At 69.8% G+C, this 55783-nt stretch carries 51 protein-coding genes, 2 tRNA genes and 1 rRNA gene (1 of these 54 cut by a window edge); 31 read left to right on the forward strand and 23 right to left on the reverse strand.

All coding sequences use genetic code 11. The features are described from left to right. The first annotated feature begins 156 nt into the window (after positions 1-156). Both rrf and ACPCJR_RS22025 read left to right on the forward strand, forming a co-directional pair. Positions 157-272 (forward strand): 5S ribosomal RNA (rrf, locus tag ACPCJR_RS22020). Between the two features lie 80 nt (positions 273-352). Then, positions 353-429 (forward strand) — tRNA-Met (locus ACPCJR_RS22025). 348 nt (positions 430-777) lie between these two features. Here ACPCJR_RS22025 and ACPCJR_RS22030 read toward each other — a convergent pair. The 3 genes from ACPCJR_RS22030 to ACPCJR_RS22040 form a co-directional block, all read right to left on the reverse strand. Continuing rightward, positions 778-2079 (reverse strand): VpsF family polysaccharide biosynthesis protein, encoded by a 1302-nt coding sequence (locus ACPCJR_RS22030; protein WP_391515220.1) that lies wholly within the window; start codon positions 2077-2079, stop codon positions 778-780. Between the two features lie 10 nt (positions 2080-2089). After that, a complete protein-coding gene (locus ACPCJR_RS22035; protein WP_391515218.1) occupies positions 2090-4219 on the reverse strand; it encodes a GumC family protein in 2130 nt (709 codons plus the stop codon). A gap of 157 nt (positions 4220-4376) precedes the next feature. Beyond that, entirely contained in the window at positions 4377-5105 is a 729-nt protein-coding gene (locus ACPCJR_RS22040; RefSeq protein ID WP_391515216.1) for a sulfate transporter family protein, read from the reverse strand. Positions 5106-5322: 217 nt separating this feature from the next. On the opposite strand from ACPCJR_RS22040, the gene ACPCJR_RS22045 reads away from it, so the two are divergent. Both ACPCJR_RS22045 and ACPCJR_RS22050 read left to right on the forward strand, forming a co-directional pair. Beyond that, on the forward strand, positions 5323-6276 hold the full coding sequence (locus tag ACPCJR_RS22045; RefSeq protein WP_391515214.1) for a Kelch repeat-containing protein: 954 nt from the start codon (positions 5323-5325) through the stop codon (positions 6274-6276). Positions 6277-6356: 80 nt separating this feature from the next. After that, positions 6357-7697, forward strand: a complete 1341-nt coding sequence (locus ACPCJR_RS22050) for a flavin monoamine oxidase family protein (RefSeq protein WP_391515212.1) — start codon at positions 6357-6359, stop codon at positions 7695-7697. Here the strand turns inward: ACPCJR_RS22050 and ACPCJR_RS22055 are convergent. After that, a complete protein-coding gene (locus ACPCJR_RS22055) occupies positions 7678-8097 on the reverse strand; it encodes a cupin domain-containing protein (protein ID WP_391515210.1) in 420 nt (139 codons plus the stop codon). The genes ACPCJR_RS22050 and ACPCJR_RS22055 overlap by 20 nt on opposite strands. A 157-nt stretch (positions 8098-8254) precedes the next feature. Between ACPCJR_RS22055 and ACPCJR_RS22060 the strand changes: the two genes are divergently transcribed. Next, positions 8255-8458 (forward strand): hypothetical protein, encoded by a 204-nt coding sequence (locus tag ACPCJR_RS22060; protein WP_110352181.1) that lies wholly within the window; start codon positions 8255-8257, stop codon positions 8456-8458. 239 nt (positions 8459-8697) lie between these two features. Here the strand turns inward: ACPCJR_RS22060 and ACPCJR_RS22065 are convergent, their stop codons facing one another. Continuing rightward, a complete protein-coding gene (locus tag ACPCJR_RS22065; protein WP_391515208.1) occupies positions 8698-8991 on the reverse strand; it encodes a hypothetical protein in 294 nt (97 codons plus the stop codon). Positions 8992-9257: 266 nt separating this feature from the next. Here ACPCJR_RS22065 and ACPCJR_RS22070 point away from each other — a divergent pair, with 266 nt between their 5' ends. The 5 genes from ACPCJR_RS22070 (at position 9258) to ACPCJR_RS22090 (ending at position 13510) form a co-directional block, all read left to right on the forward strand. Further along, positions 9258-9404 carry a hypothetical protein gene (locus ACPCJR_RS22070; protein WP_391515207.1) on the forward strand — a complete coding sequence of 49 codons (147 nt, stop codon included), beginning with the start codon at positions 9258-9260 and terminating at the stop codon, positions 9402-9404. Between the two features lie 254 nt (positions 9405-9658). Further along, positions 9659-10708, forward strand: a complete 1050-nt coding sequence (locus ACPCJR_RS22075; protein WP_391515205.1) for a sulfate ABC transporter substrate-binding protein — start codon at positions 9659-9661, stop codon at positions 10706-10708. Positions 10709-10712: 4 nt separating this feature from the next. Beyond that, complete coding sequence (gene cysT / locus ACPCJR_RS22080; RefSeq protein ID WP_391515203.1) at positions 10713-11567, forward strand: sulfate ABC transporter permease subunit CysT; 855 nt, start codon at positions 10713-10715, stop codon at positions 11565-11567. Further along, complete coding sequence (gene cysW / locus ACPCJR_RS22085; RefSeq protein ID WP_391515202.1) at positions 11560-12462, forward strand: sulfate ABC transporter permease subunit CysW; 903 nt, start codon at positions 11560-11562, stop codon at positions 12460-12462. Before cysT ends, cysW begins: the two co-directional genes overlap by 8 nt. 22 nt (positions 12463-12484) lie before the next feature. Then, positions 12485-13510, forward strand: coding sequence for a sulfate/molybdate ABC transporter ATP-binding protein (locus ACPCJR_RS22090; RefSeq protein WP_391515224.1), 1026 nt, complete (start codon positions 12485-12487; stop codon positions 13508-13510). Positions 13511-13595: 85 nt separating this feature from the next. On the opposite strand, the gene ACPCJR_RS22095 is transcribed toward ACPCJR_RS22090, so the two are convergent. Together ACPCJR_RS22095 and ACPCJR_RS22100 are read right to left on the reverse strand one after the other, a co-directional pair. Next, the gene (locus ACPCJR_RS22095; protein ID WP_391515200.1) at positions 13596-14864 is read right to left on the reverse strand and encodes a glycoside hydrolase family 5 protein; all 1269 of its coding nucleotides are present in this window, start codon (positions 14862-14864) and stop codon (positions 13596-13598) included. Next, on the reverse strand, positions 14861-16063 hold the full coding sequence (locus ACPCJR_RS22100; protein WP_391515198.1) for a DUF1972 domain-containing protein: 1203 nt from the start codon (positions 16061-16063) through the stop codon (positions 14861-14863). Before ACPCJR_RS22100 ends, ACPCJR_RS22095 begins: the two co-directional genes overlap by 4 nt. A gap of 104 nt (positions 16064-16167) precedes the next feature. Between ACPCJR_RS22100 and ACPCJR_RS22105 the strand changes: the two genes are divergently transcribed. From ACPCJR_RS22105 to ACPCJR_RS22120, 4 genes are all read left to right on the forward strand, one after another. Then, complete coding sequence (locus tag ACPCJR_RS22105; RefSeq protein WP_391515197.1) at positions 16168-17304, forward strand: glycosyltransferase family 4 protein; 1137 nt, start codon at positions 16168-16170, stop codon at positions 17302-17304. Beyond that, positions 17301-18629 carry a hypothetical protein gene (locus tag ACPCJR_RS22110; protein WP_391515195.1) on the forward strand — a complete coding sequence of 443 codons (1329 nt, stop codon included), beginning with the start codon at positions 17301-17303 and terminating at the stop codon, positions 18627-18629. Before ACPCJR_RS22105 ends, ACPCJR_RS22110 begins: the two co-directional genes overlap by 4 nt. Continuing rightward, positions 18626-19849: a GNAT family N-acetyltransferase gene (locus ACPCJR_RS22115; protein WP_391515193.1), complete on the forward strand. Its 1224-nt coding sequence runs from the start codon at positions 18626-18628 to the stop codon at positions 19847-19849. Before ACPCJR_RS22110 ends, ACPCJR_RS22115 begins: the two co-directional genes overlap by 4 nt. Before the next feature lie 121 nt (positions 19850-19970). After that, positions 19971-20225: a hypothetical protein gene (locus ACPCJR_RS22120; protein ID WP_391515192.1), complete on the forward strand. Its 255-nt coding sequence runs from the start codon at positions 19971-19973 to the stop codon at positions 20223-20225. A 472-nt stretch (positions 20226-20697) separates the two neighbouring features. On the opposite strand, the gene ACPCJR_RS22125 is transcribed toward ACPCJR_RS22120, so the two are convergent. The 3 genes from ACPCJR_RS22125 to ACPCJR_RS22135 all read right to left on the reverse strand — a co-directional run bounded on the left by ACPCJR_RS22125 (position 20698) and on the right by ACPCJR_RS22135 (position 24807). Beyond that, positions 20698-22338: an ABC transporter permease gene (locus ACPCJR_RS22125; RefSeq protein WP_391515190.1), complete on the reverse strand. Its 1641-nt coding sequence runs from the start codon at positions 22336-22338 to the stop codon at positions 20698-20700. A 203-nt stretch (positions 22339-22541) separates the two neighbouring features. Further along, positions 22542-23567, reverse strand: a complete 1026-nt coding sequence (locus ACPCJR_RS22130) for an extracellular solute-binding protein (RefSeq protein ID WP_391515188.1) — start codon at positions 23565-23567, stop codon at positions 22542-22544. 199 nt (positions 23568-23766) lie between these two features. After that, complete coding sequence (locus ACPCJR_RS22135) at positions 23767-24807, reverse strand: ABC transporter ATP-binding protein (RefSeq protein ID WP_391515222.1); 1041 nt, start codon at positions 24805-24807, stop codon at positions 23767-23769. Positions 24808-25110: 303 nt separating this feature from the next. Between ACPCJR_RS22135 and ACPCJR_RS22140 the strand changes: the two genes are divergently transcribed. Continuing rightward, positions 25111-25184 (forward strand) — tRNA-Gly (locus ACPCJR_RS22140). A gap of 461 nt (positions 25185-25645) precedes the next feature. Here the strand turns inward: ACPCJR_RS22140 and ACPCJR_RS22145 are convergent. After that, the gene (locus ACPCJR_RS22145; RefSeq protein ID WP_238231244.1) at positions 25646-25915 is read right to left on the reverse strand and encodes a hypothetical protein; all 270 of its coding nucleotides are present in this window, start codon (positions 25913-25915) and stop codon (positions 25646-25648) included. 88 nt (positions 25916-26003) lie between these two features. Between ACPCJR_RS22145 and ACPCJR_RS22150 the strand changes: the two genes are divergently transcribed. Next, positions 26004-27353, forward strand: a complete 1350-nt coding sequence (locus ACPCJR_RS22150; protein ID WP_238231242.1) for a hypothetical protein — start codon at positions 26004-26006, stop codon at positions 27351-27353. A 24-nt stretch (positions 27354-27377) separates the two neighbouring features. After that, a complete protein-coding gene (locus tag ACPCJR_RS22155) occupies positions 27378-27611 on the forward strand; it encodes a primosomal replication protein (protein ID WP_238231241.1) in 234 nt (77 codons plus the stop codon). A 2-nt stretch (positions 27612-27613) separates the two neighbouring features. Here ACPCJR_RS22155 and ACPCJR_RS22160 read toward each other — a convergent pair whose 3' ends face one another. Beyond that, positions 27614-28084: a hypothetical protein gene (locus tag ACPCJR_RS22160; protein ID WP_238274357.1), complete on the reverse strand. Its 471-nt coding sequence runs from the start codon at positions 28082-28084 to the stop codon at positions 27614-27616. Positions 28085-28086: 2 nt separating this feature from the next. After that, positions 28087-28485, reverse strand: a complete 399-nt coding sequence (locus ACPCJR_RS22165) for a hypothetical protein (protein WP_238231237.1) — start codon at positions 28483-28485, stop codon at positions 28087-28089. Positions 28486-28933: 448 nt separating this feature from the next. On the opposite strand from ACPCJR_RS22165, the gene ACPCJR_RS22170 reads away from it, so the two are divergent. The 7 genes from ACPCJR_RS22170 to ACPCJR_RS22200 all read left to right on the forward strand — a co-directional run bounded on the left by ACPCJR_RS22170 (position 28934) and on the right by ACPCJR_RS22200 (position 34132). Further along, positions 28934-29467 (forward strand): hypothetical protein, encoded by a 534-nt coding sequence (locus ACPCJR_RS22170; RefSeq protein ID WP_238231236.1) that lies wholly within the window; start codon positions 28934-28936, stop codon positions 29465-29467. Between the two features lie 85 nt (positions 29468-29552). Beyond that, the gene (locus ACPCJR_RS22175; protein WP_238231234.1) at positions 29553-32132 is read left to right on the forward strand and encodes an AAA family ATPase; all 2580 of its coding nucleotides are present in this window, start codon (positions 29553-29555) and stop codon (positions 32130-32132) included. A gap of 13 nt (positions 32133-32145) precedes the next feature. Then, positions 32146-32388, forward strand: coding sequence for a hypothetical protein (locus tag ACPCJR_RS22180; protein ID WP_238231232.1), 243 nt, complete (start codon positions 32146-32148; stop codon positions 32386-32388). 30 nt (positions 32389-32418) lie between these two features. Further along, positions 32419-32793 (forward strand): hypothetical protein, encoded by a 375-nt coding sequence (locus ACPCJR_RS22185; protein ID WP_238231230.1) that lies wholly within the window; start codon positions 32419-32421, stop codon positions 32791-32793. A 258-nt stretch (positions 32794-33051) separates the two neighbouring features. Then, positions 33052-33306, forward strand: coding sequence for a hypothetical protein (locus ACPCJR_RS22190; RefSeq protein ID WP_238231228.1), 255 nt, complete (start codon positions 33052-33054; stop codon positions 33304-33306). Next, entirely contained in the window at positions 33303-33746 is a 444-nt protein-coding gene (locus ACPCJR_RS22195) for a hypothetical protein (RefSeq protein WP_238231227.1), read from the forward strand. Before ACPCJR_RS22190 ends, ACPCJR_RS22195 begins: the two co-directional genes overlap by 4 nt. A 38-nt stretch (positions 33747-33784) precedes the next feature. Beyond that, positions 33785-34132, forward strand: coding sequence for a helix-turn-helix domain-containing protein (locus ACPCJR_RS22200; protein WP_238231225.1), 348 nt, complete (start codon positions 33785-33787; stop codon positions 34130-34132). Positions 34133-34454: 322 nt separating this feature from the next. Here ACPCJR_RS22200 and ACPCJR_RS22205 read toward each other — a convergent pair whose 3' ends face one another. The 5 genes from ACPCJR_RS22205 to ACPCJR_RS22225 form a co-directional block, all read right to left on the reverse strand. Then, complete coding sequence (locus ACPCJR_RS22205; protein ID WP_238231224.1) at positions 34455-35036, reverse strand: hypothetical protein; 582 nt, start codon at positions 35034-35036, stop codon at positions 34455-34457. Beyond that, positions 35036-35251 carry a DUF7220 family protein gene (locus ACPCJR_RS22210; protein ID WP_238231222.1) on the reverse strand — a complete coding sequence of 72 codons (216 nt, stop codon included), beginning with the start codon at positions 35249-35251 and terminating at the stop codon, positions 35036-35038. Before ACPCJR_RS22210 ends, ACPCJR_RS22205 begins: the two co-directional genes overlap by 1 nt. 239 nt (positions 35252-35490) lie before the next feature. After that, positions 35491-36704, reverse strand: a protein-coding gene (locus ACPCJR_RS22215; RefSeq protein WP_238231220.1) for an IS3 family transposase whose coding sequence is annotated in 2 segments (ribosomal slippage) — positions 35491-36425 and positions 36425-36704 — 1215 coding nt in all. Because the reading frame shifts where the segments join, the coding sequence is not laid out codon by codon here. Positions 36705-37090: 386 nt separating this feature from the next. Further along, positions 37091-37411: a hypothetical protein gene (locus ACPCJR_RS22220; RefSeq protein WP_238231218.1), complete on the reverse strand. Its 321-nt coding sequence runs from the start codon at positions 37409-37411 to the stop codon at positions 37091-37093. A 75-nt stretch (positions 37412-37486) separates the two neighbouring features. Then, entirely contained in the window at positions 37487-37702 is a 216-nt protein-coding gene (locus ACPCJR_RS22225; protein ID WP_238231217.1) for a hypothetical protein, read from the reverse strand. Positions 37703-38162: 460 nt separating this feature from the next. Here ACPCJR_RS22225 and ACPCJR_RS22230 point away from each other — a divergent pair, with 460 nt between their 5' ends. The 3 genes from ACPCJR_RS22230 to ACPCJR_RS22240 all read left to right on the forward strand — a co-directional run bounded on the left by ACPCJR_RS22230 (position 38163) and on the right by ACPCJR_RS22240 (position 44177). Continuing rightward, entirely contained in the window at positions 38163-39335 is a 1173-nt protein-coding gene (locus ACPCJR_RS22230) for a hypothetical protein (RefSeq protein ID WP_238231215.1), read from the forward strand. A 77-nt stretch (positions 39336-39412) separates the two neighbouring features. Then, entirely contained in the window at positions 39413-41992 is a 2580-nt protein-coding gene (locus ACPCJR_RS22235) for a sensor histidine kinase (protein WP_238274355.1), read from the forward strand. Positions 41993-42101: 109 nt separating this feature from the next. Continuing rightward, positions 42102-44177, forward strand: coding sequence for a hypothetical protein (locus ACPCJR_RS22240; protein ID WP_391515182.1), 2076 nt, complete (start codon positions 42102-42104; stop codon positions 44175-44177). Positions 44178-44755: 578 nt separating this feature from the next. Here the strand turns inward: ACPCJR_RS22240 and ACPCJR_RS22245 are convergent. Then, positions 44756-45253: a hypothetical protein gene (locus ACPCJR_RS22245; RefSeq protein ID WP_238231209.1), complete on the reverse strand. Its 498-nt coding sequence runs from the start codon at positions 45251-45253 to the stop codon at positions 44756-44758. After that, positions 45250-47022: a hypothetical protein gene (locus ACPCJR_RS22250; protein WP_391516818.1), complete on the reverse strand. Its 1773-nt coding sequence runs from the start codon at positions 47020-47022 to the stop codon at positions 45250-45252. The genes ACPCJR_RS22245 and ACPCJR_RS22250 overlap by 4 nt, the downstream gene beginning before the upstream one ends. Positions 47023-47523: 501 nt before the next feature. Here ACPCJR_RS22250 and ACPCJR_RS22255 point away from each other — a divergent pair. After that, positions 47524-47961, forward strand: coding sequence for a hypothetical protein (locus ACPCJR_RS22255; protein ID WP_238231205.1), 438 nt, complete (start codon positions 47524-47526; stop codon positions 47959-47961). Between the two features lie 572 nt (positions 47962-48533). Next, the gene (locus tag ACPCJR_RS22260) at positions 48534-49235 is read left to right on the forward strand and encodes a sigma-70 family RNA polymerase sigma factor (protein ID WP_391515178.1); all 702 of its coding nucleotides are present in this window, start codon (positions 48534-48536) and stop codon (positions 49233-49235) included. Between the two features lie 63 nt (positions 49236-49298). Here ACPCJR_RS22260 and ACPCJR_RS22265 read toward each other — a convergent pair whose 3' ends face one another. The 3 genes from ACPCJR_RS22265 to ACPCJR_RS22275 form a co-directional block, all read right to left on the reverse strand. Next, positions 49299-49523, reverse strand: a complete 225-nt coding sequence (locus tag ACPCJR_RS22265) for a hypothetical protein (protein ID WP_391515177.1) — start codon at positions 49521-49523, stop codon at positions 49299-49301. Positions 49524-49632: 109 nt separating this feature from the next. Then, entirely contained in the window at positions 49633-52773 is a 3141-nt protein-coding gene (locus tag ACPCJR_RS22270; protein WP_391515175.1) for an efflux RND transporter permease subunit, read from the reverse strand. A 7-nt stretch (positions 52774-52780) separates the two neighbouring features. After that, entirely contained in the window at positions 52781-54187 is a 1407-nt protein-coding gene (locus ACPCJR_RS22275; RefSeq protein ID WP_391515174.1) for an efflux RND transporter periplasmic adaptor subunit, read from the reverse strand. Positions 54188-54336: 149 nt separating this feature from the next. Here ACPCJR_RS22275 and ACPCJR_RS22280 point away from each other — a divergent pair, with 149 nt between their 5' ends. Together ACPCJR_RS22280 and ACPCJR_RS22285 are read left to right on the forward strand one after the other, a co-directional pair. Further along, positions 54337-55014: a response regulator transcription factor gene (locus ACPCJR_RS22280; protein WP_182553612.1), complete on the forward strand. Its 678-nt coding sequence runs from the start codon at positions 54337-54339 to the stop codon at positions 55012-55014. Beyond that, positions 55007-55783: the 5' portion of a sensor histidine kinase gene (locus tag ACPCJR_RS22285; protein WP_391515171.1), read on the forward strand. Its footprint extends 606 nt past the window's final position; the window shows 777 of its 1383 coding nt (coding positions 1-777); its start codon is at positions 55007-55009; its stop codon lies off the right edge, out of view. Before ACPCJR_RS22280 ends, ACPCJR_RS22285 begins: the two co-directional genes overlap by 8 nt.

Below are 55783 nucleotides of genomic sequence, written 5' to 3' on the forward strand. Positions count from 1 at the left end.
GGCTTGATCGCTCTCATGATCCGTGTCCGGATCAACCAACCACACGCACGATGAAGACCAACCGACAGCCACACGCTGCCGATCAGCGAACATGCTTTCGCTCAGCGAACATGCGTTCGCTCAGCTTGCCGAACATCCCCCCTTGTGCTGCGCCGGCCTGGTGGCCTGAGCGGTGTGCCCAGAACCCGATCCCATCTCGAACTCGGCCGTTAAACGCACCAGCGCCCATGGTACTGTGTCTCAAGACACGGGAGAGTCGGTCGCCGCCAGGCCTGCCCAGCACAAGACATCACATTCCCTCCTCACACGCCGCCGACGGACCGACACAGGTCCCGGCCGGCAGCGAGATTGGCGCGGGGTGGAGCAGCCCGGTAGCTCGTCAGGCTCATAACCTGAAGGTCGCTGGTTCAAATCCAGCCCCCGCAACCAAACTCACACCCACACGCACACAACCCGACGCGGACCAGACCGCACACACCCGCCCGCACGGCCCACGCCGCGCGGGCTTTCCTGCGTCCAGGCCACACCGCCGAATCGCAAGGCTACGCCGCGCCACCCCATGCCGTCAGGGGCGCGTGCGGAGCCAACCCCCCGCACGCACAGGCCGCCGAGCCGGCCCGGCCGACACGCCCCGCGAGAGGGGAGGGGGCTTACGCCTGCTCAAGCTTGCGCGCGTGCGCCTACGCCCATGCCGGAAGCGCCGCGCCCTGGATCGCTTCGGCTTTGCCTCGCGAGGACGAAATGGCAAAAATCCCAAGACCAGTTGCGCTGGTGGCTTCACCTTTGCCGTTCTGCTGAGGGCAGCGGGCGGTAGAGCGCGAGGAGGATGATGGCGATCTTCGCCAGCATGGTCGTCTTGCCCGCCAAACTTTCCGAAGCGTTGACGAGGATCGCGAAGCCGAGGATCGGCAGCAATGTTCCCGGACGGCAGCGGCGCGCGATTTCGGTGACGAACAGCACGACCGCGCCGGTCATGAGCAGCGTCATCGCGATGCCCTGATAGAGCATCATCCGCACGATCGGGTTCTCGATACCCCATTCGAGACCGTTGATGCGCCGCGCCGTCTCGAGCGCGCCGACATCGGGACCGAAAAGAAGCTCGTGCCAGGGCATGCGCTCGAACAGCGAGAACATTTCGATGCGAGCATGGGCGCTGCCGCCATCGGAAACGAAACGCTCCAGGAGCCGGTCGAAGAAGCCGGCCGACCAGAGTGAGCCGAGGGCGAGCGGGGCCATCATCAGTGCGGACAGAGCGAGGGCGGCGGTCAACAGCGACACCCGCCCTCTGCGCAGCACGCGTACGACCGCGAAGATCATGTGCAGGCCTCCGAGCAAGGCAACGACGGCGATCGCCGTGCGGCCGCCGAAGGTGACGAGGGCCGCCCCTTGCAGGACGATCATCGCGAGGCGAGCGGTGTCCGGGAGCTGCCCACCGCCCGCGATCAGCGCGAGGATGTAGGTCGCGGTGACGAGGGCATTGGCCAGGGGATGCCCCTGAAAGGCGGCTGAGCGGGTGTCGCTCTCGAAGGCGATGCCGTCGAGCCGGTAGGGAAAGATCAGTTGCCCACTGGCGAATTCCGCCAGTCCGAGCAGAGCGTTGGCCAGCATCACGAGGTGCAGCACGAACTCGACGGTGCCGAGCCGCCTCGCATCGAGCCTCACCAACAGCATCATGACGAGGGCGGGCCCGATGAAGCTGTCGATCGTCCCGGCCAAGCCGACGCTGGATCTCAGCGCGATATGGAGGAGCAAAGCCGTGCCGGAGACGAGGAGGAGCAGGCTCGCCGGCGCTTCCTGCGCAAGGCGTAGGCAGAATCCGACCGGTTCGCCGGAACTGATCAGGGCCCAGAACAGAAACAGGGCCGCCAGCGTGCTCGCCGGATGGATCTTGGTCGCAGGACTGCCGGCGAACCCCTCGTAGTTGACGCCGAGATGCCAGAGGACGCCGCCCGAGAGTAGGAAGAGCACGAGCGTGAGCACGACGAGGGGCAGTGCCGACGCGCGACGCGGTATCGCTGCCGCGAGCGGCCGGGCGGCGCCGGTCCAGCCGGCCGGCGGGCTCTGCGGTGCGGCGCTCACACGAGCCCTCTCAAGCCTCGCTCACGAGCAGGCCCGCGCCGACCGGATGACCGGCGAGCGCGGCGGCCTCGACCGCCTCCACCACCGCGCGTTGCGGCGTCGCGCCCGTGCGAGCAACGAGGAGCACGCCATCGGCCAGCGGCATCAGCGAGGCGGCCTGCGGATTCTCGGTCACGGCGCCGCCGTCCACGATCACGAGGTCGAAGCGGCGGCCGATTTCGTCGATGAAGCGCTCGCGAGCATCGCGCCCGCGCTCGCCCGTGCCGACGTTCAGGCCGCGCTTGGGCCGGCCGACGCCGAGCAGGCGCACGCCGCTATTGGGCTCGCTGCGCAGGAGCGTGTTGAGGGGTTCGTCGCCCCTCAGCACGTCGAGCAGGCCCGGCGTCGCTTCCGGGCCGAGCATGTCCGCCTCGATCATCAGGACCTGCATGCCTCGGGCCTCGGCGAGCGAGGCGAGAAGCTGCGAGACCCGGCGGCGCGCCGTGCCGTCCGTGCTCGCGGAGGTGACGAAGACGCTGGTCGCCGTGCCGAGGCTGCCGCTGCGGATTCCAAGGAGCCGCGTCAGCGCAAGACCGCCGGCCGCCTCGCGGGCGCGGGCGGCCGAGAGCCGCGCGGCGCGTCCCCGCTGCCGCGTCCCGTCCGGCACGGTACCGATCACCGGCGCGCCTGTCAGGCGCTGGAACTGGCCGCGGGACAGGATCGTGGGGTTTGCATATTCCCGCACCAGCGCAAGGCCGGTGCCGAGGCCGAGACCCGCCGCCCCGGCGAACAGCGCGAACAGCGCCGGCATCGGCCAGCTCTTCTCGTTGGGGGCGATGGCGCGGGTGATGATGCGGGCGTTGGTGGCGTCGATCCCGGCCCGCTCGCTGATTTCGCGGGCGCGGGTGAGAAACGAGGTGTAGACGCCGCGGTTCGCCTCGACCTCCCGCTCCAGTTCGCGCAGCTTGACCGCCGCTTGGTTCGTCGTGTCGTTCTCGTTGCGCAGGCGGTTGAGGTTGGCCGTCAGCGTCCGCTCGTTGGCGAGCGCCCGCTCGTAATCGGCCCGTGCCGACTGGGCGAGCCGCGTCAGCTCGGCACTGATGAGCCCGCGCACGCCTTCGAGCTGGCTCGACACGGCAAGAATCGTCGGGTGCCGGGCGCCGAGCTGGGTGCGCAGGTCGGCCTGCCGCTCGATCAGCTCGGCGTATTGCGCGCGCAGCTTGCCGACCACTTGGGACTGCGTTGCCTCGGCGATGGCATCGGCCGACGCGCCGTTGCGGCGGGCCCGCTCGATCTGGTCGTAGCGCGCCTTCAACTCGGCGCTGCGGGCCTGGGCGGCGCTGAGCTGGACGTTGATCTCGCCGAGTTGCTGCTCGGTGACGAGGCGGCCGTTCGAGCGGACGAGATCGTTGGCCGCCCTGTAGGATTCGGCTTTGTTCTCGGCCTGGCGGACGCGCTCGCGCTGCGCCTCCAGCCGTTCGGTCAGGGAAGCGGAGGCGCGCCGCGAGGCTTCGGCGCGGGCCTCGCTCTGATCGGCGAGGTAGGCGCCCGCGATGGCGTTGGCGACGCGGGCGGATTTCTCGGCCGATTTGGCCGTGAAGACGATGTCGATCACGAAGACCTTGTCGGCCCGCTTGATCGCGAGGCGCTTGCGCATGTTGCGCAGGAGGCGCTCCTCCCGCTCGGTAGGCGCGGCTTTGGGGGCCGGCCAGCCCACGGCACTGCGCACGTCGTCGAGGAATTGTGCGGCCGGTCCCTTCTCGACGAATTCGGGATCGTGGGCCAGCCCGGCCTCGTCCGCCGCACGCAGGAGCACGCTGGTGGATTCGAGCACGCGGGCCTGGCTCTCGACCTGGGTGATGCCGCCATCAGGGGCGACCATGGCCGGGTTGATGTCGTTGGTGAGAACCTGCCGGTCGCGCGGATCGATCAGGATCTGCGCCGTCGCGGTGTAGAGCGCGGGAGTCAGCAGGCCGTAGGCGAGGGCGGCCGCGACGAGGATCAGCACGGTCCAGAGGACGCTGGCCCGCCGCCGCCAGAGGATGCGCCAGAGGTCGCCGATCTCCGCGGTGCGGTCGAGGCCGGGCGCCGCGTCGTGCACGGGCGCCGGCAAGGGCAGGCTCCGGTGGCCCGCGTCGATCCTGCTCTCCAACTGCATCATGGCCGGGTTGTCGCCTCGGGACCGTCGCCGCTCGGGCTCGCTTCCATCAGGAAGGGCCTCCGGCCGCGCGCTGCAATCCGCGTGCGTAGTCCGCCCGTCCGGTTTCGGAAAAAACCTGTGAATACGGCACATCTTCGTCCCGGTGCGGGACGCCGGCTCACGGCCGATTCGTGAGGCGGGCCGCCGGCTCGGCCGGGCCGGCGAGCGCAGCCCGGCGCGCGAGGCCCTTGTGAAGGTGAACCATCAGCGCCACGCCGAAGAGCGGCGTGATCAGGTTGACGATCGGCACGATCATCAGCCCGGCCAGGAGACAGCCCGCGGCGATCACCGTGAACCCGTAATGCTCGCGCATCGCCCGCGCTTCCGGCAGGGGGCGGAAGCGGCCGGCGGCCAGCTCGAAATACTCGCGCCCGAGCAGGTAGGCGTTGGCGCCGAAGAAGGCGAAGAGGTTCACCCCGGGCACGAAGACGAGGATCAGCGCCACGAGGTTCACGAGCAGCGCGAGCCCGGCGAAGCGGAGGGCCGACCCCATCGCCTGTCCCCAGGGCAGAGCGCGCCCCGGCGTGTCGGCGGGAAAGTCGCTGCGCTCGACGATCTCGGCTGCGTCGTCGAGGAAGAAGCCGGCCACGAGGATCGAGACCGCGGGCATGATGTAGGCGAGCGCGACGAACAGGCCAGCTCCGGCCAAAAAGAAGGCGAGGGTATCGAGGAAGGGATAGTCGGCGGAGATGTGGTGGCTCGCCTGGAACGCCTGGATCAGGCGCGTGAGCGCGAACCAAAGGACGACCAGCAGCCCGATCGTGAGCGCCAGCGACTTGAACAGGATACCGCGCAGGGCGGGCGAAAAAACCTGCCGCAGGGCTGCGGCAGCGGCCTTGATGAGCATCGGCCCCCGATCCTCCGATGATCCGCGCCCGCCCGGGGACGGGTTCTCGCCGCTCCGGGCAGACCGCGCAAGCCCCCGGTCACGGGATCGTCTGACGAAACGCGGCTCTTGCGAGCGTTTGACGCGTTGCCTCGCCAGCATCGGCCCCGTCACGGGGATGCCCGGACCTCGGTGCGGCCCGGTGCGCGACGACCCTCGCTTTGTCGGAGCCCCAGGCATGACCCGCCCGTTGACCGCCCGCCTCGCTCTCCTCGGCCTGCTTGCCGCCGCGCAGCCGGCTGCCGCCCACGAGGTGGGCGCCTGGGCGGGCGCCAACTCCGCCCCGGCCGAGCGATCCGAGGTCGCGGTCGCGGCCCTCGACGGCAAGGCCTACGTCATCGGCGACTACAACGGCGCCACCGAACTGCTGATCTACGACCTCGCCGCGGATCGCTGGAGCAAGGGCGCACCCTTCCCCTATCCCGTCCACCATACCATGGCGGCCGAAGCGGGCGGCCGGATCTACGTGTTCGGCGGGTACGTGAACGGCTGGGAGGCGACGGATCGGGTCTGGGCCTACGATCCCGGCCGGAATGCCTGGGAGCCGCGCGCGAAGATGCCGACGCCGCGGGCGGCGGGCGGCGCCACGCCGCTCGGTGACCGCATCCACGTGGTCGGCGGCAGCGGCTCGGGCCGGGGCAACGTGGCCTCGCACGAGGTCTACGATCCGGCGCGCGATGCCTGGGCGCGGGCGGCCGACCTTCCCACCCCGCGCGACCACCTCGCGGTGCAGACAGTGGCCGGCCGCATCATCGCCAGCGGCGGGCGCATCGACGGTGATTCGGGCAAGAACCTCTCGGCCAATCAGGTCTACGATCCGGCGCGCGATGCCTGGAGCGAGGCCGCTCCGCTTCCCACCGCGCGCAGCGGCGTCGCCTCCGCCGTGTTCGACCGCGAGGTCTTCGTGATCGGCGGCGAGTCGAACCGACGGACCTACGATGAGGTCGAGGCCTTCGATCTGCCGGCCAATGTCTGGCGCGGTCTGGCCCGGCTCCCGACCGCCCGCCACGGCTTCGGCGCCGTCACCTACAGGGGCCGCATCTACACGCTGACGGGCAGCCCGCGCCCCGGAGGCGACAAGTCGGGGACGGTCGAGGTGCTCGATCCGAAGGGCGCCGCACCGGCCCGCTGATCGGAACCGGCATCGGGCGCTTGCCGCCGGGCCTGCCGCGGCCGACATGAGTCCCGCCGTCTCGCACATCCTCCGACGTCATGCTGGTCCCGCCCGAGCACGCCCGCTTCCACCCTACCGTCGCGCCGCGATTCAAGGCACCGCCAAGTTCGCCCGACGTGGTGGTGATCGGCGCGGGCGCCGCCGGGATCGCGGCGGCGCGGCGGCTGATTGCGCGGGGGCTCACGGTGACGGTGCTGGAGGCGCGCGGCCGGGTCGGCGGTCGGGCGGTGACGACAGCGTTGCGCGGCCACGCCGTCGATCTCGGCGCGCACTGGCTGCATGCCGGGCCGGTCAATCCCCTCGTCGCCCTCGGTCGCGAGCGGGGCGAACCGCTGCGGCGCGCGCCGCAGACGGAGCATCTCTGGGTGGGGCGCCGTCCGGGCCGGGCGGCCGAGGAGGCCGCCTTCTCCCGCGCCTTCGCCGTCGCCGACCGGGCGATCACCCGCGCCGCGGCCCGCGAGGCGGATGGTCCGGCCGCCCTCGCGCTTCCCCGCCATCTCGGGCCCTGGGGCGAGCGCATCGCCCTCGTTCACGCCCTCGTCTCGGGTCGGCCCCTCGACGAGGTTTCGCTGCACGACTGGCCGAGCCTGGAATACGGCGACAACTTCTTCGTTGCCGGCGGCTACGGCGCCTATCTCGCGCGTCTGGCGCAAGGGTTGCCGATCCGGCTGGATTGCCCTGTCGCGACCCTCGACTGGTCGGGGCCGGGCGTGCGGGCGCGGCTCGCCGACGGTGGGCGGATCGTGGCCCGGGCCGCAATCGTGACCGTGCCGGTGCCCGTGCTGCAGGCCGCCTTCCGCTTCGATCCGCCGCTTCCCGAGCGCACCCGCGCGGCGATCGACGGTTTTCTCGCCGGCATCTACGAGCACGTCGTACTGCACTGGCCCTCGGCGCCGTTCCGGGGGCGCGACCGGCTCGCCAGCATCGTCGGCGGTCGCCGTAGGCCGCCCGGTATGCTGACACGGATCGACGGCGCGCCGTTCCACTACTTCGAACTCGATAGCGCGCTCGCGCAGGCGCTCGATGCCGGCCGCGCCGGCCCGGACGGCGCCCGCCGTCTGGCCCGCTCGGTCCTGGCCGAGCATTTCGGCGCCAGCGCGCTTGCCGATCTCGCGATACCCGCCGTCACCGCGTGGCGCCACGACCCCTGGTCGCGCGGCTCCTGGGCCGTCGTACCGCCGGGCCATGCCCCGGCGCGGGACAGGCTCCGGGAGCCGGTGGGCGAGCGGATCTGGTTTGCGGGCGAAGCGAATTCCCAGGCCCAGTGGGGCACCGCCGGCGGCGCCTACGCAGAGGGCCTGCGCGCCGCCGATGCGGCGGCCGACCTCCTGTCAGCGCCTGCCTCAAACGCCTCCGCCGTCACTCCGTCTGCCGCATGAAGCCCTCGGGCGTGCCGGTGCCCGGTTCGACGAAGCGGATGTCGCGCCGACCCCGCCGGGGCGTGTCCACCGAGAGGAAAATCACCGGCTCCTCCAGGAGCGCCGGCACGGAATGCACCACGCCGCGCTTGAAGAACACGAGCTGGCCCGGTCCCACCTCGACCGCCGGCGCGTCGCCGAACTTCATCAGGCAGCGGCCCGAGAGGGCGTAGAGGTATTCGTCGCAGGTGGTGTGATAGTGCGGCGGCGTCGGCTGGTAGACGCGGAAAACGCGGGCGCTCGCCGCCGCGTCGTCAGTGAAACGGTGATCGGCGACCAGGGTGTCGGAGGTCTCGGGCAGGCCCCGCACGCTCTCGGCGACATCGAAGATCGCGTGATCCCTGGATGGTGGCTGGCCCATGGCTGGCACGCTCCCGCTCGGTCCGGCGGTCACTATGATCGTCGTCGGCAGTCCTGCACAGGGCCGAACCGTTCCTTACGTTTCACCTGCGCCCCGGTGATGGTAGAGAATCCGATGCCGCGCGGCGCGCGGCCCGGACAGCAGCGGCCCGGACGTGATGAGAGGCTACGAGGGAAACGCCCAGGTCATGGCGGATGTCGCCGCCGTGATCGAGGAGGCCCGGCGCGAGGGGCGTGACCTCGCCACGGCCCTGCGCATCGCGCGGGTGACGCTCGCCTATGTCAGCGGCCCCGAGCCCGAACCCGAACAGGCCCGCGCCCTGGAGGCGATCGACCGGCAGTTGCGGGCACTCTCGGACTGAGCGATCGCCGGCACCGGCTCAGCCGGTCTGCACGATCAGCGTCACGGCGCCGAAGGCCAGGACGGCGAACACGGCCACGGCCATCAGGATGAGGGCCGCGCGCGACTCGCGTAGCTCGTTGTTTTCCATCGGCCGAGTTTAGGGGAGGAGGCGCGGGGAGGGGAAGCACCTTCGCCGTCCCTCCGGCCGGCGTCCGCATCGACCGCCGGGCTTTGTCAGGCGGGATGCGTCGATGCCGCTCAGGACCGCCGCGGCCGAGCGGAAGCCAGAACGACGATGTCGTCCGGGCAGACGGTGCCGGCGGGCGCCGCAGGGGTCGCCAGGACGCCGTGCAAGGGCCTCACGGTCCAGCGGCCGTACCAGTCGCCCGACGGGGAGAAGCCGGGGCCGCCCGCCAGTCCCGACGAGGCGGTGAGCCGCGCGGCGTTGGGGAGCCGGAAGCGGGACTCGCCGGAGCCGTCTGCGAACAGCCCGAACAGGATCGGCTGGGCCTCGCGGTTCGGGGCGGTCGTCGCGCAGTCGGAAAGAGGCATTACCAAATGCTTTCGTGAGGCCAGGTCGATCCGTCCGAAATCGGGACGGGTGATCGCGGCCCTGCAAGTTCGGCGCCCGGCCCACCCGTCCTGCCTCGGGGCGAGAGGGCGCGTTGGCGGAAGCCGACCCTGGTTCGGCGCTTGCCATGTCGGCTCCGTCACCGTCCTGCGCGGGGCCGAACGCTCCGCCGCGGGACGCTCCCGAACCGAAGCGGCACGGAGGCCCGCCGTTTCGAGACCAGAACTCGCGAGAAGGCCGATCCCCGATGAAGAACGCGCTCACCGTCCCGCTGAACGCCCTGCGCTCCCGCTTTGCCGTCCTCGGCTTGGCCGGCGCGCTGGTGATCACGTTGACGTGGTGGGCCGTCGTCGCCCGCGGGCTCTGGCTGGCGCTCGAGTGGGCAGCGGTCTGATCCTCCCCAGCGGATCGCAGAAAACGTTCTTTCTATAGAACGCTCCCAGCTTGGATCGTCCTCCCAAAACCGCACGCTTCCGGAGAACGTTCTTTCCCGCCCCTCCGACTGCACGCCGGAGCGGGGAATCCATTCCGTGAAACAGCGGCTGAATCGGATCGGGGTCGGTCGCCGCCTGCTTGACATCGTTCTTTAAAACGAACACTTCCTCCATACGAGAGGGCGAAGGCCCGGATCGCGGAGGCGAGAACGACGTGTTGGACGGAAACCCGATCAAGCTCGGTGCGGCATCCACGCGGCGCGCGGCCCTCTTCGGCCTCGCCCTGGCCGCGTGCCTCGCGAGTCCCGGCGGCGCCCTGGCGCAGACGGAGATCCTCAACGTCTCCTACGACCCGACCCGCGAACTCTATCGCGAGATCAACGCGGTCTTCGCCGAGGAATGGAAGGCCAAGACCGGCGAGACCATCACCGTCCGCGCGGCCCATGGCGGCTCCGGCGCGCAGGCCCGCACCGTCATCGACGGCATTCCGGCCGACGTGGTGACGCTGGGCATTCCGTCCGACATCGACGCCATCGCCAAACTGTCGAAGAAGATCGATCCCGAGTGGCGCAAGCGGCTGCCGAACGAGGGCCTGCCCTACACCTCGACCGTCGTGTTCCTCGTGCGCAAGGGCAACCCAAAGGGCGTCAAGGACTGGTCCGATCTCGCCAAGCCCGACGTGAAGGTCATCACCCCCAATCCGAAGACCTCCGCCGGCGGGCGCTGGAACTTCCTGGCCGCCTGGGGCTACGCCTACGAGCGAGAGGGCAAGGACAAGGAGAAGGCCAACGCCTTCGTCGGTTCGCTCTACAAGAACGTGCCCGTGCTCGACACCGGCGCCCGCGGCTCGACGGTGACCTTCGCCCAGCGCGGCCTGGGCGACGTGCTGCCGACTTGGGAGAACGAGGCCTTCCTCGTGTTGGAGGAGTTCGGCAAGGACAAGTTCGACATCGTGGTGCCGCCGACCTCGATCTACGCCGAGCCGCCGGTCGCGATCGTCGACGCCAACGTCGATAAGAAGGGTACGCGCAAGCAGGCCGAGGCCTATCTCCAGTTCCTCTACGGCGACAAGGCGCAGGCGATCTTCGCCAAGCACCACTACCGCCCGATCAAGCGCGAGGCCGCCAAGCCCGAGGATCTGGCGCAGCTGCCCGAGATCAAACTGTTCAAGATCGAGGATCTGCAGGGCTCCTGGGACGAGATCCAGCGGGCGAACTTCGACAATGGCGGCCTGTTCGACCAACTGAGCAAAGCCGGTCGCTGAACCCATGGGCGAGCCCCTGAAACCCCGGCGGCGCTTCCGCCAGAAGAGCGTGATTCCCGGTTTCGGGCTCACGCTCGGCTACACGCTGACCTGTCTCGGGCTGGTCGTGCTGCTGCCGCTCGCCACCCTCGTGCTCAAGGCGTCCGGCCTCGGCCTGTCGGGGATCTGGGAGGTCGCCACCGACCCGCGCGTGTTCAGCGCCCTGCGCGTGAGTTTCGGCGTCTCGCTGCTCGCCGCGCTCACGGCCTCCATCTTCGGCGGCATCGTCGCCTGGGTGCTGACCCGCTACGACTTCCCCGGCCGCAAGCTCGCGGACGCGGTGGTCGACCTGCCCTTCGCCCTGCCGACCGCGGTGGCCGGCATCGCGCTGGCCTCGCTCTATGCGCCGAACGGTTTGGTCGGGGAGCAGCTCGCCAAGGTCGGCATCGAGGCGGCCTATACGCCGGTCGGCATCTTCATCGCCATGGTGTTCATCGGCCTGCCCTTCGCCGTGCGCACGGTGCAGCCGCTGATCGCCGAGATCGACAAGGAGGTGGAGGAGGCCTCCGCCATCCTCGGTGCCTCCCGCGTCGCCACGCTCACGAAGGTGGTGCTGCCGCCGCTGATCCCGGCGGTGCTCACCGGCTTCGCCCTGGCCTTCGCCCGGGGCGTCGGCGAGTACGGCTCGATCATTTTCATCGCGGGCAACCTGCCCTACGTGTCGGAGATCGCGCCGCTCCTCATCGTCATCAAGCTCTCGGAATTCGACTACGCGGGCGCGAGCGCCATCGCCGTGATCATGCTGGCGATCTCCTTCGTGACGCTGCTGGCGATCAACCTGATCCAGGCCTGGAGCCGGCGGAGGTTCGGCTATGTCTGAGGCGCTGGCTCAACCGGCGAAGGTCCCGGTGCGGGACGACGCGCTGCGCCCGCTCGGCAGCGTCGTCACCGAGCGGCCCCTGGTGCGCTGGCTCCTGATCGCGGTGGCGCTGACCTTCCTCGGCCTGTTCCTCGTGCTGCCGCTCGTCACGGTGTTCGCGCAGGCCCTGGCCAAGGGCTGGCAGGCCTATCTCGCCGCCTTCTCCGAGCCCGACGCGCAATCCGCGATCCGGCTGACGCTGCTGGTGGCGGCGATCGCAGTGCCGTTCAACCTCGTGTTCGGCGTCGCCGCGTCCTGGGCCATCGCCAAGTTCGAGTTTCGCGGCAAGAACCTGCTCGTCACCCTGATCGACCTGCCGTTCTCGGTCTCCCCGGTGGTGTCGGGGCTGATCTACGTGCTCGTCTTCGGCTCGCGCGGCCTGTTCGGGCCCTTCCTGATCGAACACGACATCCAGATCATCTTCGCGCTGCCGGGCATCGTGCTCGCGACGATCTTCGTCACCTTCCCCTTCGTCGCCCGCCAGCTGATCCCGCTCATGCAGGAGCAGGGCACGGCGGAGGAGGAGGCGGCCCTCACGCTCGGCGCCTCCGGCTGGCACGCCTTCCGGACGGTGACGTTACCCAACATCCGCTGGGGCCTGCTCTACAGCGTCCTGCTCTGCAACGCCCGGGCGATGGGCGAGTTCGGCGCGGTCTCCGTGGTCTCGGGCCACATCCGCGGCCTCACCAACACGCTGCCGCTGCACGTGGAGATTCTCTACAATGAGTACAACTTCGTTGCCGCGTTCGCCGTCGCTTCCCTCCTTGCCGGTCTCGCTCTTGTCACCCTCGCCATCAAATCCGTCCTCGAATGGCGCTACGCCGACGACATCGCGGCGGGCGCACGGCGCCACTGACCGGACCGGTTCAGCGACTGCGATCCGCATCGAGGAGCTGTCGAAGACCTTCGATACGGCCGCCGTGCTGCACGACTTCACCCTCGACGTGCGGGCGGGCGAGTTGCTGGCCCTGCTCGGGCCGTCGGGCTCGGGCAAGACGACGCTGCTGCGGATCATCGCCGGGCTCGACTTCCCCGATCGCGGCCGGATCATCTTCGGCAGCGACGACGCCACGCGCGTGCCGGTGCAGAAGCGCTCGGTCGGGTTCGTGTTCCAGCACTACGCCCTGTTCAAGCACATGACCGTGGCGCAGAACATCGCCTACGGGCTGAACGCCCGGAAGCGGTCGGAGCGTCCCGACAAGGCCGAGATCAAGCGCCGGGTCGGCAACCTGCTCGACCTCATCAAGCTCTCGGGCTTCGCCGACCGCTACCCGAGTCAGCTCTCCGGCGGCCAGCGTCAGCGCATCGCGCTCGCCCGCGCGCTGGCGGTGGAGCCGCGCGTTCTCCTCCTCGACGAGCCGTTCGGCGCGCTCGACGCGCAAGTGCGAAAAGATCTTCGCCGCTGGCTGCGGGAGATTCACGATCGCACGGGGCAGACCACGATCTTCGTCACCCACGACCAGGACGAGGCGCTCGAACTCTCCGACCGCGTGGCGGTGCTCGACCGCGGCCGCCTCGAACAGGTGGGCACGCCCGACGAGGTCCAAGAGCACCCGGTCTCGCCGACGGTGCTGAAGTTCCTCGGCGACACGATCGAGGTCGAGGCGATCGCTCAGGACGGGAAGGTGCTCGTGAACGGGCGCCCGACGCCGTTGACGGCGCCGGAGGGCCTGGTGGGGCCGGTCAAGCTCTACGCGCGGCCCTGGCAGCTTCAGTTCGCGGAGGCCGATGCCGCCCACCTCACGGGCACGGTGCGCTCGTCGTACCGGACCCAGGGCCGCCAGCGCATCGAGGTCGACCGGCCCGGCGCGAAGACGGTGGTGGTCGAGGCCTCCGACACCGCCCGCCTTGCCGGCGGCCGGGAGGTGGGCCTGCGGATCGTGGACGGATACGTGTTTCCGTGACCCCGCGGGGCGTGCCGCGCGGCCGGTGATAATCGTGCGTCACGCCCCGCGAAGAAGAGACGAGCTCCCGTCCTGCGGCCCGGCCTCACCCGGGCATCCGCAGCCCGAGGGCCGCGACGATCTCGGGATCGAAGGCGCGACTGACGTCGTCGGTGACGAGGCCGAGGCCGTCGAACAGGTTCCAGAAGGCCCAGCCGAAGCCGAACGATTCGATGGTCTCGCGCAGATCCCGGATGTAGCGGGCGCGGTCGGCCGCGCCGGCGGCGACGTAGCGCGCGTCGCTGCGCAGGACGCCGAACTCGCCGATCAGGATCCGGGACGGCGGCACGGCGTGGCGCTCGGCCCAGGCGCGCACCGCCGAGAGGCCGTGCACGAGGAATCCGCGGTCGGGCCGCGCGTCGAAATATTCGCTCATCTTCGCCGTCGTCTCGGCATAGGCGGCGGCCTTCTCGGCCTCCGAGCGCTCGCGGTCCGCCTCCATCCGGCGCCGGACGGCAGCGAGCGTGCGCTCCAGGCTGCCCGCGCTCGCCGGCCAGGGCACCGCATTGAGCGCGCGATAGACCGGCTCGCCCCGCATCCAGGGCGCCCCCTGATGGGTGAAGAGGTAGGGCTCGTAGTAGTGGACGACGTAGACGAGCGGATCGAATGGCTTGAGGCTGGCCGGATCGAGCGCGTCGAGCCCGGGCACCATGCTGCCGCAGCCGCCCGTCGCCGTGAGGGTCAGGCCCGGCGCGGCATGGCGCGCCGCGGTGAGGAGATCGCGCTGCACCCCGTGCCACACGGCCGAGCCGCAGGCCTGCGGCGGCTCGTTGACGGGTTCCAGCGCCGTGCGCCGCGGGTCGAGCGCCGAGAGCCGCCGGGCGATCTCGGCGGCGAGCGCCGTGTAGGCCCGGAAGCCCGGCGCCTGCGCGTTGGCGATCAGCCGCGCGGAGTTCCAATGATGCGTCGCCTCGTTGATCTGGAGGTTGACGAGGACGTCGAGCCCGTTTGAGAGCCCTTGGGCCACCGCCGCGTCGAGCTGCTCCAGCAACTGCCGCCGCCGCGCCGCGTCGAAGGACAGGAACGGCCCGGGATCGACGGGGATGCGGATGAAGTCGAAACCGGCCTCGGCGAGGCGGTGCAGGTCGCCCCGCGTCGGCACCGGCCGCTGATCCTGGAACGGCGGCCACGCGTAGTCGGTGCGGGGCGCGGGGAATTCCTTGGTGAGGGAGAACCAGGGCCACACGCTAATCCCGCGCCGCAGGGCGGGCCGCGTCGCCGCCTCGGCCGGCGCCGTCCGGGCCGATTCGGGGGCGAGGCAGGCGCCCAGCGCACCGACGGAGGCGGCGAGGGCTGAGCGGCGGGTCAGGCTCACGGCACCGGCTCGGACGAGGCTGCGCGACCCTGCTTCGTCGTCGGCGCATGCGCCGCGGCGAGGCCGGCCAGGGCGAGCAGTTCCGCCTCGTAGCGGGCCAGCACGTCCTGCCACTCGAAGCGCCGCGCCGCATGAAGCCGCGCGGCCCTGCGCGCGGGCGCGAGCTGGTCGGGCTTGCCCAGGGTGAGGGCGATGGCGGCCTCCAGCCCATCCTCATCGTGGAAGGCGAACTGTGCCGGTCCGGCGGTCCAGGCGTTGTAGACGTTGGCGTGGGCGATCACCGCGTTGCCGGCCCAGAGCGATTCGACCAGGGAGGGATTCGTGCCGCCGACCGTATGCCCGTGCAGATAGGCGCGGGCGTGGAAGCGCAGGGCCTGCACCGTGGCCCTGTCGTAGATCGCACCGGGAAACAGCACTTCGTCGCTGGCCGCGCTCCGCACGGCCCGATGATAGGGATTGTCCGCGTCGAGCCGTCCGACCACGACGAGGCGCAGGCCACGGCGGCGGCGCGAGAAGACGCGCACGATCGACAGGATGTTGTTGTCCGGTTCGATCCGGGCGATCGAGACGAGATAGCCGTCCGGCCTGAGCCCGAGATCGTCGAGCGGCCCGGTCGAGGCCGCCTCGACGGGATCGCCGCCATAGGGAATCATCGCGATGGCGCCCCGCGGGCGGCGCGTCGCGAGATGGTCGGCGATGGCGGGATGGTCGGCGATCAGGCGGTTCGAGGTCCAGGCCGCGATCCACTCGCTGAGCCAGAAGAAGCCGCGAACCGCGCGATTCCATTTCGGGCGCCGCCACTCGATCCCGTCCATGTTGGTCAGAACCTTCCGGCCGCGCAGGCGCAGGAAGGGGAGGAACACGGCGCCATTGTAGCCCAGCACGAGGCAGACGGCCCCGTGCCGCGCGGCGTGGCGCGTGCAATGCGCGTCGAAGGCGAGCGTCGCGGCCGCACCCCTCTGCGCGACGGCGACGTGGACGCACTCGATTCCGCGCCACATCCTGGTCTCGAAGCGCGGGGCGACGCGATCCACCTCGCGCTGGCAGTAGACCGTGACCCGCCAGCCGCGGCCGGCCAGATGGAGCGCCAGCCGCTCGGCCAGCGTCTCGAAACCGCCATGGGCCGCAGGGATGCCGCGGGTTCCGAGGATGGCGACGGCGGGACGGTGCGCCGGGGCGAGGGCAGTGGGTGCGTTCAACGGGGGACCGACGGGCCTGGGGCTTGCTCGGCCGTCGGCCGCGCGACGAGCCCTGTGCCGCAACGAGACGCGCCGAGTTTCACGGAGCCGAGCCAAGTGACCCCATGCGCATAGCCTGTCTTCATCAAGGCTACGAACTCTACGGGTCCGACCGCAGTTTCGTCGAGACTGTCAGATTCATTCGCGAGATCTTCCCCTCGGCGGATTTGACGGTCGTTCTACCGCGCTCCGGCCCGATTGTCCCGCTGCTGGAGGGGATCGCGACGCGGATCGATTACGAACCGCTGTGGATACTCCGCCGGAAGGGGCTCGCCCGCCTCGCGACCCTCGGCCTGCTGCGCCTGCCCCTCGCGCTCCTGCGGGCCGGCCGGCGCTTTGCCGGGCACGATCTCGTCTACGTCAACACGACCGTGGTGGCCGACCATCTCATCGCCGCCCGCGCCTTTCCCGGCCGCGCGCTGCTGCACGTCCACGAGATCCCGCAGGGGTCGGTATTGACCTTGCTGCGGGGTCTCGTGCGCTGGAGCGGGGCGCAGATCGTGTTCAATTCGCAGGCCACCCGCGCGGCCTTCGCGCTGCCCGAGGGAAGGCCGGTACGGGTGATCTACAACGGCCTCGCCGCTCCGCAGGCGCCGATGCCGCAAAGTTACGACGGGACGCGGCCCCTGCGGGTGCTGATGCTCGGGCGGATCAGTCGGATCAAGGGGCAGGATGTGCTGCTCGACGCCCTCGATCTCCTGCCCGAAGAAACCCGCGGACGGCTCGACCTGCGGATCGTCGGCAGCGCCTTCGAGGCCCCCGAGCGCGAAGCGGCCCTGGCCCGGCGCGTCGCCGACGCGCCGGCCGCGGGGCGGGTGCAGTTGCTGCCCTTCGATCCCGAACCGGACCACCATTACCGCTGGGCCGACATCGTCGCGGTGCCGTCACGCCTGCCGGAATCGCTCGGCCGCGTCGCCATCGAGGCGATGGCCTACGGACGCCCGCCGCTCGTCTCCGAGATCGGCGGCCTGCGCGAGGTGGTCGAGCACGGGCGCACCGGCTGGTGCGTGCCGCCGGACCGGCCGGACCGCCTTGCCGGGACGCTGGCGAGAATCGTCGCGCATCCCTCGGCCTGGGCCGGCTTCCCCGAGGCCGGACGGCAGCGCTACGAGGCCCTGTTCAGCGAGGATGCGGTGCGGAGCGCGTGGCACGCTCTGCTCACCGAACGCTTCGCCGGGGCGCCGGAGCCGAAGCGACCATGATCCGCGCCGATCTCACCCGGCTCGGGGGCCGCTTCGCCGTGATGCTCGGCGGCGAGGTCCTTCAGAGCCTGTTCCATCTCGGGCTGAACCTCGCCCTGATCCGGGTACTGTCGGCGCACGATTACGGCCTGTTCGCCATGGTCTTCGTCCTCGGCGGCGTCGGTCTCACCCTCGTGCGGGCGCTCGCGGGCGTGCCGGCCGCCACGGGCATCCCGCAGGCACGCTCGGCCAGGGCCGCCCGGGCCCTGGCCGTCAGCTTCGGCACCGGCGCGGGCGTCCTGAGCCTCGCGCTCGCTGGTCTGACCGCGGCGGCACTCCTGCCCGTCATCGGCCGCGACGCGTTGGCTGCGGGCGCCTTCGTCGGCCTGTGGTCGCTTCGCAGCTACCTGCGCATCGTCCTCTTCGCCCGGCGGCGCGCGGCACTCGCGGGCGCGAGCGATCTCGCCTTCACGGTCAGCGGAACGCTGATGCTCGGGCTTCTGCTCGCCGCCGGCGGCAGCGATGTCCTGAGGATAAGCCTCGCCCTGCTCGCCGCGGCCCACGGCCTCGGCATTGCGGCGGCCCTCGCCCTCACGCGGGAGCCGGTCCGGATCGATCTGCGCCATACCCGCCGGCGCTACGCGCGGTTGCGCGGCTCGCTCTCGTGGTCGCTGGCCGGCGTGACCACCGCGAACGTTCAGGCGCAGGGGCAGATCCTGCTGATCGGTGCCCTGGCCGGTCCGGCGGCCTACGCGCCGATCGCCGCCTGCCTCGTGCTGTTCTCGCCCCTGCGCCTGCTGGGCGCGGTGGTCGTGAATCTGATCCAGCCGGAGATGGCGGTGCAGCTCGTGCGGGCAGGGGAGGGCCGAGCGCGCCTGCGACGCCTTCTCGGCGCAAGCACCGCAGCGCTCCTGGCCGCCTGCCTCGCCTACGGCATCGCGCTTGCCGCCCTCTTCACGCCGATCGAGGAGCGTCTTCTCGCCGGCCGCTTCGCGGGCGAGCCCCTGGGTCTCATCGCCGCCACCGTCTGGCTCACCGTGACGGTCACCATGCTCTACGCCGCGCCGAAGACGCTGCTGGAGACGCGCCGCGCGTTCCGCAACCTCGCCGGGACCGCGCTGGCGAGCGCCTGCATCGGCATGGCCCTGATCGCGCTCCTCATCGTCTTCGGTTCGCCCGCTTGGTCGATGGCCGGCGTCGCGCTCTCCGAGATGGTCGTGCTGATCCGGTGCTGGCGGGCGCTGGCGCCGTCGCGCGGCCGGGATAGCCCGCGCGGGCGGTTTTGGTCCGGGCTCACGCTCGAATCCCGGGGCGGCGCCGTGAAACCTTCGAGGGGGATCCGATGAGCGGACCGGCCACAGCGACGCCCCCCCTGCCGGGCGATCGACGCGGCGCCGCGACCGAGGGCATCTACAGCGCCCGCTTGCACGCCGATGCGGAGGCGGTGGCGCCGCTCTGGCGCCTGCTGCAGAGGGAGGGCGCCTGCACCGCCTATCAGCGCATCGCGTGGATGGGCGGCGTCCTGCGGCACCTCGCGGCGGCGCGCGGGGTCGAGCCGCTCTTCGTCGAGGTGAGGGCGGACGGGCGCCCGATCATGCTGCTGCCGCTCGCCCTGCACCGGAGCGGCGTCTTCCGGGTGATCGAGGCCCTCGATCTCGGCGTCTGCGACTACGCCGCTCCCCTTCTCGCCCGAGGGCTCGATCTTTCCCCCGCCGGGATCGACGCGATCCGGCGGGCGGTGCGGGACGTGCTGCCCGCTGCCGACCTCATCCGCATCACCCGCATGCCGGCGCGCGTCGCCACCGAGCCGAACCCGCTGACACGGTTTCCGGGCGTGCGGCGCATCGATCTCATCCGCTCCGGTTTCGCGCTGGAGGGCGACCCCGCGACGCTTCTGAAGCGGGTCTGCACCCCCTCCGCCTTCAAGGATCTCGCGCGGCGGGCGCGCCGCTTCGAGCGTTTTCCGGATGCCGGCTTCGTCGTGGGCCAGGGACGCGACGAGATCGCTGCCCTCGTCGAGGTGATGATCGCCCAGCGCCGCGCGCGCTTCCACGCACTCGGCCGCTACGAACCCCTCGACGCGCCCGGCGTCGCAGCCTTCTACCGCGAGGCCGCGCTCGCCGAACCCGAGGGCGGACTCGTGCGAGTGTTCGGTCTGCGGGCCGAAGGCCGGTGGATCGCGACCGCCTACGGTCTCGTCCACGGCGGCGCGTTTCACGGCACCATGCTCACCATGGCGGACGGTCCGTTCCGGCCCGTGGCGCCCGGTCTCCTCATCGCCTCCCGCATCATGGTCTGGGCCCGGGAGCAGGGTCTGGACTATTTCGACTTCACGATCGGCGCCCAGCCCTACAAGAGCGCTTTTCGCCCCGTGGAGGAGCCGCTGTTCGAATGGGCCGAGGCCCTCACCTTGCGGGGCCGCCTCGTCCTCGGGCTGAGCCGGGCCGCAGCCGGGGCGAAGGCGCGGCTTCAGCGCCATCCCGCGCTGTCCGGCCGACTGCGGTCGGGCGTGCGCCTCCTGCGCCGGCTGAAGGGCCGCCGGGCCGCCGACCCAAGCGAACTTTAATCCGCGATCGCGCGTGCGTCGCTGCACGTCACAATCGCGACCAAGGCACTATAACAATATTCGTCAGAGCATGAGCGCATAGCCATCCGGTTGTGCTGCACGAAAGGAGATTGAACATCCGATGAATTTGCGAGTTGCCGCCGTCGTTTCCGCCGTCATCCTTGGCGTGAGCGCTCCGGTCTCGTCCGTGATGGCTCGCGGCCTGGATGCACCTTCCGCCCTCTACCCCGATGTCACGGTCACAGGTTCCCTCGGCGTTCATGACGCTCCCGAACATACGTTCTGTCCCGGCAGCTCCGCGAGCGAGGGCAACGCCAACCAGCAGAACTTCCCGGTGAAGCAGTACGGCCAAACCTCCGGCGGCCCGCGCTGCTGAGATTTCGCACCCCGCAGGCTATGAGTCTGCATGAAGGTGCAAAAAGAGAAACAGATCGACGGTTCGGCGCTGTAATATCCTGCATTTCCGATTTTAATCCGGAGATTTATCGGTAAAAATCGGCGCCTAACTTTTGACATTCGATCACATCGACGCGATGTTCATCGCTTCGACACAGTTCTCATCTTAATAAGACGGATCGACTGGGCCACTGGCCCGGTTTCTGCCTGTCTCCGACGCGCCGTCCAGCCTCGCCCGAGGGCCGTGGACCGTGTCGGCGAACAGGACAACCCATTGAAGGAATCGACCGACGATGCAGCTGAAGCCTGTTTCCTACGCCATGATCGCCGCCTTCGCCGGCGGCCTCGTCGTCACCGTGATCGGATCCATGAACGTCCTGCTCGGCGGGATGTAAGCCTCCGGCGCGAACACCCTTCCGCCGTCCTCGCCGCCTCGAGCGGGGACGGCGCGCTCAGCCCCGCCGCACGACTGCGTCGCGGTCGAGCCGCAGCAGCAAGGCGATCGGGATCAGGCCGATCGTCACGATCAGCAGCGCGGCCGCGGCACCGTCCTCGTAGGTGCCGCGGGCGGCCTCGCCGTAGAGGTGGGTGCTCAGCGTCTCCACGTTGAGCGGACGCAGCAGCAGCGTTACCGGCAATTCCTTGGCGATGTCCACGAAGGCCAGCAGCGCCCCGCTCAACACCGCAGGCCATGCCAGCGGCACCTGCACGGTCGCCAGCGTCGTGAGCCGTCCGCGGCCCAGCACCCGGGCGGCATCCGGGATGGTGCGGGGAATTCGGGCGAGACCCGCCTCCGTCGCGCCGACCGAGACGGTGAGGAAGCGCAGCGTATAGGCCAGCACGAGGGCCGCCCCGGTCCCGAGTCCGATGGCGGGAGCCCAGCCGAGCCAAGCGCCGCCGGTGCGGGCGAGGCTCGTATCGAGCAGGGTGAGGGGGGCGAGCAGCCCCACGGCGAGCACGGTTCCCGGCATGGCGTAGCCGAGGCCCGCGGCCCGGATCAGGAGCCATCCCGCCCGCCGCCCGATCAGCGAGGGAGCGGCGGCGACCACCAGCCCCAGGATCACCGTCACGCCCGTGGCGAGGCCGGCATAGAGCACGGTGTTGCCGGCCTGCGCCGCCATCGTCTCCGGAAGTCCGGATTCCTGCAGCCGATGCCAGGCCGAGACGGCAAGATAGCCCGCGGGCAGGCCGAAGCCGAACAGGACCGGGATCGCGCCCAGGCTGAGAGCGGCACAGGCGCGCCATCCGGCGAGCGGGCGCCGCGCGCTCGGCCGGTCGCGGTGCGAGCTGCCGGCATAGCCGCGCCCGCCCCGCGCCACGCGCTCCAGCGCCACGAGCCCCACAACGCAGGTCAGCATCACAAGGGCGATCTGCGCGGCCCCGGCGAGGTCCGATCGGTTCACCCAGGTGGCATAGACCTGCACCGTCAGGGTGCGCACGCCCAGGAATTCGGCGGCGCCGACATCGTTGAGCGTCTCCATCAGGGCGAGCCCGGTCCCGAGCGCGATCGCGGGCCGGGCCAGCGGCAGCGCCACGTGGAAGAAGGCCCGCCCGGGCCCGGCGCCGAGCATCCGCGCCGCCTCCAGGAGGGTGCCCGCCCGCATCAGGAACAGCGCCCGCGTCGGCAGGTAGACGTAGGGGTAGAGCACGAAGCCGAGGAGCGCGATGCAGCCCGGCAGGGAGCGCAGTTCGGGAAAGGGAAGGTCGCGCGGGTTCGACAGCCCGAACAGGGCGCGCAGCCCGGTCTGCACGGGTCCGAGGGGGTGCAGGAGGTCGAGATAGGCGTAGGCCACCACGTAGGTCGGCACGGCGAGCGGCAGCAGAAGCGCGGCCTCGAGCCAGCGCCGGCCCGGAAAGGCGAAGGCCGAGACGAGCCACGCGGTCGCCGTGCCGAGGCCGATCACGAGCAGGCCGACGCCGAAGAGCAGCAGCGCGGTGTCACGGATCGCCTGCGGCAGGACGTAGGCCGCCAGATGCGGCCACAACTCGCCCGTCCCCTCGGTCGCGGCGATGGCGAGCGAGACGACGGGGGCCAGGAGCAAGGCCGCCAGCATCGCCGCCGCCGCCCCACTCAAGGCTCGCGCCGCCGTCATCCCCGCTCCCGTCCTCCCGTTCCGGTCGCCCGGCTAGACCATCGTGCCGGATACCGTATCCGGCACGATGGTCTAGCCTCTTGTTTCGCATCGTCTTTTTCCGAAAGCCGGCGGCCACCTTTCGGGACGATGCTCGAGGTTTCTCTTCCCGGCATGGCGAGTGGTCCGGCCGGAAACCGGCGTCCGCTTCGTCGGACGGCGCTCTAGTTGTCGAAGCCGACCTTGTCCGCCAGCAGGCTCGCCGCCTTGCGGTTGCGTGCGATCTCGACCAGCGGCGTCGAGTCGAAGGTCAGCGGGCCGAGCGCCTGCAGCAGCGGATCGACCGCGGCGCCGGGCTTCACCGGATACTCGAAGTCGGTCTTGGCGTAGAGCGCCTGCGCCTCGTCGGAGACGAGGTATTCGAGCAGCTTGACTGCCTCGTCGCGGTTCGGCGCATTCTTGGCGACGATTGCGCCCGAGACGTTCACGTGGGTGCCGCCGCCCTCGAAGGTCGGCAGCACGACCTTGATCGCCTCGCCCCATTTCTGCTGGTCCGGGCCGCCGCGGCCGGAGCGCATCAGGCCGACATAATAGGAGTTGGCGAGGCCGATCTCGCAGAGATCGGCGGCGATGTCGCGCGCCACGTCCCGGTCGCCGCCCGCGGCCTTGCGGGCGAGGTTGGCCTTGACGCCCTTGAGCCACGCTTCCGTCTTCTCGGCGCCGTGTCGCACGAGATAGGCCGCGATGAGGGCGGTGTTGTAGGGATGCTGGCCCGAGCGGAGGCAGATCTTGCCCTTCCACTTCGGATCGGCGAGCGATTCGTAGGTCGCGGCGTCGAGGCTGCTCAGCGCCTTGTCGGCGTAGAGCACGCGGGCGCGCATCGAGAGGGCGAACCAGCGCCCGTCCGCGTCGCGCAGGGCGGCCGGCACGGCGGATTCGAGCGCCGCCGAGCGCACGGGTTGGGCGAGTTCCCGGTCGACCAGTTCGATCAGGTTGCCGATATCGACCGTCATCACGACATCGGCGTTGCTGCGGGCGCCCTCCGCCGCGACGCGCTCGGCCAAGCCCTTCTCGACGAAGACGGTGTTGACCTTGACGCCGCTCTTGGCGGTGTAGGCGTCGAGGAGCGGCCGGATCAGTCCGGGCTCGCGGGTGGTGTAGAGGTTGACTTCGGCACTCTCGGCCCGGCCCGACAGGGCGAGCGAGAGACCCAGAGCCGCAAGACAACCGAACCGCCCCAAGCGCGACATGACACCTCCCCCGGAACACTCTCCCCGGCGCGGAGGCCGATTCGGCGCGAGAGAGTGCGATCGATCAAGAGTTCAGCGCCGCACGATCTCGGGACAAGCGGGTGGTGCGCCGAACATCGCCGTTGCGAGAGCGGTGTTATACAGGCGTGATCGGTCCGGCAAGGCTGCTTTGTTTATAGATATTCCAAAGAAGAGCGTCCTATACCGTCTCGTCGCTTTCCGGAAACACGAGGGCGTGCTCCTCGACGAGGTGCAAGCCCACGGTCCCGGCCTCGGCCTGCTCCTGCGGGACGGTGAGGCGCAAGGGCGCGTCGAGGCCCGCCACCGCTACGTCGAGGCGCCGGTTCGGCCCGGCGAAGGCACGGCGCAGGACTCGTCCCGTCACCTGGCCCCGGGCATCCTCGTCCGCCGGCACGACGCGAATCGCCTCGGGCCGCAGGCACACGCGCACCGCGCCCTCCGGTACGGAGGCGGGCAGGGGGCACGTTCCGAGCGGCGTCGTCACCCGTCCCGCGGCGGCGCGTCCGGCCGTCTCGACCACCTCGCCGAGGGCGCGCGCGGCGAAGACGTTCGCCGGGGTGCGATAGAGGGTTTCGGCGCTGCCGCACTGGATCAGGCGGCCCGCGCGCATCAGGGCGATGCGGTCGGCGAACTCCACCGCTTCGGCGGCATCGTGCGTCACGAGGATCGCGCTGATGCCGGCTTGGCGCAGGACTCCGAGCGTGTCGGCCCTGACGCGCTCTCGGGTGCCGGAATCGAGGTTCGAGAAAGGCTCGTCGAGGAGCAGCACCCGCGGGCGTGGGGCGAGCGCGCGCGCGAGCGCCACGCGCTGCGCCTCGCCGCCCGACAGGGTCGCCGGATAGCTCTCGGCGCGCCCCACGAGTCCGACTTCGGCGAGGCGTTCGAGCGCCACCGTTCGTGCCGCGGCACCCGGGAGGTGACGCAGGCCGAAGCGCACGTTGGCCAGGATCGTGAGGTGGGGAAACAGCGCGTAATCCTGGAACATCAGGCCGACGCCGCGGCCCTCCGGCGGCTCATCGCGTCCGCCCCCGGCGACGGCACGGCCGTCGATGCGGATTTCGCCCGCATCCGGCCGGTCGAGCCCGGCGACGAGGCGCAGCAGCGTGCTCTTCCCGCAGCCGGAATCCCCGAGCACGGCGAGGATCTCGCCCGGTCCGACCGACAGCGACACGCCGTCGAGGGCGAGCGATCGGCCGTAGCGCCGGCTCACCGCGCGCAGCTCCAGGCGCGCCGCTCCGGTCCCATCCCGGGGCGAATCGAGGGCATCCTCGCCCTCGGAGCGGTCGGCGGCTGCGTTTCGGGCACGTGGGAGCAAGGACGGGAGATCCGACGAGAGGGCCGGCGCGGGGGACGGCCTCGGGGCCGCTCCTCCCTCGCACATCGCCCGCCCCGAGACGAGCATCCTTCTCAAAGCCGTCCGGGCATGCTATCGCCGCGTCGATGCCGCACACCGATCGTTCGCGCCCTGCCGGGCCGCGGTCGGGCTTCCGGGAGACCGGGCGCCCCGCGTGTGATGCCATCGGCGGGTGTAGCTCAATGGTAGAGCAGCAGCCTTCCAAGCTGAATACCCGGGTTCGATTCCCGGTACCCGCTCCACTCCTCTCATCGCCGTTTCCTGAAGCCTGGACAGTCGCTTAGGCACTGTCCCTGCACAGCTTCGGCTTGGGCCCGACCCCCCCCCGATACAACATCGATACAACGCGCAGCCCAGGCTTCTGCGCGCTCACGATTCGTGGGGATAGCGCGTCGGACGCCGGCGCCATCGCCCCTTGCGGCGCGCCGATTCGAGGTCGATCCTGGCTTCCGGCAGGTGCGGGCGCAGGCGAGAGCCGAGGCCCCTAGCGAACGCCGAAAGGCTTGCCGGGACCGCCTACGCCCACGGGCTAGGGCACCCGGCATAAGACACAGGCCACCCAGACCGCCGGACCCCGGGCGTGGGAGAGCCGGCGCCATCGGGCCTACGGGCACGGTCCCCCTTCAGGGGTCAGGGTATCCCCCGAGAGCTTCGCCCCGAGGCCGATCCCGGCCGGACGGCCCCCGAAAGGGGCGCTCTCGTTTCAGGGGTTCGCCGCGGCCAGTTCCGCCTCCATCTCCCGGAAGCGCGCCAGGGCCCGCGCGGCCTCGGCCTCGTCGACCGGAGGGCACGGCGGCTCCGGGTATGCGGCCGCCCGTAGCTCCATGAGGACGATCTCGCACCAGTGGTCGAGGAGGTCCTCGCGCAGGCTCGGGTAGGCCTGGACGAGGCGCACCAAAGTGGCGTTCCGGTCGGCCTCGCCCTCGGCGAGGTGGAGCTCGAAGATGATGTCGCTGCGGTTGGCTTCGGTCATGGCATGTCTCCTTGTCCCTGCAATCGAAGCGAAGCCCCGGGACCGGAAACGGCAATCGGCATTCAGGACAGGATGTCGCAGGAAGCGATTGCCGAAGCCTGACCGCGACAACGTCAGCCGGGTCATCCGCCCAGACGAGGCTGCCGCCCGACGCCAGCGCATCGTAGGATTGACCGAACGCCCAGGGTTTGCATCCATCCCTATCGTGCGGATTGCGTCGGCTCGCCTCGCACGGGCACGCAAGGGGGATATGATGGGACGTCTGATGCTGGTGGCGTTGGTGGCCACGGTCGCCGCTACGGAGGCGAGGGCCGAGCCAGACTACGTCGCGCAGGCGTCGCAGCTATCCTGCTCCGCCCTCACCAGAAGAACGGTCGATTCACGAGCTTGGCGTCAGGGGGGAACGCCGGACGGCTCTCCCGACGCTCCGTTCGGCGTTCCAGTCTATGCGTGGACGAAGGATGTCTGGAGAGCGTTCCAAAACCGTGCCGTCGAATGCAACAAGGACAAGCAGGCCATCGAGGGAAGCGTGATCACCGCCCTCATCTCGTCTTCGTATAGGGAAAACGGTGCTCTCGCAGAGCAGGCGGCGGAAGGACGTGACGGGCTGCGATCCTGGAAGCTTTCAATCCTTAATGGAGCGAGAAACGCCATTGACGCAGGTGGCACGACCGAGGAGCTATCGGCGAAGCTCGACGGGCTGCGCCGGCTAGCGGCTGCTCCTCCGTCAACGGCATCCGCCAAGCGCGGCGGTGTCCGAGGCACCAATGCCGGGGGCACACCCATTGCGCAGGCGGACATCGACGAGGTCAACGCGGCGCTACTCAAGCTGGAGGACAAGATCCGCTCGTCCCGCCTTGCCGAGGCCGAGGCATGGGAGAAGGGCAAGTCCGACCGAGATGCGAAGGCTGAGGCGGATAGGGCTGACGCAGCCCGACGCGCGGCGGATGACGCACGCATCCAACGGTTCATGAGGGAGAAGGCCGAGGCGGAGGCCACACAGCGCGCCGAGGTCGAGGCTAAGCTTCGTCGTGAAGAGCGTGACAAAGCCGAGGCCAAGAGGGCTGAGGACGAACGCCTCAAGGTCGAGCGCGAAGCGCGACTTGCTGCCGAGAAGGCCGAGGAAACCAAGCTGGCGAACGAGCGGATGGCCAAGGCATGCCCGTCCTTGCAGGCCAAGAACGCCTACTACGACGGCCGGATGAAGCGGTCGATGGAGCTTGGAGAGAAGCTCAAGAACGCTCCCGAAATCTCCCTCAACGGCCCAGGCCCTGCGTGCCCCTTCCTGAACGACCAGATTTCGATCTACCGTGAAATGCATGATGATCTCTATGCCTGCCTTGGCTCTGGGGAGCCCCAAGTGAAGCAGGCGGTCGAGAACATGACGGGAATGGTCATGCTGTTTACTCAACAGAAACAGGGCATCGGTTGCCCGTAACCCTGATTGAGGGGAGCAAGGTCTATGGCCACGACACCTAAGCCGTTGACGGACGACCAGATCGAGGCACTGAAGCGCGCCCTGGCCACCGCCAGGGTCCACCACAAGAACCAGGCGCCGATCATCGACAGCCATACCGACGACCCGACGATCCTCGATCCCCTCCATGCCGAACGCGCCAAAGAGCAGCGGGGCTGGGAGGAGCTTCAGGAGATGCTGGACGATGCTGAAGGTGTCGTCATCCACCCTCGGGAGTAATCCTAGACGTGGGACTCCCGCCTCTCGGCATCCGCGTTCTGCCGCAGCCGGATGCGCCGGGCGGCGTCCATGCAGCCGTTGTCGTGCATGCACGCGTCCCGGGGCGAGCACGGCTCCGTCAGGTGCCAGCCCCGCGGGCGGCCGTCGCCCCAGCCCGACGGCGGCCCGTAGGACGCCCCGACGCATGCGGACACCGCTGCGTCGAAGGCAGCGGATATCGCCGCTTCCCTCCGGGCGTGCTCGCGGTCGAGATCTTCGGTCGCCCGGTTGAGTTCCTCCCAGGCGAGCTCCAACGCCTCGTCGGCCTCCTTACGGAGGGTCCGCTCTCGGTCGAGCGCAGCGGCGGCTTCCTCAATCATGGGCTTGCACGACTTCACGCCCACGTAGCGGCTGCCCCGGTCGCCGAGGCAATCGTCGTTCGCGGAGACCTGCAGGCGCAGGTCGAACCGGTCGCGCAGGGTCTGCCCGTCCATGGTCAGATGCGCTCCATCATGAGGAGGCGCTCGATGGCGCGGTCCCTGCCTTGCTGGAACTCGGCCTCCCCGTCGTCCGGGTACCGCCTGAGGGCATCGTTCCAGCCGGCCCGGTACAGGGCCTTGAGACCGTCGCCGCGCACGAAGCCCGCGTCACGGAGGACCTGCAGGGCCTTGTCGATGGGGTGCACGTCGGCGGCGAGAACCTGCCCAACATCCAATGCCGCCTCGAAGGCGTCGAAGTCCGACATCGCCCGCAGCGCGGCGATGCGCTCCACCTCGGCCTCGGCCCGGCGTCGATGCCGGAGCTCCAGGACCGCCCCGTCGAGCCGCCCGGCATCCTCGTCCCCGAGCCCGGCGACGGCGCGCGCGAGCTCGTCCAGTTCGGTGTCCGTCAGCATGTCCCGGTCCCTTCCCATCAGGGAGGGTACGGGGATCCCCGGATTCGTACAGGGACGCGCCCGGGCGGTTAACGAGGTCTCCGAAAGCCGCGCCGGGACGTCCTACGGGGGAGACGTTCGATCCCGCCCTCGCTCAGGGGGCGTCCCCTGCAGGAGACGTTTCCGGACCGGGACTGGTTAACGCCGGGGTCCGCGGGCGGCCGGCGATTGACGCGTATATCAGTCACCGATTTTCGGCGGCAGAGCGGCCCAAAAATCGGTGACTCGTATATAACGCAATCGGGCTGGGCATTTAAGCGACCCCGTTAACCGCGTCCGCTCAAATGCCTGGCCTCGCCCTGCGGGCCATACCGATGTCGGTATGCGGGCTCTCCTATACCGACATGGGTATAGGAACGGACACGCCAGGCCGGTGGCGCGCCGCCGGGGCCGTGCTATCCGGAGGGACATGGAGATCGTGCTCGACTACATGCCGGCCGACCTGTGGCCGTGCCCCGCCGGATGGACCGTCGTCGGGCGCGTCGGCCACCAGGCGCTCGCCTACGACCCGGAGCGTCAGCCGTTCCTCCTCGGGGACGGCGGTCCTGAGCCGCTCGACCCCGCCGAGGTCAACGCGGCCCTCGTCGACGCCGTCGCGGCCGCGGCCATGAAGGTCTGGCCGGGGGGATGGACGAACGCGCTGCCGCTGGCCTTCGGCCTGAACCGGCGCACGACCCAGCCGGACAAGATCGCCAAGAAGGGGCTGAACCCGGTCGTGCTGCGGTCCCTGGCCTTCGCGGCGAACGAATACGATGCGCCCGGCATGGGCGCCCTGCTGTCGGCCCTGGCCCTCTACGCCGACCGCTACGCGGAGGGCGGCGACAATCCCTTCGAGACCCTGGGCAACACGAAGCGCGCCGTCGCCAACGCGTTCGACCTGCTCCTCGACGTCCGGAAGGGAAAAACGTTCAAGCGCAACGCAGACGAAGGATCGGACTCATAATCCTTTAACGGATGGGCTGCTAAGAGGGGGGCTCCTCAGCCTAGGTGACGATCCTGTCGCGCCAAGGCCAACACGGTGTCTTCCGATGAAGCAGCCCCCCTCGAAGGGTGCGGCGCCGCTTGAGCACGTCCTGGCCGGGCAGGCCGGACTGCACCGCGGCCGCATCCCCAGCGACCTCTCAGCCCGCATCCTCGCCATCGCGCCCTCGACGGCGCGCCGCAACCGCGCGGCCGTCCTGCGCGAATGCGGCGGCGACGCGTTTATCGCCGCCCTTTGCCTGTCCCTGCACGCGTCCGGCCTGGACACGCTTGCCTCGCCTGCCGGGACCGGCGACGAGGCCATGTTGGAGCCCCTGTCCCTCGCCTGGGGCTCGCTCCGGCGCACCGAGGCCACGTGGCGTACGATGGGGCTCTGGACGCCGGAGATCCCCGGCGTGAACGCCCCGGCGCGCGCCGTCCTGCATGACGCCCTGACGCTGTATCTGCACATGCTCGGCTACGCCGCGGCGACGCCGGTCCTCGTCGACACGCTGTGGGCCTACGCCCGGAGCGGGAGCGAGCACGCCCCCGCCTTCGTCCTGCGCGCGTCCGGAACGGCGCTGCTCGACGAGGGGGGCGACGACGCGTTGCCGGAGATCGTCCCCTTCTACGACCCGACTGACCCGCTGGGCATCGCCGAGGTCCACGCCAAGACGTTCCTGAGGTCGACGAACGCGGCGGCCCTGCCGGCGCGCCCGACGCACGCCGAGGAGATGGACGACGACCGTGCGGGCGTGAACCGAGAGGAGGCTCCGGACGCGGCCGACGAGGCACTCTCCCCCGTCGAACTCGCCGTCCTCCGCCAGCTCGCCCGCACGCTCGACGCGGTCCCGGGGCTGCGGCAGGCGCTCGCGGAACGGGACGTCGTCGTCACAGTCGACGTCCCGGAGGCCTTGTCGATCCTCGCCCTGGACGGCAGGTCGAGCATCGCGCTCGGCCTGCCGCTTGGACTGCGGAAGCACCTCGTCAAGGACGCGCCCAAGGGGAGCGACCGGGACCGGCGGGCGTGCGAGTTCCTGGCCCTGCTTAGGCATCCAGGCGCGATCCTGTGCCTTTCGCCTGACGCGGCGTCCCATCTGCCGGCTGCGGCGCTGCTGGCGGCGGAGCACCGCCTGACGCTGGCCCCCATCGACACGTCCGACGTCGCCGCCGCGATCCGCTCGACGACGGGCGCCGCCTGCTCCCCCCAGGACCGGCGCGCGCTCGACGGGCTGCGCATCTCCGCGGAGCACCTGGCGGTGTCCATCCGGCCCGGGCGGGCGCCGGCGGACTGCGTCGCGCATCTCGTCCGCCTGGCGGCCCCGCCGGCGCCGACGGGCCGCGGGCGGGACATCACGCTGGACGAGCTCCACGGCTGCCGCGAGGTCGTGGCGTACGGCCGCGAGGTCATCCGCGACCTCCAGGCGTGGAGGGACGGTGCGCCCTGGTCTTCGGTCGCAAGCGGCGCGCTTCTGTCCGGGCCACCCGGGACGGGCAAGACCCTGGGCGCCCAGGCCATCGCCGCCAGCGCGGGGATTCCCCTCCTGGCCGCGTCGCTGGCGCAGTGGCAGTCCGAGGACCAGGCGCATCTCGGGACGACGCTGCGGGCGATGAGGCGCTTCTTCGCCGAGGCCAAGGCGCTGGCGGCCGGGAAGCGCGGATGCCTGGTCCTTGTCGACGAGTGCGACGTTTTCGTCGACCGTCGTACCGTTAGGCACGCGCACGCCGACTACGTCCTGGAGATCATCAACGCGTTCCTCGAATGCCTGGACGGCGTGGGCGGCCGGGAAGGCGTCATCGTCGTCGGGACGACCAACGACGCCAACCGCATCGACCCGGCCATCCGTCGCCCGGGACGGCTTGGGCGCCACATCGAGATCGGGCTGCCGGACGCCGGGGAGCGCGTCGAGATGCTGCGCGTGCGCCTCGGCGACGACCTGCCCGGCGCCGACCTGATGCCGGTCGCGTACCGGACCGAGCGCTACACCGGGGCCATGATCGAGGCCCTCGTCGAGGACGCCCGCCGCCGGGCAAGGCATGCCGGGCGCCCGCTGGCCCTCGACGACCTGCTCGCGGTGGCGGGCACGGGCGACGAGGCGACCCCGGCCGCCGTCCTCGACCGGATCGCCGTCCACGAGGCCGGTCACGCCCTGCTGGCTTACCTGGAGGAGCCCGGACGGGAGATGGTCCTGGCCCTGCAGACGCGCGGCGAAGAGCGCGGATGGATGGCGGCCAAGGACCCGCACCAGGGCATCTGGACGCGCGCCGCCGTCGAGGAGCACGTCCGGATCATGCTGGGCGGGCGGGCGGCCGAGGAGACGCTCCTCGACAGCGCGAGCTCCGGGGCGCGCCAGGACCTCCTGACGGCGACCCGCATGGCCGTCGGCCTGATCGGCGAGTGGGGGATGGGCGGCCGCGGCCTCGTCGCGGTCGAGCAGGAGCCGTCGATGGCGCTGGCGACGGACCCCCTCCTGCGGCGGGACGTGCAGGAGCTCCTCGACCGGCTCTACGGCGAGACCCTGGCCACGGTCCGCCGGCACGCCGGCGCGGTCCGCCGCGTCGCCGACGCCCTGGTCGAGCGGCGCAGGCTCGACGGCGACGAGGTGGCCCGGCTCGTCGCCGAGCCCGCCGCGGCCCTGGTCCGCTAGGGGGGCCATCGTCGTGACGCTCCTCCAGCCTCCCAGCGACGCGGGCCAGCTCCGCGTCAGCAGCCTGCTACTCGTCTCGGCGCTCTCCCGCGCCGGCGAAGACGCCCTCCTCGCCGACGGCGTCCGCGTCGTCGCCGACATGATGGCCCGCGTGGCCTCCGGCGAGCTCGACGCAAAGGCGGCCGCCGCCGACGCGGGCCGCCTCGCCCGCTCCCTGCTGCGGACCGGATCGCGCCGCGACCCGGCCTGCCACTGACCCCCCGTCCCACCCGAAGGAGAGACCACGATGTCAGAACCAGCCAGCACCGACGTCCACCCGTCTAACCGGGCCGATGCCCGCGAGGTCCTGCGGGCGGTCTTCGCCGCCCACTCCGGCGTCGTGCTCCGCATCGAGGCCGCCGCGGAGGCCGGCGAGATCTGCGAGCTCCTGGCAGACGCCTACTGCCAACGTGCGGATCGCGCGGCCCAGCGGGCCATCCGCGGGCAGATGTCGCCAGAGGAAGCCTCGCTAGTCATCGCGCGGGCCGAGTTCGAGGCGTTCGCCACGGCCCCGCTGCAGGCCGAGGACCGCAGCATCGATCCTGTCGTGCGCTGGTTCGACGTCGTCCGGAAGCCTCGGTCCGAGCCCGTGGACGCGCCCGGAGGCTCCGATGCCGCCTGACGCCATAGCCACCCCGGCCGCGCGAATACCGCGGCCCACCCCGCGGGCGCCCATCGGCGCCCGAGCCGGCCAGACCGGCATGCCCGTCCCCGGCGCGTCCCCCCGCGCCGCCGTCCCCCTTCGTGCGGAGCGCCCCCCATGACCCCAGATCAAGCCCCCGTACGCATCCACTGGAACTTGCATTCATTGTCGTGGAGCATCCTCCGCAAGCGCCGCGTCATCGGACACGCGCCCTCCCTAGTCCTCGCCGAGTGCGTCATGCGCGCCAGCGAGGCAGGCAGGCTCCGGTGCCAGGCCGCGGCGCGCCGCGAGGTCGTGGCGACCATCGAGGGCATCATCGCCGACGGCGCCCGGCCCGACGACGCCATCCGCATCGGGTACCGCCCGACCGAGCCCGGCTTCCGCCGCCGCGACACGAACGAGGTCGTCACCGCCGCCAGCCGCGTCTGGTTCGAGCCGGACGGCACCGCCTGGGCGGCCAACCCCACCCCCTCCCTGGAGACCTGCCAATGACCGTCGCCCGCTTCCTCGCCCTCGCCGCCGTCCTGCTCGCAGCCACCGTCCCGGTCGAGGCGGCCCGCCAGGCCCAGCCCGTGCCGGAGCCGCCGCCCTTCCCGCAGCCGGGCGACCGCTTCTACCTATCCGTGCGCGGGCCGGCCGCCGGCGGTCGCGCGGGATTCGCCCGGGTCTACGCCGACCCGGTGGGCGACGCCTGGGCCGTCCAAATCACGTGCGGGACCGTCGACACGAAGACCGGCAAGGAGCGCATCGAGCTCCAGGCCATCGGCGAGGGCGGCCGGGACCGCTGGGGCAACCTGGCTTGGACCTGGACGCCCGTCGGCGGGGGCGTCACGGGCGGTGGCGGTCTCCTGCGCGAGAACGGCCTGACGCCCGACGTCCACATGGCGCCGCCGTGCCCGTCGGGCGTCGGCGAGCTGAGTTCTGGTGACTAGCCAGCGCGGGGCGTAGCCTCAACCGAAGGAGATCGACGATGCGCGCGCACTGGGAAGACCCGACTACGGACGGCCCCGAGCCGTCGGCCGAGGAACACGCTGTCGCCGAGGCCGCCCGGCGCCGGCGCGACGTCGGCGAGGCGGTGCGCGGCGTCCGGCTCGCGCGGCGCATGCCCCTCAGGCGCCTAGCCGTCGTCACCGGCATCCCCGAGCGCGTCATCGATGACCTGGAGGCGGGGCGGCCGGTCGACGTCGGCGTGGCCATCCTGGTGGCGGAAGCGGTCGGCCTCAATGTCGTGTCGGTCATGTCACGCCTCGCCCGAAACCCGACCGAGACCGTTCCGCAGGCCGACGAGGATGCCCGCCTACCGTCCCCGCTGGACTAGCGCCCCGGCCGAGTTCCGCGATCATCCCCGGCGGAGGACCTCGCCATGGACCGGACGTGCGCGACGACATGGGCCCTGTGCGCCATCGGCCTGGCGGTCGCGGGATGGGCCGCCGTGGGCACGCCGCGGCCCCTGGTGAGCACCGCTGAGCATCACGGCGGCATCCCGCGTGTGCGGGGGGAAACCCACAACAGCGAAATCGCACCGACAGTGACATTCGTCGTCGGCCGGCCTGCGACAACTTCGCCGTAGCCCCCAACGATTTCACCAACAGGGCGTGGGCGAAGGCGTTGTTGAAATGGCGTCCGCCGTTGGGGGTTCGCTAAGCGGCGATGCCGGCCGTGTGCCGGGCGAAGACGAAGGCCGAGGTCAACGCCGTCTCCAGGTCGATCAGGTCGCCCTCGTTTCGGACGGTCCAATGGGCCACGATCCGGGCCTGTTCCTGCTCGGACGGGTGCGACCCGGCGACGAGCCCGGGGCGGTCGACGCGGATGAGGAACCCGCCCATCGCCTCGATGGCGTCGGCCTCGTTCAGGAACCGGACGTCGTCGACGACCACGCGCTTGCCCTCGCCCCAGGCCCGCTCGACCTGGGCCCGGGCGAGCCGGAGCCAGACGTCGCCGCCGACGCACTTGCGGCCCCACTCGGTCCCGATGGTCTGCATGACGTGCCGGGTGGTGCAGCCGAAGCCGGGGATCTCCTCCTCCTTCCGGCCGCCGTCGACGCGGTCGAGGACCTCCGCCTCGGGCAGGCCGGCCGAGCGCAGGAACGCCGCCGTCATGCCCTTGAGGGGCGCGGCGAGGCGTTGGCGCTCGTAGCCGTGCTCGCGCTGCAGGATGCCGGCGAGGGTGCTCTTCCCGGCGCCGGCCAGGCCGACGACGCCGATCAGGCGGGGCAGGAACATCAGGACCTCCGGAAGCGCTCGAAGGCGCGGCGCCAGGCGTAGCCCCGGGCCACGCTGACGACGGTGAAGATCGCGGTCAGGGCGAGGGCCTGGCCGGCGCCGACGGGGAAGCCGAAGGCGGGGTAGACGACGAGGCCGATCAGCCACGAGATCAGCATCCCGCTGCCCGTGTTCGCGACGGTCTCGGCCAGCGACATGCGGCGGGACTGGCTCACGCGACCGGCTCCCTCGCCGGGATGAGCCACGCCCACCAGACCGGGGAAACCCACGCCGCCAAGCTCCGCCCCCGACGGGCCAACAACCGCACCTTCGAGGCAGCCGTCCGAAAGGGTCGAGGTCGCGGCTTGGGACGTGCCGGCGCCGAGATCCACGCCGGCAGCCAAGGCATCCTGCGCATGCCGGCTTAGGCACGCCGACGCCCCGCGCACTGGGATTGCCCCGGTTCGGTGGACGGTTAGGGGGCTTGCTTGATCAAGGTCGGGCTGGACGTGGCTTTTTTGGTTTCCTGCTCGAACGCAATGGGTGAGCAATAGCCGAGCGCCGAGTGGTGGCGCAGCGGATTGTAGAAGCCTTCGATGTAGCTGAACACCGCCATCCGGGCCTCGGCCTGAGAGCGGAAGCGGCGGCGAGCGAGCAACTCGCATTCGAGGGTCGAGAAGAAGCTCTCGGCCATGGCGTTGTCATAGGCGTCGCCGACCGAGCCCATCGAGGGGCGCACCCCCGCCTCCCGGCAGCGGTTGCCGAAGGCCAGCGAGGTGTATTGCGACCCCTGGTCCGAGTGGTGGATCACCTCGTGCGGTCGTCGCTGCGTGACGGCCATCTCCAAGGCATCCAGTACCAGCTCCGAGCGGAGGTGATGGGCCATGGCCCACCCGACGATCCGGCGGCTGAAGGCGTCGAGCACCACGGCGAGGTAGAGGAAACCAGAAGCCGTCGGCACATAGGTGATATCAGCTACCCAGAGCCGGTTCGGCGCCTCGGCCGAGAACATGCGGTCGACGAGATCGGGGGCGGGCCTCACCTCCCGATCCCGCCGCGTCGTGACGGGGCCGCCGCGCCGGTGGCATGCCCCGACGAGGCCGGCTTCCCGCATCAACCGAGCGATCCGTTTGCGGGAGTGCCGCTCACCTTGCATCCGAAGATCGGCTTGGACGCGCGGCGCGCCATAGGTCTCATGCGAGCCGAGGTGCACGGTGCGGATCCGCTTCAGCAGCGCGGCATCGGCCACCTTCCGCATCGAGGTGGGCCGACCGATCCAAGCATAGTATCCGGCCTTCGATACGCCGAGCGTGCGGGCCATGACGGCGATGGGGAAGTCGGCCCGGTTGGCGCTCATGAACCGGAAGACCCCGATGGCAGAACCCCGGTCTCCCGCGCAAACCAGGCCGTCGCGCGAGAGAGGATATCGCGCTCAAGCTTCAACTGCCGGACCTCCCGCCGGAGCCGGGCGAGCTCGTCACGCTCGGTCGCTGTCAGGCCAGGATCGGCGGGTGGCGGCTTGGCCTCCCGTCGACCTTCACTGCGATCAGCTTCAGCGACCCAGTTCTGAATGGTCTGGCGTGCGGGCTCGAACTCGCGAGCGAGGTCGGTGGGATCGCGGCCGGCACGGACCAGATCGACCATCTGCCGGCGGAACTCGGCGGGGTATGCGGGACGGGTCTTGGGCATCGGGAAAACACCTCACGCGAAAGCGTTCTCAGTGTCCACCGAACCGGGGCAATCCCAATCCCACATCATGGACGACAGTGTGACGCCCAAAACTCCCGAGGAGTTCAGGCAGCAGGGTTGGCGTCAGCTTTCAAGAGAGGAGGTCGCAAACCTCCTTGATTGCTTTCACACCTTGGCCGCTGCCCCGGATTGAGCCTTGGCGTCCAATGACGGGAAGCAATGGTCGGTGGACGTTTATGTCTGCAAATGCGTCGACCGCGAGGTCTCGTGCTGGACAAAAGATTAGGGACTCCACCAAGCCGGCTTCCGCCATGGGTTCGGCAGCTTCGGCGCGCGGCCGGCCTCGGCCCATTTGGATAGACGGGACCGACCCACGCGAGCATTGCCTACGCCCAGCGCTCGAAGCGGCCGGGCCTGTTGCCCTTGTTGCTGCAGACGAACATGCGGCCGGTGGAACTGGTCAGGAAGACACCACTGATCCGGGGCTGGAGAACGGAGCGGATGATGTCCTTGAACTCGTCCCAGGTGATGGATAGCGGACGCCGGATGAACAGGGTGGTCAGGTGAGGCGGCTTGCGGACGGAGAGGCCGGCTTTCTCCAACTTGCGCATGACGCCCCGGATATTGTCGCCGACGGCCCTGTTGAACTCAGCGCCGTAATCCCGGAATTCTTCCTTGGGCTTCGCTTTCTTGACTGCCTTGGCCATGTGCCCTCCATTTAAGGCTTCGCTGCTGCCGGAAAATCGGTCGTTCCACGTCGAAGGCGGCTCGACGCCCGCCCGTCACTCCTCCTCTTCGTCACCCACGGTTTCGAGTTGGTCCAGCAAAGCCCGCAGGCGCCCGGGCGGTCCTTCGAGAATTTCCTTGAAGGTCTCAACCGACTTCGGGAAGTCCTCCGTCAGCATGCCCCCCGCCTCCAGAAGGGTGAGCAGGGTCAACAGCCGACGGGCCGTGCTCGACAGCCGGCGATGGTTCCCCTCGTCATCGACCCCGGCCATCTAGGCCCGCGCCGTCTTGACCGGCACTCCCATCGCACGCGCCAGCGCGGCGGGTGCGCCCCGCTCTCGGCCGCCGTTCAAGCGGGCCGCAAGGATGCCGACCATCTCCGGTGTCATCAAATTTCTTACACATGAAGGACAAAGGCCACACGCGCGGCCCTCATCGGGGAGCGGCCAACGAGGTGAACGTAGAAAAGTTCCCGCCGTGGGTGAACAGCAGGGAAAGGCTGCGAAACCACCTGGTGTTTTTCCACCTTGACCGTACAATGCGCTCCAGGGCGGATGCTTGGCATTCCCGCCCTGGGGCAGCGTGGAAAGACACCGAATCGTGGCGGCAACGTTGGGGGATCGCCTCCGGACCATGGAGGACAATCAGCCGGCGGCGTGGGCCGCGGTCGGCGGCAGTGCCCGTCCCAACCTTCACGGCATGTTGCGCTATCCCGCGATGATGGTCCCGTGCATGCAAGGTGACATCATCGACGCCATCCTCGACGAGGTCGGCACCGGCGGCTCCCGGGTCGTGGACCCCTTCGTGGGCTCCGGGACCATCATGACCGAGGCCCTCCTGCGCGGGCTCGACTTCACCGGCGTCGACATCAACCCTCTCGCCGTCCTCACCTGCGAGGCTAAGGCCGCCATCGACGCCGGCGCCAACGTCGAGCGCGCGGCCGTCACTACGATCCAGGCGCTACGCAGCGACATCGTCGAGACCGTCGACGTCGACTTCCCATGGCTCTCGAAGTGGTTCGACGAGCCGGCGGCCCGGTGCCTCTCGCGCCTGCGCCGCTCGATCCTCGCGGTTCCCGACCAGCCGGCGCGCAAGGTAATGTGGACGGTCTTCGCGGAGACCATCAGGGTCTCCTCGAATAGCCGGACGAGCACCTACAAGCTGCACATGCGGCCCGAGGGCGACCGGGTCGACCCGGAGCGCATCGTCGCGAACTTCGAGGGCGCGCTCCGGCAAACCTTGCAACGAGTGCGCGACTATCAGGCCCTCATCGCCGGCCGCCCCGAGAGCGACCCGGATATCCGTATCCTGTGCGACGACGTACGCCGGGCCGACATCGGCACGAAGGACGACCGTCACCGTATCCTTGTCACCTCGCCGCCCTACGGCGACAACCAGACGACGATTCCCTACGGGCAGTTCTCCTACCTCGCGGTCCGTTGGATACCGGCCGAGGACCTCAAGGGAAGCGACACCCTTCGGAGCAACACATTCGCGCTCGACACCGCGAGCCTCGGCGGATCCCTCAAGACCGCCAAGGCCAACGGCGAGCGCATCGTCGGCATCTCGCCCACCCTCGACCGCCTCGTCGCCAGCGCCCATTCCGCTGGGAAGGGCCGCGGCCTGCGCAAGGTCTCGAATTTTGTCGCCGACCTCTTCGACGCCTTCGCGCAGGTTCGTGCGACCACTCCCGGCGCCGCCCATTGGGTGATCACCACCGGGAACCGCACCGCCCACGGAATGCCCGTCGCGCTGGACGAGATCTGCCGGGACATCATGTGCTATCTCGGGGGCAAGCCCGTCGCCGGCCTGCGGCGTCGCCTGCCCGGGAAACGGATGCCGACCCGCAACAGTATGGGAAGCCTGATTAACACGGAGACGACGCTGGTCGTGGAGTTCGCGTGAGCGACCAGATGGTACCGGGCAGTTCCGGCGAGGTCGCGCACCCCGTAGGCGGGGCCCAGCTCCGAGTCGGCGCGCACGTGCTGATCCAATTGGGCAGCGAGCTGGTAACGGACGTCGAGCAGGCGATCCTGGAATGCGTCAAGAACGCGTACGACGCCGACGCGAAGGGCTGCGGCATCGAGGTGGCGACGCAGGAAACTGGTACGCTGGTCGAGGTCGGGCCCGTTTCCAGGCTGGCTCGCTTCGATGCGGCGGCGGAAAGCGTCCAGGTCGAGATCGTACCCTTGCCGCCAGCCGACGAACGCGACGGGGACGAGGAGCCCGAGGACGAGACGCCCGAGCCGATGTGCGAGCGCCGCCTGTCCTACACTGGGCGCATGACCATCACCGACCGCGGCGAGGGCATGACGCAGGACCAGCTCCGGTCTTCCTGGCTGGTCGTCAGCGGGTCGGTCAAGCGAGGCCTGCCGGGCCAGCCCAAGCGGAAGACGACCCTCCAGAACCGTACGCCGCTCGGTGACAAGGGGCTCGGGCGCCTCGGCACCATGAAGATCGGCGACATCCTTCTCGTGGAGACCGCCAAGTCTACGGGCGACGACATCGCCGTCGCCCGGTTCCGCTGGGCCGATTGCGAGCGGTCCGTCACGGTCGACCAGATCCCCGTCCAGTTCGGCAGCAGGCCGAACGCCGAGGGTTTCAAGGGGACGAAGGTCACCGTCCTCGGGCTGAAGGACCTGCCCGAATGGCGCCGTCCGCGGCGGATCGACGAGATCACGGCGAGCCTTGCGAAGCTCGTCTCGCCGTTCGAGGTCACGTCGACGTTCCCGGTGTCGATCCAGCTCGACGGCCGCGACCGCTCCCTGGTCTCGGTGACGAACGAGATCCTCGACAGGGCCATCGCGAAGTTCGACTTCCGGTGGGAGGCGGACGGGCAGGGCGACATGGAGCTCGTTGCCACCGCCTACATGCGCAAGCGCCTGATCGCCGGCGAGCGCTCGAAACAGCAACGGGAGAAGACTGCGCTAGTCTTCGGCCGCGACGGCGGCAAAGGATTCCGCGACCTCCTGCTCTCGCCGAAGAAGCTCAAGGGCTATACGCGCAAGGACGTCTCGGACACCGGCCCCTGGTATGTGGAGCTCGAACGGCGCTTCCCCTGGTCCGCCATGCTGATGGACAACGAGGGCAAGATCGAGGACCCTGGCCCATTCACCGGCTCGTTCTACTACTTCCATCTCCAGCGTCAGGACGAGGCGGACAAGTCGGCCGCGGCCGGCATCGGCATCTCCTCCGACCTGATCAAGGGATTGACCGGCATCGCCGTGCTTCGCGACGGGTTCCGCGTCCGCTCGCCGGGCGATTGGCTCGGCCTGTCTGCGGAAATGACCTCCGGCAGCACCTACGGGCTCAGAACGGACAACACCATCGGCTATTTCGCGCTGAGCGGCGAGTTCAACGCGGGGTTGACCGAGAAGTCCGACCGCGAGGGCTTCGTCGAGGACGCGCCCTACCGCGGGTTCCTCCAGATCGCCCGCCAATGCCGCAAGTTCTCCAGCGACGCGATGGACAACGTGCGGCGCTCGCTCGACGAATACGCCCGCAAGCTCCAGGAAACCGGGCGCGAGGAACTCGCACGGCCCGGCAACCCGATGCGCATCGTCGAGCGCAGCATGCAGACCGCACGCGACGCTAGGTCCCTGGCCGACAAGACGGTCACGGACCTGCGGAGCGACATCGAGGCGCTCGAACGGGAGGTCATCGACAGCGGTGACGCCGGCCGGACCGCCTGGCGGGCCGTCGAACTGGCCAAGACCGCACGCGACGCGGTTGACGCGGTCCGGAGCAAGCTCGACCCGCAGGTCGAACCCGCCGACGCCGTGGACTTCCTGCGCCGCGAGATCTCCGACAAGGACGCCCAGGTCACGGCTCTATACGAGAGCGCCGCCGTCGGGTTGAGCGCGCGCGGTCTCGCGCATGAGCTCCGGACGCACTTGGCGGAGATCCAGCAACGGTCCAAGGCCATCCAGGACGCCGCCCGGAAATCCGGCAACGAGGCCGCCATGCTCCCGCACCTGCGGTCCATCCGCGGCTCGTGCGGGGCCATCGCCAATGCGGCCTCCCTGATCGACCCCATGCTGCCCCGCTCCCGGACGCTTCGGGAAACCTTCGCCGTCGCGGATTTCGTTCGGGAGTACGTGGAGAACCGGGCGATATCCTTCGAGCACGCCGGGATCGTCGCCGTCGTGGACGAGATGCCCGGGGCCGCAATTGTGCGCGCCAACCGGTCCCGCCTCCTGCAGGTGCTCGATAATCTCGTGCGCAACAGCGTTTACTGGTTGAGGCGCGGGGGCATCACGGGCGAGGGTCTGCCCGCCAAGGAGGTCCGCATCGACGTCACCGACGGGGGGTTCATCGTGTCAGATACGGGACCGGGGGTCGATCCCGCCGTCGAGGAGCGTCTGTTCGAGATCTTCGTATCCGGGCGACCCGCCGCGCCGGAGGGGCAATCGCCCGGCGGCCAGGGCATCGGGCTTTTCATCGTCCGCCAGCTCCTCGCCCTCGACGGGTGCACCGTCGACCTGCTGGACGACCTCAACCACCTCGGACGCCGGTACCGGTTCGAGGTGGACCTGACCGCCGTACTCGCCCAGCCGCAATGAGCCCGCGTAGCGACCGATGAAGCTTGAAGCAGCACTCCATTGCCTCGGCGGCACCCGCGTCATCTGGATCGATGACCATTTCAACGACACGCCGGCGCAGCTCGCGACGATGTTCATCGCCAACCTTGAGAAGGTTAAGGTCTCCGGCGTCCCGGAATTCGCTGACCTGCTCGAACGGGACGAGTTTGAGCCCGAGGCGACCGAGGGGCGCTTGGTGCAGGCGCTGACGGACATGCGCGAAGACCGCCGGGACGAGGTGAAGGCCATCTTCTTCGACGTCGAGAAGGCGGTCGAGGGATTCCCGGTCGACGAGCTCTCGACCGCAGCCGTGGAACGCGCCTGCTCCCTCCTAGCCATCGCCGACAAGGACCGGTGGACCTTCGACGGCGTCGAGCAAAAGATCCGGGACACCGTCAGAGAAGGCGACGGGAACGTCAGCTATATCGTCGACCTCAAGGAAAGCCGGGGCACGCGCTCGCTCGTCACGCGCGGCATGGACATCCTCAAGGTCCTGGCCACCGAGGGCTCCCGGGGCACGGCGTTCATCCTCACGCACGAGACCGTCATCGCCAACGAGGGCAAGACCGAGGTCGAGCTGAGGATGGGGCTGGAGCCCGACGAGGACATCCCCCTGTGCGTGATCTCCAAGCAGCGGCTCGCGGGCAGGGATCCAGACACGGAGGTCATGGAGGAGGCGTTCCGGGTCGCCATCAAGCGGGCGGGCCTGCGTCGCGACGTCCACGAGGTCCTGACGAAGGCCGCACCGCAGGTGCCGAGATGGTTCGAGGACGCCCGCGGCAGGTTGCTCCGCATCCCTCCGGAAAGGCTCGACGCTCACGTCGTCGAGCGGGGATACGAGGAAGGCGTCTCCGAGCTTCACGTGCTTGAGAGAACCCTCACGGCCCACATGGCCCAGAAGATGCGCAGCATGTTCGCGACCGACGAGACTGTCCGCGCGAGCAGCGAACGCCTGCGCGCGCTGCGCGGCATCAAGCTCGCTCCCGTAGAGGCTCCCCCCGACGAAGACCTGGTCGCATTCCGCAACGCCGAGACGTGGGAGGAGGCCGATCTCATCAATGCCTCCTTCGCGCCCATCGCGTCGGGCGACGTCTTCGAGCTCGATCTCTCCGAGTTCTCCAACAAGCAAATGGCCAGGAAGCGCTTCGTGCTGATCGGGCAGGCCTGCGAGATCGGGCTGCGTCCGAACGGGAAGCGCGGAGCGCGCACCGGCATCCTGCTGCCGCTGAAGGCACCGCCCAAGCCGGGCGAGGAGAAGACCGGCGCCAAGCAATACGTCCTGCAGTGCACCCTGGACGGGGTCACTCCGGTCGTCGACCTGCGTAACCCGGCGACCGTGGACCTCTCGATCATGGATCTCGCCTCCTTCCGCAGCGACGGCGCGGTTCGCTTCGACAAGGGGCAGGCCTGCCCGGCCGGGCTCCTTCCGGGGCAGGTCCGCATCTACGGGGAGCGGACCGGCTGGCTGTCGGACTACGTCGCGGCCTGCGAGGACAAGGCGGCCCGGGCGGCGGCCGCGGTCGCCGCGGCGAAGGCTGCGGCACGCCCCAGGCCAGTCGCCGCGCCCGTGCCCGAGGCCGCCTTCGCGGTTCTCGCCGCGAACGCCGGGGATGCCGTTCCGGGCGCTCCCGCCGCCCCGCCGGTGGAACCGCCGCCCGCGACGCCGGACGCGGCGTCCGCCCTTGACGGGCCCGCTTCGGTCGAGGCGTCCCCCGCCGAGCCGCCGGCGGACCTGCGCGCCGAAATGGAAGCCGCCATCGAACGGCTTCGCGATGCCTATAAGGACCAGGCATCCACGCACGGCGCCGTCGCGCGGCGCCTGCTACTTGCCGTCGCGTCCCCGGACGATTTCAAGAACGTCGCCGTCGGCGGCTTCGAGCCTGCCAAGGCCGCGAAGGCACGGCCGCCGCACGTTCCCGCGCGGGTCACGTGGCGCCTGATCCGCTGTGGCCGCATCCGCGAGCCCTTCGCGGCCGACATCCTCTCGAACTACCTGGCATCCGTCGGGCGCAACGCGTTCGAGATCGATTTCGTCCTGACGGGCGGTGGGGCCGCGCCCGCCGCGGCGGCCAAGCCAGCGGGTCCGACGGCGGTGGCGTTGCCGGCACTAAGCCCAGCCCCAGCCCCAGCCGCCAGCAGCGGGGGCGAGGCCCCCGCTGAGGTTTAGGAACCGCCGAACTCGGCAGCCTACAGGCACCCGGCGCGGCCACTCCGGGCTGGAGGGGATGCGTCCCCCGCCCCGGACTAGGTTCGGGCGGCGCGACTCCGGCCGTCCAGCCTTGGGGAGGATGAGGCCCTGCATGGCGAGGCTCGGGTCCTGCCCGAGGCAGTCGCAGAACCAGAACAGGCACTCGAAGCCCAACCGGCGCAGGCGGTCCGGGCAGCGGCTCTTGATGTCGCTGAGGTCCCGGCGGAGCTGTGGCCGACATTGCCCATGCTGCCGCCGAGGGTCACGCGGATCTGCTCGGTGGTCATGCGCTAGACGATGGCGATGACATTCGCCATCGCGGCTCACGCGCTCAGGCTCGACGGCGAGCGGCGCTTGCGCGGGTCGTCCAGACTGAGGTCCAAACTAACGCCCAGGGCGGCGGTTTGTTCCATGCAGTAACGCTGCGCGCGCGATCCGGAGTCGCATAGGGGAGCGCAACAGGATCGTGCACGTCCGCGTCGCTTTGCGCGGTCGAAACCATGCAGACGTCGAGAGGACGGGACCGCCTAACCTTGGTAGCCCGTCCCCGGGGCGCGTCAGCCCCAGTAGCGGGCCGCGGCCTCCCACGACCATGGCGCGGGCGCCGGCAGGGCCAGCAGCCGCTCGCGCGCCCCGTCAAGGTCCTTGCCGGGCGGCCCGAGCGCAAGGATCACGAGGCTGTCCGCCCGCTCCCGGGCGTCGTCGTCCGGCTCGCCAGCGAGCAGTTGCCCGGCCGAGACGAGGGCGCGACGCGAGGCGCCACCCCGTTCGTCGTCCCAGGCCCCCAGGGCGGCGTACTCGCCGTCGCCGCGCCACCCTTTCAAGATCGCGCGAAGGGCAGCCTGGCCGGCGGCCGCAGCCGGCGGGGCCGGGAGCGGCGCGTGGTTCTCCGTCAGGTAGACCACGCGCCCGTAGCGGTACGGACGGCGACCGTGCGGGTTCACGGGACGGGCGCCGCCGTACCAGGCCTCAAGGGCTCGCTTGCGTGCAGCCTGGAGGGCGCGATGGCGAAGGAGGTCGTCGCTGACGTAGTTGATGACGAGGGCGCGGGTCATGCCGACACCTTCTCGGGAACAGAAACGCCCGCCGGGCCATAAGGCGCGCAGCGGGCGTTGTCGGGGAGGTAGGTGCCCTTCACCGTGACGCCACCAGTATAGACCTCCGCCTCGGGCGCCACAAGCGCGACGGTCGCCTCGCCGGAGGTATTTCCGCCCCTCACGCGTGAAGTACCCCGTGACGAACCATGTGAACGGCGCGGCTTGACCGGCTTGTCTGGGGCCGTGACCGTGCCGATGGCCTCGACGGCCTTGGCGTCACGCAGGGCGGTGTCGAGGTAGCGAGTGGTGACGCCGAGCCGGGCGGCGATGGCGGGGCGGTCAAGCCCCTCGTCGCGGCGAAGGCGTAGGGCCTCGGCCCCGACGGCGAGCCGGGCGCCCTGCTGGTCCGTGCGGGACCTGGCCCCCCGGGATCGGCGCAGGGTGGCTTGGCGGTCAGCGACGACGTCCCGCTTCCGCTCGGCGGTGACCAGAATGCGCAGGTCGGCGGCGCCCATCTCGGCCGGCTGGATCTTGAGGAGCTCGATCAGACGCTTCGGCCCCGGCCGGTAGCGGGGGTCGATCTCCTTCCCCAGCCAGAACTTGCGCTCGCCGTTTGCAGCGTCCCGGGCGGCCTTGCGGACGCCGCTGGTGCAGGCCAGGGCCTGCTCCTCGTCGAGCCCCCAGGCATGCGCCTGGTCGCGGACCCAACCGTCGAGGTCGCACGCCGGCATGACCCAGGCCTGCACCATCGTCGCCGCATAGGCCATCGTGGACCGGCCCGTGTCCTCGACCATCCGCTTCCCGTCGAACCGGTGGACACGCAGGCGCTCGACGTCGGCGGCAATGGCCCCCCAGTACGAGCGGCCGGTCAGGTGGCCGCCCACCCGCTCTCGCTTCTTGCGTGCCGGCGCGGCAGGGGCGGTCGTCGGGGCCACCTCCTCCTCCCGCCGGGCCCGGTCACGCCCGGCCTGCTTAGCGGCCCGCTTGGCGATGCCGTCGAGCTTCTCGACGACGAACAACTTCGCCTTGCGGCGCGAGATCGGCATGACGGCGGCGGCGAGCTCGTCGAACGTCCCCCGGCGGACGTCGGCGGTGTAGTACGGCCACATCATAAAGGCCGGGGCCTTGGCATTGGGATTGTAGCTGCCCGAGTACCGATAGAGGTGCGTCGGCGACATCCCGGTGGCGTCGTGACCGAGGTCCGCGAACGCGCGGTTCAGGGTGCGCTGGACGGCGCGCCACCGGGGCAGGACCTCGCGGGGCGCCACCTCGTAGAGCCACACGATGAGCATGCCCCTTCCGGACGACATGACGTAGCTCGGAGCCGGCCAGCCCTTCTCCTCGCAGCGGCGTAGGACGATGTCGAGCACGTCGTCCTTGGACAGCCCCGCGAGGCCCTGGACGCCGTAGTAGTCGAGGTCGATCCAGTTGGCGCAGATCGAGGTGACGTTGGCGTCCGACGCTTCTGGGACGGCCCCGCCCGGCTTCGGGTAGGGGAACGTGCAGAAGGTATGGAAGCTGAGCGCCTTGAGGGCGCTCACGACCGAGGCGTGCCCGTCGCGGATGCGCTTCACGCTGAACCGGCGCTCGCGGAACACGTACTTCGCCTTCCGGCCGATGCCGATGTTCACCCGGGCAGCGATGCGGATGACGCCGTGGCTACCGACGGAATGGATGAAGAGGAGGTAGTCGAGGGCAGTGAAGTAGCGGGTCTCGGATGGCATGGCGCGGGCGGGCCATGCCTCCGGGGGCACGGCATGGCCCCGGATCTCGTTAAGAGTGGTCACGGTGGTCTCCGGTTGGGGGACCTCGTCGGGGGCACCTCTGCACCGACAAGGACCGGGTTTAGGGGATGTTCAGGAGCGACAGCCCGACTACGGGCACGACAAGGATTGACCTCGACTACGAGAAGGTCAACGGCCCTCGAACGTCCATGATTAACGCCAGGACCGGAATTTAATACTTGCCCGTAGGTGGCGCGGAAACGGGGTCTACGCGTTGCCTCGATTAGCGCCCGTGTCCCACAGGGGATAAGCGAACACCCTGGCCAGGCGGGCTTCGCTGTGCCTTTCAGGCCCATATCGGGTTTTGCCACCAACCCGGGGCTGATCGATTGCGACCTCCCTCTATGGCCCCTGCGGGGCCGGGGGGGGCGTTGTCCGTTACGAATTGTGTGAAATGGGCGCGTTTCCCTCTGCGAACCGTGTGGACCGGTTGCGCGCGGGAAAGGCCGTCCGATCCTCGAACCACCCCTGGCGGCTTGCTGGCCGGACTGGCACGCTTCCGCCATGACCGACATCGTCCGTTCCCGTGAGACGTCCGCCGCCCGCCGTCGCGTCGCCGCCGCCGACCGTTCACGTGAATGGCGCGAGCGCCAGCGTGAGACCGAGGCTGCCCGTGTCGCAGAGCTCAACACCCTGAAGGCCGAGGTCGCCTCCCTACGGGCCGAGCGCGACCGGCTGCTGGCGGCCCTCGGGCACGCTAGTGGCGTCTCAGGAATTGACGAGGACCTGGCGCGGGCCGTCGTCAAGATGGCTGGGCTGCGCCGGTCCGCTGCCGGCCCGCTCTCTATCGCCCATGCTCAGGTCGCCACCGCCGACATCATCGCCGTCGCCGCATACATCCGCTGCGGCGGCCGGTCCGCGGGGCAGGTAGCCTACGACGCAGCCCGGCGCCGCGTCCTAGAGCGCCTCCAGCAGTTCCTCCCGCCCCCAGGCGAGGCGTAAAGACATCGCCAATGGAGGGTGGCGCATGATGCTCGGGTTCCTGAAGGAGCCGCCGCCGTTTTTCGGCGCCGTCGTCCTGCCGAGGTCGGCCATCATCGGCCGGCCGCGTCGTTCGTCGGGATGCCGGGAAGCGGACAGTGCGGCATTCGGGGCGGATGTTCGCATGCCGCCTGGTCGGCTATGCGCCACAAGCGGCCCTTCGAACAGATCTGCGGGAATAGCCGCTTAGCCTCCGAAAGCTGCCATTGGCATGGAACGGCAGATCCCGGCGCCAAGGCTGGTGTCGAACGCGACGGTGCTGGTCGCGAACGCATCCTGCCCGTCTGGGTGTGTTTCAGCGTGCAACTTTGGCTCTGACTCACATCCAGAGCTTGCGCTTCGGAAAGGCGTGATCCGTACCTGTGGGGGATCGGCAGCGACTGAACCGTCTGGGTGCGCCGACATTATCGCCCCCCTTGGTACCTTATACGCGACCCGGGCGAAGGACATTAAACTCGAATTTAGTATCCAGTTTCGCGAACGTTCAGATTTAAGCGACTCTAAGGAGGCTCGCATTTGGAGGGGCGAGACCGATGGATGAGAGCTTTCCCGCAACCAGCTCGGATGTCGAAGAAGACGTCGTCGACATTGGGGTGCAGGTCCGCAAGCACCTCGGGACCGTATTGCAGTCCTATTTCGTACTGACGGCGGGAGCGGAGCTTCCGCAGCGGCTCGCATACCTCGTCGAACGGTTCGATGACGGGATCGAGACCCTGAAAACCCGTCCGGACGACGTGTTCAGGGATGCCCTGATCGGCGCGCTGCCGGCCCTGCGGGGCTTCGCGTTCTCTCTTGTCGGCGATGCGTCCAGGGCCGACGACCTGGTACAGGAGACGCTGGCGAAGGGCTGGGCCAACCGGAATCGTTTCAGGCCGGGCACGAACATGAACGCGTGGCTGTTCACAATCCTTCGCAACCAGTTCTACAGCGACAAGCGCAAGGCCAGGCGTGAAGTCGAGGATGCGGACGGCACCCATGCCGGGACGCTCGTCGCCCCGCCCGAGCAGGAAGGGGTGGTGAGCCTGAGGGGCCTCCAGGATCGGCTCGCCGGCATTCCCGAGGCCCAGCGGATCGCCCTGATGATGGTGGGAGCAGAGGGCTACACCTACGAGGAGGCCGCTGAGGTGCTCAAGTGCAAGGTCGGCACGGTGAAGAGCCGGGTCAGTCGGGCCCGCGCCTACCTCTCCGAGGTCCTCGGACTTGGGGATGCGGCGTCTACCGATGCGCTTGCTTGATCCAAGATCCGCCAGGCTGCCCTGGGGTCAAATCAGGTAGCCGTCGAACTTGCGACTCCCGGCCTACGGCTTGACGACCATCGGAAACTTGGCGGCCAGGGTTCCGCAGAGGGCGTCGTAGTTGCGTATGAACTGCCAGCGCTCGAACTCGGCCGCGCCCGTATGCATCGCCTCGGCGCCGCGCCGGCTACCAAGCGCATCGAAGCAGGTGCGTGCCCGATCCACGATGGTGGGATTGTAGGACGCGAAACCGCAGGCTGCCGACGCCTTGCGGAGCATCCCGTGCATCCTGAGGAATCCTGCGCAATCGAAATCCGCAGCGGGCGCGGGTCGGGCGCCAGCAGCCAGGATTAGGACCCCCACGAGGACGGTAGGCCCGTTGCCGGTCCGAAGGCCTCTAGCCATCGACGTCCGCGCGCTGGCCGCCTTTCGCTCCCAGGCCGGATGGCTCGTCCTGGTCGCGACGGCGCCAGGGGAGCCGAAGATGCGCCAGGTAGGGATAGACGGCGGGAAGCACGACGAGCGTGAGCGGGGTTGCGGTGATGAGGCCGCCGATCACCACCGTGGCCAGGGGACGCTGCACCTCGGCGCCGGCACTCGTCGAGAGCGCCATCGGCAGGAACCCCAGCGCCGCCACCAGCGCCGTCATCAGGACCGGGCGCAGGCGCATCTCGGCGGCTCGGGTCGCCGCCTCTCGCGCATCGAGGCCGACCCGTTCGAGGTCGCGGATGTAGCTCGTCAGCACCACGCCGTTCAGGATGGCGATGCCGAAGGTGGCGATGAATCCGATGGCCGCCGAGATCGAGAATGGCAGGTCGCGCAGGTATAGGGCGACGATGCCGCCGGTGGCAGCCACGGGCACGTTGAGGAAGATCAGCCCGGCGAGGCGGACGTCGCCGAACATCACGACGAGCAGCACCAGGATCGCCGCCATCGCGGCCGGAACGACGACCGAGAGCCGGGCTGTGGCCTCCTGCAGGTTCTGGAACTGGCCGCTCCACTGCAGGGAGTAGCGCGGCGGCAGAGTGACCTGCGCTTTAACCGCGGCCTGCGCGTCAGTCACGAAGCTCTGGACGTCGCGCCCGCGCACGTTGGCCTGGACGGAGATGCGCCGCTGGAGCTTCTCGCGGCTGATCTGGGCGGGACCCGTCGCCACCTCCACCGAGGCGACCAACGACAGGGGCACCAGTGCCTTGCCGTTGCGGCCGATCGGCAGGTCGCGGATGCGTTCGATGTCGCTGCGGTCCCCAGATTTCAGCCGGACCACTATATCGGTGATGGAGTTGTCGTCGCCGTAGATCATGCCGGCGGTGCGGCCGCCGATGCTCTCCACCACGTCGAGGACGTCGCTGACGTTGACGCCGTAGCGAGCGGCTGCCGCCCGGTCGACCTGGATGGAGAGCGCGGGCATGCCGGCCTGCGCCTCGGCCTTCACGTCGGCCGCCCCCGAGACGCCCGAGACCGCCCGCACGATGGCGTCGGCCTTGTCCTTGAGAACCGCGAGGTCGTCGCCGTAGAGGCTGATCGCGACGTCGCCCCGCACGCCCTCCAGCAGGTCGTCCATCCGCATCTGGATCGGCTGCGAGAACGCGTAGGACACCCCCGGCACCTCCGCGCGCAGACGCTTGTCGAGGGCGGCCACGAGTCCCTCCTGGGTGGTTGCCGTGGTCCAGGTCGAGGGGTCGGAGAGCGTGATGAAGCTGTCGGTGGACTCGACGCCCATCGGGTCGGTCGGGATCTCAGCGCTGCCGGTCAGCGAGACGACGCGCTTCACCTCCGGGAATGACTTCAGGGTCTCCTCGATGCGGTGCATGACCTTGAGGGAGGCGTCGAGGTTGATGCCCGGCAGCTTCTCCGAGGTGATGACGATGGAGCCCTCCGAGAGCTTGGGCAGGAACTCGCCGCCGAGCCGCGTCGCCAGCCAGCAACTCCCGACGAAGAGACCGAGGGTCACGAGGACGGTCAGGCCGGTGCGGCGCTCGGCGAGCCGCAGGACCGGGGTGTAGGCGCCGCGTACCCAGTGGACGAGGCGGGTCTCGCGCTCGCCGATGCCGGGGCCGGCCAGTACGATGGCGGCCAGCGCCGGCATCAGCGTCATCGTCAGCACGAGCGAGCCGGCGAGCGCCAGGATGACGGTCAGTGCCATCGGCCGGAACATCTTGCCGGCGACCCCTTCGAGGGCGAGGATGGGCAGGTAGACCATGATGATGATGGCGACCGCGAACAGGATCGGACGTGCCACCTCCACGGTCGCCTTGCGGATCACTTCCTCGGCCGGGCGTTCGGGGTGCTCGCCCCGGGCGCGCAGGACGTTCTCGATCATCACCACGGCGCCGTCGACGATGAGGCCGAAGTCGATGGCGCCCAGACTCATCAGGTTGCCGGAGAGCCCGAACAGCCGCATGCCCGCGAAGGCCATGAGCATCGACAGCGGTATCGCGGCCGCCACCACGAGGCCGGCACGAAGGTTGCCGAGAAGGAGCAGCAGCACGACGATGACGAGCACCGCCCCCTCCATGAGGTTGTGCTCGACGGTGCGGATGGTTCGCGCCACCAGGGTGCTGCGGTCGTAGTACGGCACGATCTCGACGCCCGGCGGCAGTTGCGGACGCAAGGCCTCGATGGTCTGCTTCACGGCCACGACCGCGGCGCTGGCGTTCTCACCCTGCTGCATCATGGCGATGCCGACCACAGTCTCACCGGCGGCGTCATGCGTCACCGCCCCGAGGCGAACCTTGGGCGCCTCGACCACCTCGCCCAAGGTGGCGACCGTCACCGCCACGCCGCCGGGGCCTGTCGTCACGACGATGTTGGCAAGATCTTTCGTGTCCTTAGCCAAGCCGAGGCCGCGGATCACCTCCTGCTGGTCGTTGTGCTCGATGTAGGCGCCGCCCCGCGCGGCGTTGTTCTCGGACAGCGCCGTGTAGACTTGGCCCATCGTTACGCCGTAGCGGTGCAGGCTCTCGGCGGCGATGCGGACTTCGTAGGTCGGCATCTGTCCGCCGTAAATGTTCACGTCGGCGATCCCGGGCGTGAGCTTGAGCTTTGGCGCGATGGTCCATTGCAGGATGCGCTTAAGCGCCATCGGCGAGTAGCCCGGGCCGCGCACCTCGAACTGGTAGATTTCGCCAAGACCCGTCGCCATCGGCCCCATCTCGGGATCGCCGACGCTGGCCGGCATCATGGTCTTCGCCAGAGGCAGGCGCTGGAACACCTGCGCGCGCGCCTCGGTGATCGACATGGAATCGTCGAAGGTGACGTAGACGGCCGAGACGCCGTAGCGCGAGGTCGACCGGATACCGGTCAGTCCCGGGGCACCGGCCATGGCGTTCTCGACCGGAAAGCTGACCAGCCGCTCGACCTCCAGGGGGCCGAGGCCCGGCGACAGGGTCAGGACCATTACCTGCTTCGGGGAGACGTCCGGGACCGCGTCGATGGACAGGCCTTCGAGATTGACGATGCCGCCGACGGCCCCGGCCAAGGCCAGGACCAGGACGAGCCAGCGGCGGCGGATGAGGAGGGCGAACCAGGCGTTCATCGGGCCCTCAATCCGTCGAGCCTAGCAGCGCGCGCATCAGGATCGCCTTAAGCCCGAAGCTGCCCTGCGTCGCCACCGTTTCGCCGAACTGGATTCCGGATCTCACCTCGACCCAGTCGGTCCGCTGGACCCCGAGCGTGACGTCCCGTTTCTCGAAACGGTCGTCGCCGATGCGCACGAAGGCGATGGGACCACCCTCCGTCTGCTGGATCGCAGCGGCCGGCACCGTGAGGCCGTCGCGCCCGAGATCGGCGGCGATCTCCACGGACACGAACATGTTAGCGCGCAGGCTCCCGTCAGGATTGGCGATCTCGATCCGGGCCGGGGCGGTATTGGTCATCGGGTCGATGGCCGCATTGACCGAACGCACACGGCCCTCGAAGCGCGGATGCGCCGCGACAGGAGCCTCGATGGTCGCTCGGTCGCCTTCCTTCACGGTGGCAATGTCGTGCCCGTAGAGGTTGGCCAGGACCTGGATCTGCGATGGGTCCGCCACAGTGAAGGCGTCGCGGTTCGTGTCGACGACTTCGCCCAGGGTAATGCCGGCGGCCGTGACCACGCCGTCAATCGGCGAGATGATGGCGCTGGTGCCGGGGGCCTGTCCAGGCGCGGGTGCCAGACGCTCGTACTGCGCCCGGTAGAGGTCGACCTGCGCATGCGCCGAGAGGGTGGCCGCATGCGCTTTCGCGAGATCGACTTGGCGCCGGTCGACCTCGGCCTGGGCGACCCCGCCCATCTTCACGAGGTCGCTGCCGCGCTTGAGGTTGGTCTCGGCGACCTTTTCCGTCGCCTGGGCCTCTCCGAGGCTGGCCTGGGCGGCGGCCAGGCCGCTGCGAGCGTCGAGGACGCCGGAGGCATCGAGGGTCGCCAGCGTCTGGCCGGCCTTCACCCGGTCGCCGGGTTGCACGGACAAGCTCAGCACCCGGCCCGCGGTGCGCGGCTTGAGGCGGGTCACCCGGCGCTCATCAAAGGCGACCATGCCGGGGGTCCGCACGGGCAGGATGATCCGGCGGGTCTCGGATTGCCCGAAGGCCAGTCCGAGGCGGCGTTGCCCATCGGCATCGAGGCGGACGACGTTGTCCTCGGTCGGCTGTTCGGAAGCGGCCCCATTCGGGCTCGGCACAGTGTCAGGTGCGGCGGGGGCAAGACCGATGAGGCCCAGCACGGGTTCGAAGTAGGGCTTGGCGGCCTCGCGATACCACCAGCCTGCCGATGCGGCCGCGATCAGGCAAGCGAATACGGCCAACAAGGACCGAGGCCTCATCCCCCTAGGGGTCTGAACGGATGGGGCGTACCCGACGGACGCTCCTGCCGCGCTCGATCCCTCGAAGTCCGAGCGCTCGCACGCCTGGCCACGACCGGCGATCCCTCCCTCGCCGCTCCCAAGCACGTCCGTCTCCGCCTCCAGCAGCACGTTATCTTCCGTCGATTAGATTCATTCCAAGACATAGGACGGGGCGACACCCACACCATTAAATTCGCGTTCACACTCGTGGTCATGAGCGTTGTCCCGAACCACATCAGGCACCGGGACGGGGGCGTTGAGCCCGGGAGTGGACCGGGTTGGCCAAGCTGCTTCTGATCGAGGACGATGCCGCGACGGCCGAGGAAATTCTCGGCGACCTGCATGGGCGTGGGCATGAGGTTGCATGGGCGGCCACCGGCCCGGACGGTGCGGTCGCAGCCCGTTCGGGCGGGTGGAACGCCATCATCCTCGACCGCATGCTTCCGGGCCTGGACGGACTTACCCTGCTGCGGGACCTCCGGGGCGCCGGGGACCGCACACCCGCCCTTGTCCTGAGCGCGCTCGGCGATGTCGACGAGCGTATCCGGGGCCTGCGCGCCGGGGGCGACGACTATCTCGGCAAGCCCTTCGTCCTCGCCGAACTCGCGGCCAGGATCGAGGCCTTGCTACGGCGTCCGACCGACATTCGCGAGACGGTCCTCAGGGTGGGGACGCTGGAGCTCGACCTCATCGCCCGCACCGGTCGCAGGGGCCAGCGCGACCTCGACCTGCTGCCGCGCGAGCTCAAGCTGCTCGAATACCTTATGCGACGGCCCGGGCAGGTCGTGACCCGGGCAATGATGTTCGAGGAGGTGTGGAACTACCGGTTCACTCCCAAATCCAACCTCATCGACGTGCATCTCGGACGCCTGCGCAAGAAGCTTGAGACCGAAGGCGAGCCGATGCTCATCCATAACGTCCGGGGAGAGGGCTTTACCCTGTCCCCCGATGTCTAGGCTCGTCAGTTCCTTCGCATTCCGCTGGGCGCTCGCCATCGCCCTATGGTCGACCCTGCTGTCGTTGCTGCTGTTCGCCTTCGTGTACTGGCAGACCGCCGCGTTCATGCAGGACGAGCTCGCCCAGGTCCTGCGCCACGAGGCGCACTATGCCGCCCGCGAGCCCGCGAAAGCGGTCAACCGCATCGAGACATGGATCAGCGAGGACCTACACAGCGTCCACTTCGCCGGTCTGTTCGGGGCCGATGGTAGCAGGCTCGCAGGAAACCTCGATGCGCGGCCGCCAAGCCTGCCGGTGGATGGCGAGGTCCACCGGATCGGGGCGCAGGTCGCCATCGCGGGACGGCGCCTGAACGAGGAACTCTGGTCGGCGGCCGTGGCCTTGAACGACGGCAGCATCGTGGTCGTGGCCCACGACACCGACGAGATCGACCGCGCCAAGGCAACGGTGATCCGAGCGCTGGGCCTCGCCCTCGTCCCGACGATGGCCTTCTCGATCCTCGGCGGCGTCCTGCTCGCCGGACGCGCCCGGCGACGTCTGGCATCCACGGAAGCGGCGGTCGCACAGGTGATGCGGGGCGACTTGCGCCAGCGCCTGCCGGTCGGCGAGGCGGGAGACGAATTCGACCGCTTGGCGCGCGACGTCAACGGCATGCTCGCCGAGATCGAGCGCCTCGTTGAGGAGGTGCGCGGGGTGGGCGACGCCGTCGCGCACGACCTGCGGACGCCGCTCACCCGCTTGCGTCTGCGTCTTGAGCGGGGTCGGGAC

It is taken from the genome of Methylobacterium sp. NPDC097929, assembly GCF_049543375.1.
Taxonomy (GTDB): domain Bacteria; phylum Pseudomonadota; class Alphaproteobacteria; order Rhizobiales; family Beijerinckiaceae; genus Methylobacterium.

What these genes read in the sequence shown, in the direction of transcription:
- ACPCJR_RS22230 (WP_238231215.1), top strand. Translation starts at nt 38,163, where the DNA reads ATGCAAGGTGACATCATCGACGCCATCCTCGACGAGGTCGGCACCGGC.
- ACPCJR_RS22190 (WP_238231228.1), top strand. Translation starts at nt 33,052, where the DNA reads ATGCGCGCCAGCGAGGCAGGCAGGCTCCGGTGCCAGGCCGCGGCGCGC.
- ACPCJR_RS22060 (WP_110352181.1), top strand. Translation starts at nt 8,255, where the DNA reads ATGAGAGGCTACGAGGGAAACGCCCAGGTCATGGCGGATGTCGCCGCC.
- ACPCJR_RS22200 (WP_238231225.1), top strand. Translation starts at nt 33,785, where the DNA reads ATGCGCGCGCACTGGGAAGACCCGACTACGGACGGCCCCGAGCCGTCG.
- ACPCJR_RS22270 (WP_391515175.1), bottom strand. Translation starts at nt 52,773, where the DNA reads ATGAACGCCTGGTTCGCCCTCCTCATCCGCCGCCGCTGGCTCGTCCTG.
- ACPCJR_RS22110 (WP_391515195.1), top strand. Translation starts at nt 17,301, where the DNA reads ATGATCCGCGCCGATCTCACCCGGCTCGGGGGCCGCTTCGCCGTGATG.
- ACPCJR_RS22045 (WP_391515214.1), top strand. Translation starts at nt 5,323, where the DNA reads ATGACCCGCCCGTTGACCGCCCGCCTCGCTCTCCTCGGCCTGCTTGCC.
- ACPCJR_RS22055 (WP_391515210.1), bottom strand. Translation starts at nt 8,097, where the DNA reads ATGGGCCAGCCACCATCCAGGGATCACGCGATCTTCGATGTCGCCGAG.
- ACPCJR_RS22265 (WP_391515177.1), bottom strand. Translation starts at nt 49,523, where the DNA reads ATGCACGGGATGCTCCGCAAGGCGTCGGCAGCCTGCGGTTTCGCGTCC.
- ACPCJR_RS22170 (WP_238231236.1), top strand. Translation starts at nt 28,934, where the DNA reads ATGGAGATCGTGCTCGACTACATGCCGGCCGACCTGTGGCCGTGCCCC.
- ACPCJR_RS22225 (WP_238231217.1), bottom strand. Translation starts at nt 37,702, where the DNA reads ATGGCCGGGGTCGATGACGAGGGGAACCATCGCCGGCTGTCGAGCACG.
- ACPCJR_RS22195 (WP_238231227.1), top strand. Translation starts at nt 33,303, where the DNA reads ATGACCGTCGCCCGCTTCCTCGCCCTCGCCGCCGTCCTGCTCGCAGCC.
- ACPCJR_RS22175 (WP_238231234.1), top strand. Translation starts at nt 29,553, where the DNA reads ATGAAGCAGCCCCCCTCGAAGGGTGCGGCGCCGCTTGAGCACGTCCTG.
- ACPCJR_RS22120 (WP_391515192.1), top strand. Translation starts at nt 19,971, where the DNA reads ATGAATTTGCGAGTTGCCGCCGTCGTTTCCGCCGTCATCCTTGGCGTG.
- ACPCJR_RS22205 (WP_238231224.1), bottom strand. Translation starts at nt 35,036, where the DNA reads ATGTTCCTGCCCCGCCTGATCGGCGTCGTCGGCCTGGCCGGCGCCGGG.
- ACPCJR_RS22125 (WP_391515190.1), bottom strand. Translation starts at nt 22,338, where the DNA reads ATGACGGCGGCGCGAGCCTTGAGTGGGGCGGCGGCGGCGATGCTGGCG.
- ACPCJR_RS22160 (WP_238274357.1), bottom strand. Translation starts at nt 28,084, where the DNA reads ATGGACGGGCAGACCCTGCGCGACCGGTTCGACCTGCGCCTGCAGGTC.
- cysT (WP_391515203.1), top strand. Translation starts at nt 10,713, where the DNA reads ATGGGCGAGCCCCTGAAACCCCGGCGGCGCTTCCGCCAGAAGAGCGTG.
- ACPCJR_RS22255 (WP_238231205.1), top strand. Translation starts at nt 47,524, where the DNA reads ATGACCGACATCGTCCGTTCCCGTGAGACGTCCGCCGCCCGCCGTCGC.
- ACPCJR_RS22240 (WP_391515182.1), top strand. Translation starts at nt 42,102, where the DNA reads ATGTTCATCGCCAACCTTGAGAAGGTTAAGGTCTCCGGCGTCCCGGAA.
- ACPCJR_RS22145 (WP_238231244.1), bottom strand. Translation starts at nt 25,915, where the DNA reads ATGACCGAAGCCAACCGCAGCGACATCATCTTCGAGCTCCACCTCGCC.
- ACPCJR_RS22040 (WP_391515216.1), bottom strand. Translation starts at nt 5,105, where the DNA reads ATGCTCATCAAGGCCGCTGCCGCAGCCCTGCGGCAGGTTTTTTCGCCC.
- ACPCJR_RS22220 (WP_238231218.1), bottom strand. Translation starts at nt 37,411, where the DNA reads ATGGCCAAGGCAGTCAAGAAAGCGAAGCCCAAGGAAGAATTCCGGGAT.
- ACPCJR_RS22105 (WP_391515197.1), top strand. Translation starts at nt 16,168, where the DNA reads ATGCGCATAGCCTGTCTTCATCAAGGCTACGAACTCTACGGGTCCGAC.
- ACPCJR_RS22260 (WP_391515178.1), top strand. Translation starts at nt 48,534, where the DNA reads ATGGATGAGAGCTTTCCCGCAACCAGCTCGGATGTCGAAGAAGACGTC.
- ACPCJR_RS22070 (WP_391515207.1), top strand. Translation starts at nt 9,258, where the DNA reads ATGAAGAACGCGCTCACCGTCCCGCTGAACGCCCTGCGCTCCCGCTTT.
- cysW (WP_391515202.1), top strand. Translation starts at nt 11,560, where the DNA reads ATGTCTGAGGCGCTGGCTCAACCGGCGAAGGTCCCGGTGCGGGACGAC.
- ACPCJR_RS22165 (WP_238231237.1), bottom strand. Translation starts at nt 28,485, where the DNA reads ATGCTGACGGACACCGAACTGGACGAGCTCGCGCGCGCCGTCGCCGGG.
- ACPCJR_RS22155 (WP_238231241.1), top strand. Translation starts at nt 27,378, where the DNA reads ATGGCCACGACACCTAAGCCGTTGACGGACGACCAGATCGAGGCACTG.
- ACPCJR_RS22035 (WP_391515218.1), bottom strand. Translation starts at nt 4,219, where the DNA reads ATGATGCAGTTGGAGAGCAGGATCGACGCGGGCCACCGGAGCCTGCCC.
- ACPCJR_RS22050 (WP_391515212.1), top strand. Translation starts at nt 6,357, where the DNA reads ATGCTGGTCCCGCCCGAGCACGCCCGCTTCCACCCTACCGTCGCGCCG.
- ACPCJR_RS22115 (WP_391515193.1), top strand. Translation starts at nt 18,626, where the DNA reads ATGAGCGGACCGGCCACAGCGACGCCCCCCCTGCCGGGCGATCGACGC.
- ACPCJR_RS22065 (WP_391515208.1), bottom strand. Translation starts at nt 8,991, where the DNA reads ATGCCTCTTTCCGACTGCGCGACGACCGCCCCGAACCGCGAGGCCCAG.
- ACPCJR_RS22130 (WP_391515188.1), bottom strand. Translation starts at nt 23,567, where the DNA reads ATGTCGCGCTTGGGGCGGTTCGGTTGTCTTGCGGCTCTGGGTCTCTCG.
- ACPCJR_RS22245 (WP_238231209.1), bottom strand. Translation starts at nt 45,253, where the DNA reads ATGACCCGCGCCCTCGTCATCAACTACGTCAGCGACGACCTCCTTCGC.
- ACPCJR_RS22185 (WP_238231230.1), top strand. Translation starts at nt 32,419, where the DNA reads ATGTCAGAACCAGCCAGCACCGACGTCCACCCGTCTAACCGGGCCGAT.